The organism is Nonomuraea sp. NPDC050691 (genome assembly GCF_040654455.1).
GTDB lineage: Bacteria > Actinomycetota > Actinomycetes > Streptosporangiales > Streptosporangiaceae > Nonomuraea.
Window position 1 is genome coordinate 55,703 of sequence record NZ_JBFAIA010000008.1, and the last position, 55,142, is coordinate 110,844.

Consider the following 55,142-nt stretch of genomic DNA (forward strand, 5'->3'; position numbering starts at 1 on the left):
ATCGGGATCACGCTCGCGCTCGCCGGCTTCACCCAGGTCACGATGACCATGCCGTTCTGGATGCTCCTCGGTCTGCACGCGCTGCTGATGGTGAGCCTGGCCGCGACCTTCACCCCGGTGTTCACCCTCGGGCTCGGAGCGGTTCCCCCGCACCTCTACTCGCACGGCAGCTCGATCCTGAGCACGCTGCAGCAGGTCGCCGCGGCCTTCGGCACCGCGCTCGTGATCACCGTGATGAGCGCGCGAGCCGATGCCCTGAAGTCCGCCGGCACCGCCGAGGCGCTCGCCAACCTCGACGGCATGCGGCTCGCCTTCATCATCGGCGCGGTGCTGTCCTTGGCGGTGATCGTCACCGCCCTCCTCCTGCCGGCCCGGGCGGACAACTCCGCCGAGCTCGCGGGAGCCGGCCACTGAGACCGGCGTGCCGGTTCTCCTCCCGCGGCCGCGTGGATCGTGACCGGCGCCGGATCGGATGGTGCGCATGACCGCTCATGACGCGGCCCGCTCGCTGCCCGACATCCCGGCGCTTCGCGATCTGTGCCGGTCCATGGCGACGCTGGAGGCCGTCCTGAGTCCGGAATGGTCGAGCCGCTGCCACTCCTTCGACGCGGATTGGGGTCCCGGAGAGGAGATGGCCGCGATGCGGAACGGTTCGGGAGACGAGTACTCCATCGTCTTCTCGGCGGCCGGTGCCCACATCCGCGGCTTCGATCACGAGGCGGCGATGAGCCCGTACGGCAACGACGGGCCGTGGCCGGGGGCGCTGACGCAGGCGGTGGTCACCGCGCTGAACGCGGACCTCACCATGGCCGACCTCGCCGACGACCTCGCCGCGGCCCGGTATCCGACCGCCTCCGGCTGAGGTCCTCACCCGGGAGTTCGCCGATGCGGAACAGCACCTGTGCTTCTTCGTGCCATTCGGTGCGGTCGCCGGCCGGAGGCAATTCCACTCCCGCGCGTCCGGCCGGGGCGGTGAACTGCCGGCGAAGCCGCTCCACTAGTCGTTCGGCCTGGCTGAGGGCTTCCGGCAGGTCGTCGGGGGCGTCGACGCTGAGGCCGAGGACGGTCGCCCCGTCACGGGTGAACGTGATGATCGCCTGGTAGTGAGGGGCGTGCGCCCTCAAGTAGAGGGTGAAGGCGTCGTCTCCGCCGGATCCGTCGGATCCGCCGGAGAGGCGCGACTCGCCGAGGACCTTGTCCTCTGTGTCGTTCGCGATGCCCAGTACGTCGTCTGTGTCGTTCGCGAAGCTCAGGACGTGGTCCGTGTCGTTCGCGAAGCTCAGGACGTCGTCCGTGTCGTTCGCGATGCCCAGGACATGAGTCCGCGTGAAAGCGTGGAGCCGCTCGTCGCCGGGGTCGTCCACGTTGACGTAGCTGTCGATGAATCGCCCGAGGGCCTCGGGGGCGCGGTCGGGAAGCCAGACGTAGGCGTCGAGGCACGGCGGCATGGGGTCAGCGTAGGTCCTGTGTGCTCCGGTGGATCGACGAGATCAGGCCGATCACCTCGCCGGTGGTGCGGACGTCGCCGAAGGTGCGGTAGATCGTGTGCAGGGTCGCGTTGTGGTCCTCGTCGCGCCGGGCCGCGTTCGCGTCGGCGACCATGATGACCCGGTATCCGAGCGTGCTCGCGTCCCGCGCGGACGACTCACAACACGCGTTGGTCACCGTCCCGGTGATCAGCACCGTCTCGATGTCGCGGGACTTCAGCAGATCCGGCAGCGGGCAGCGTCCCGGGAAGAAGGCGCTGGGCGCGGTCTTCTCCACCAGCAGGTCCGTGTCGTCCACCTCGAACTCGTGCCACAGCCGCGACCGCAAGGGCCCGTCCCCGCCGCTGCGCCGGAACGTCTCGGCCACCTCCGGACCGAAGAACTCCACCGCGACCTTCGACGGCTCACCCGCTCCGGGCAGCACCCACGCGACCGTGCCGCCCGCCGCGCGCAGCGTCGAGGCGAGTCGCGCGATGTTGGGCACGATGCCGCGGGCGTACGCGCTCTCCAGCGCGAAGAACGGCACCATGTCGATCACGACCAGCGCCGCCCGGCCGGGTACGAGCGTCGTGTAGGCGTGCCGGCGGCCGCGGCGGGCCTCGTGCCTGGCGTACTCCCGCTCCTCGATCCGCCATGCGTGCGTCTTGCGGCGCATGCTGGCCCTGACCGCCGCCATCTGGCACAACCGCCACACCGGCCAGCCCATCACCCGATCACTGATCGCCTACGACCACTGACTAGGCGTGCCAGAGGGCGGCAAGCTGCCGGGTGGCCAGCCGGGTGGGTATGGCGCGCAGCAACGCGTCGCGAAGCCACGCGGCGACGCCGGTCTGGGAGGTCAGCCGCGATTGCCGGGACGCCGCCTGCATGATGCGGTTGGCTCTGGGCCTGCGCTCGGCGTCGTAGCGCAGGAGCCGCTGGGCGACGTCTGCCGGCTCTGCGCCGGTCAGGTGGCGGGTGAGTGCGGCCGCGTCTTCGAAGGCCTGGCTGGCGCCCTGGCCGAGGTCGGGTGGCATGGCGTGCGCGGCGTCGCCGAGGAACGCGATCCTGCCGGCCGCGAATGAGGGCAGGGGTTCGGCCAGGCGGGCGATCGGGTCGACGTAGATGTCGGCGGGCGGGGTGGCCTCGATCAGTGCTGTGACGAGGGGGTGCCAGTCGGCCATCAGGGACAGCATCTGCCGGCGGGCCTCGTCCGCGCCGGGCGGCATGCCGCGCAGGACGGAGTCGGTGAACCAGTACAGGCGGTGCTCGCCGACGGGGAACAGGCCGAACATCGCCCCGCTGCGGCGGTCGACCAACTGGCTGGCGAGCAGGTCTGTTACCAGGCCAGGAGGCCGGGGCAGCATGCCGCGCAGGTCCATCCGGCCGGTCCGCCGTAGCCCGCCGTGGCCGGGAATGAGCTGTTGGCGCAGCTTGCTGCCGATGCCGTCGGCCGCGATCACGGCGTCGGCTCTCGCGACGGCGTTGCCGTCGCTGATCACGGTGACCCCGGTGGGGTCGGGCTCCAGTCGCTCGACCGGGGTCGCGGGACGCACCAGGTCGGCCGGCAGCGGGGCGCGGAGCGCCCGGTGCAGGTCCGCCCGGTCGATGATGGCGGGCGTCCCGACCTTCTGCTGAGCTTGGACCGCATCGGTGACCAGCAGCGGCCGTCCGCGCCAGTCCCGCAATCCCGCGCGGGCGGCATGCATGACGTGCCCGCGAACGTCTTCAGCCAGCCCCAGCGCTTCCAGCGCGCGGAGCCCGTTGGGCATGACGACGATCCCGGTGCCTGCTTCCCGGAGCTCGGCGCCCCGTTCGAAGAGGGTCACCTCGTGGCCCAGGCGATGCAGCCCCACCGCGGCCGTCACTCCTCCGAGCCCGGCGCCGACCACCACGATCCTCATGAGAGCCTCCTCGCCGATTCACTACGATCGTACTAGTACGGCTATTGGTAGCATGGTCGCATGCCGCCCACCAATCCGGCCCGTCGCCAAGCCCTGACCGATGCCGCCATCGAGCTCCTGGCGTCCTCGGGCGTGCATGGACTGACCCACCGCGCGGTGGAGAAGGAAGCGCACCTTCCGCAGGGAACTGCCTCGAACTACTTCCGCAGCCGGGAGGCGCTGCTGGTGGCCGCCGCGGAGCGCATCGCCGAGCTGCATCACGCCGACACCGACCGGGCCATCGAGCAGCCCGCGACGCTGGCCGACCTGCTGACGGAATCGCTGCTCACGGCGGCGACCACACTGCGCAACCGCTATCTGGCAATCTTCGAACTCCAACTGGAGGCCGTTCGCCGGCCGCTGCTCGCCTCAGCGCTCGCGGGCCTGCAGGACACGTCGTTGCAGCTCACCGCCGGGCACCACGACAAACTCGGCCTCGCCATCCCACGCGAGAAGATCCCCGCGCTGATCGCGCTCTACGGGGGTGCGCTGTTCACCCTGGTCACCGCGCCGCCAGGGAGCGTCAGCAGGGACGTCGTCCAGAGCGTGGTTCAGGCCATCGTGTACGGCTGTGCCCCACACGATGAAAATCCCGAATCGGTACGGCAGGGCCGCCACACCTAGCGCAGCTTCCAGACCCCCGCTCCGTCATCTGCAGCCTTCATCAGCTTGCCGACGAGCTCCCGATGCCGCTAGCAGACTTAGGACTTATTCGTCTAGGAGATGTGATGAGCACCGTGATCATGCACAACGTCGTGTCGGTGGACGGCTTCATCGCCGACCCGCAGGATCAGGTCGGTCCGCTGTTCGACTGGTACTCCAGCGGCGACGTCGAGCTCGTCGAAGGTGGCGCGATGAAGGTCTCGCAGGCCTCGGCCGCGTACGTCAAGCCGATGTGGGCCCGCATCGGGTCGATGGTGATCGGGCGTCACCTGTTCGACCTCACCAACGGCTGGGAGGGGACGCCCCCGGTGGGCGAGCACGTGGTCGTGGTGTCGCACCGGCCCAAGCCCGACGGGTGGCACCCCGAGGCCTCGTACCACTTCGTCGACGACGTGACACAGGCGATCGCGAAGGCCAGGGAGCTCGCGGGGGAGCGCACGGTCTCGGTGGCGGCGGGGGACGTCGGCGGGCAGGCGTTCGCCCTCGGCCTGGTGGACGAGGTGGCGATGGACGTCGTCCCCGTGGTCTTCGGCTCGGGCAAGCGGTACTTCGGGTCGGTCGATGCCCGGTGTCTGCTCGACGACCCGTACACGGTGATCCAGGGCGATCGGGTGCTGCACCTGCTCTATCGGGTCCACCGCTAGACGAAGATCAGCTAGACGAGGATCAGCTAGACGAGGATCAGACAGGCGAGGATCAGCGATCGTGCCAGAGGGTGCGGACCTCCTCGTAGACCTTCTGGCCGTGGGAGATCTCCACCACGTTGCCGTCCGGGTCCTTCAGGGCGCACACGTATCCCACGGGATCGGGCAGGTCCATGGGCTCCCAGTGCAGGCAGGCCATACTCCGCGCTTCGGCGGCCATGCGGTCCACGTCCGCGCGTTCGGGCACCTCCATGCCCAGGTGGGCGAACGGCCCCAGTTGCGGCTGGGGCTTGCCCCGGTCCTTGGCGAACTCCACCAGGACGAGCACGAACGGGGTCTCCACCTGGCCGTCGTTGGACAGCCAGGCGTTCCGGCCGTTCTCGTCGGCGTGCCTGGCGACCACCACGAGCGGGGTCATCGTCGTGTAGAACGTGATCGCCTTGTCCAGGTCGCAGCTCGGGAGGGCGACATGGGTCCAGCGGGCCCGGGTGAGCTTCGAGTCGGGTGTCATGGACGACCCCCTTGCTGAGCAGCGGGCGCGACTCTCACTCACAGTGTGCCCGGCCGGGGTCAGGACGGGGCGCCGCCGATGGCGCAGGCGCGGCACGGGGGCTGGCCGCAGGTGCACTGCATGATGGCGTCCAGGACGTCGTGGTCGTGGTACAGGCACTGGTCCTGGCAGGTGTGGCGGGGGATGAAGCCGGCCTGGATCTCGTCGGGCCAGGGCTCCTCGCCCTCGCGGCAGCGGGTGAACATCTCGGGGTCCTCGGAGTGGAGCCCGTGCATGCGTTCCCGCGCCTGGTTCTCCAGCATGCGGGTCTCCGCCGCCATGCTCTTGAGCTGGGAGGCCAGGCTGGAGTAGCGGGCGTCGCCGGTCCGTACGTGAGCGGCACGCAGCGCCATCACCGCGTTGCCCAGGAAGCGGCTGGCGTCCTGGAGGTCGGTGGTGTGGTGCAACTGCATGCCGGTGACGCCTCGGACCCACACCGCGTCGTTGTTCATGGAGTGCTGGACCTTTCGAGAATGGCAGGCGCGCGAGAAGGATGCCGGGGGTCTGCGCCTGTCTGGGGAGGTGTATCACCGTCTAGGTCTTTTTGTGATGATACCTGGGGTTTTGCCGGTTTTTATGGACAGCTTGTCAGCGTGAACTCAGGTAAACCCCCCGGTGAAGCGGGGGGAGCGTTCGTGGAGGCCGTGCCACGCGGGCGACCGCGCCGGTGAAGGGGCTCAGACAGGGCCTGCATCCCTTGGTGGGAAATTTGCTGACAATTGAAGAAATGGGGCCCCGCCTACCAAGGCGGGGCCCCACAGTGAACGGCCGTCAGGTGGTCACGGCGCACTGTCCGCGGTCCTCCCTCACCGGCCCCTCCGACGTCGGACGGACGTCGAAGTCGAAGATCGCGGTGGGCAGGTAGAGCGAGCAGCATGCGTTCGGGATGTCGACGATCCCGCTGACACGCCCCTCGATCGGGGCCGAGCCGAGCAGCAGGTACGCCTGCTCACCCGTGTAGCCCCACTTCTTGAGGTACTCGACCGCGTTGAGGCAGGCCCTGCGGTAGGCCACCGTCGCGTCGAGGTAGTAGTTCGTGTCGGTGTCGTGGTCGACCGAGATCCCGATGAACGACAGGAACTCCGAGTACCTGGGCTCCACGTTTCCCGGCATGAAGATCGGGTTGGTGGTCACGCCGTACTTCTCCATGCCGCCCTTGATGAGGTCGACGTGGAAGTCGATGTAACCGCCCATCTCGATCGCGCCGCAGAACGTGATCTCGCCGTCGCCCTGGCTGAAGTGCAGGTCACCTCCCGAGAGCTTCGCGTCGTTCACGTGGACCGGGTAGAAGACCCGGGCCCCGCGCGTGAAGTTCTTGATGTCGTGGTTGCCGCCGTTCTCCCGTGCCGGGACGGTGCGGGCCCCTTCGCTCGCTATCCGCTCCATCACGTCGCCGGTCGCCGTGCCGCAGAGCGCGTTGTCGGTCAGCGGCGGGAGGCCGAGCGGCGGGACCCGGTCCGGGTCGGTGTCGATGAGCGCCTGCTCCCGGCGGTTCCACGCGGCGAGCAGGTCGGCCGACGGCGCCGTGCCGAACAGCCCGGGGTGGGTGATGCCGGTGAACCGGACACCCGGCAGGTGGCGGGACATCGCCATCATCCCGTGGAAGTCCCAGATCGCCTTGTACGCGTCCGGGAAGTAGTCGGTGAGGAACCCGCCGCCGTTCGCCTTGGCGAAGATGCCGGTGTAACCCCACCCCTGTCCTGGCGCGTCCCCGACCTGCTGCGGGACCGGGCCGAGGTCCATGATGTCGACGATCAGGAGGTCGCCCGGCTCGGCTCCCTCGACGCCGATCGGTCCGCTGAGCATGTGCGCTCTGGTCAGGTCGACGTCACGTACGTCGTTCGCCGAATCGTTGTTGCCGATCTGGGCGTCCGTCCATTCCCTGCATTCGACCCGGAACTCGTCCCCGGGGCGAACCATTTCCACCACGGGAATGTCAGGGTGCCATCTGTTGTGTCCAGGTATTTCCTGGTCGCGCATCGGTTTCGATTGGTCGACGCTGTATATGACTTTCGGCATGATGAATGCCCTTCTTCGCTGGTGGTCCTCTCAGAGACTTCGGAGACTGACGCGTCGTGACACCTCCTTGGTGAATGCGTTCCTCACGTCCAGCGGGGGCGGTGCCGCCGGTCGCTGACGCCCAGTTCCTCGTCGCTCGGCGCCGGCGCCGCCGCCGACGGCTCACGCCCTCGGGTCAGCGGCCACAGGCCGCCGAAGACCACGACGCCGAAGACGGCGAGGATGACGGCGAGCACCTGCGGGTTGCGCCAATAGCCGGTGAGGATCAGGAACGCGGGGATCGCCGCCGTCACCCAGCCCTCGATCGCCGTCACCCAGCCCGTGTACTTGGTGATCTTCTCCTTCTTCAGCCCCAGGAGCACGAAGAAGAGGAGCCACAGGTACGACCAGTAGAGCCAGATGACGCCGAACGCGGGATCGCCCAGGAGCCGGAAGTTGGCGAACGAGTACCCGAGCGCCATGACGGCCACGAACAGCGAGAAGTAGCCGACTCCCGTGGAGTCGAAATTGCCGAGCAGGTTGATCCCGACGTAGAGATAGGTGAAACCGAAGAGATAGATCCCGGACGCCCCGAGGATCTCCAGCGGCCTGGCCAGGTTCGTGACGATCAGCAGCGTGGGCACGATCACCTGCAAAGCCCCGACGAACAGGTTGAAGATGCCCGCCGCCTTCGGATCCACCTTGTTCAGCAGCATCATGCCGTTCAGGAAAAGCACCGCGCCGACGTAGAGAAGTCCGACGGCTCCCATCAGCGACGCACCTCCTCATTCATGCTCGTGACGGATGTACGCGAAGCCCCGCGGAGCCCTCAGGGGCGGGGCAGCCGCTGCAGGGCTGGGTGGGGAGGCTGCCGGTGTCGCTGGGAGGGCACGCTCGTGACCACCTCGGGGGCCTCCCGGCTCTGCTCCTCCCGGGAACGTGCGCGGGCCGTCGCCGGGGACACCTGGCTGAGGTACGGCGAGGAGAAGACGCGTGACGCCGGACCGTGGCACTCGGGGCAGTCATGCACCGCCGCAGCGGTGCCGATCGGCAGGCGAACCTCGAATCGTCCGCATTCAAGGCAGCGATACTCATAAGTCGCCATACGCATCCCGCCAGAGATGGAGCCCGTATTTGTCCGGCCTTTGGCGCCGCTCGGCGCGCCAACGGTCAATGGCGATTCAGGCCATACTTCAGCCAACCTCCAGCTCTACTCGGTGTCAAGGTCGACGACAATGCGGGAAGGGCGGTGAAACGCGCGCTCTAGCGGAAATACGCGGATCGGTGGCGTGTTCGTTCCGCGGGGCCGCGGAACGTGGCCATCTTTTTAAGGCGACACGTCGTTGATTTCCGGAGGGGCGCGATAATTTGCCGTCGCTTTGCGGGGTGAGGAAGGGGCGGGTGGTCCCGGACTGGGCCCTATACACCTGACCAAGCGCTTGCTACGCTCCGCGCATGGTGTCCACCCTGGTCTGGGGTACCGGCAACGTGGGCCGCGCCGCCATCCGAGCGGTCGACGCCCACCCCGCGCTCGATCTCACCGCCGTCCTCGTCCACGATCCCGCGAAAGCAGGACGGGACGCGGGCGACCTGGCCGGCCTCGGCCGTCCCCTGGGCATCCGCGCCACCGACGACGTCGACGCCGCCCTCCGCGCGCGTCCCCGGGCGGTGGTGTACGCGGCCTCCGGGGACATCCGTCCCGACGAGGCGCTCGGTGACATCATCAGGGTCATCCGGGTGGGGGCCGTGGTCGTCACGCCGTCCCTCTACGCCCTCTACGACCCGCGCGACGCCCCGCCCGAGATGCGGGCGCGAGTCCTGGAGGCCGTCGCGGAGGGCGGCGGGTCGCTGTTCGTCTCGGGTGTCGACCCGGGCTGGGGGAACGACGTGCTGCCCCTCCTGATCAGCGGGCTGGCCGGCGCCGTGGACGTCATCCGCTGCCAGGAGATCTTCGACTACTCCGTCTACGACCAGGAGGACTCGGTCCGCTACCTGGTCGGGATGGGGCAACCCATGGACTACGAGCCCCCCATGATCGCCCCGACGGTGCCGACCATGGTCTGGGGCGGGCAGGTGCGGCTGATCGCCCGCGGCCTCGGGGTCCGGGTCGAGGAGATCCGCGAGAGCGTCGAGCGGCGCCCCCTCGACGCCACCGTCTCCACCGCCACGATGGGCGAGTTCAAGGCCGGGACGCAGGGCGCGTTGCGCTTCGAGGTGCAGGGGATCGTGGGCGGCGAGCCGAGGATCGTGGTCGAGCACGTGACCCGGATCCACCCGTCGTGCGCGCCGGGCTGGCCGGCGACGCCCGACGGGGGAGGGGCGCACCGGGTCATCATCGAGGGGCGGCCGCGGATCCAGGTCACGGTCGAGGCGACGGACGAGGGCGGCAACCGGGCCGCCGGCGGGAACGCCACCGCCGCCGGGCGGCTGGTCAACGCCATCGAATGGCTGGTCGAGGCCGGGCCCGGGTTGTACGACGCGCTGGACGTCGCCCTCCCGCGACGGGCAAGCTCGGAAGGAGCGCCTTGTGAGGGTCGACATCCCCGAGGGCAAGGACCCGATCACGTACGTGTGGGGTGAGATGGTGCCCGGCATCGGCCCCGCGGCCTCCCACTTCTCCCTCGCCGTGTACGCCCACACCACCCTCGGCCTGCGCGAGTTCGAGGCCGCCCGGCTGCGTGTCGCGCAGATCAACGGCTGCGCGTTCTGCCTCGACTGGCGTACCGAACGGGACGGGCAGAAGGTCGAGCCGGAGTTCGCCGACGCGGTGACGAACTGGCGCACCACCGACGCCTTCGACGAGCGGACCCGGCTGGCCGCCGAGTACGCCGAGCGGTACGCCGTCGACCATCACGGCATCGACGACGAGTTCTGGGCGCGGATGACCGCGCACTACAGCCAGCTCGAGATCGTGGAGCTGAGCATGAGCATCGGATCCTGGCTGGCGTTCGGCCGGCTGAACCGGGTGCTGGGGCTGGACACCGTGTGCGTGCTCCCCAGCGGCGGCTCCTCACCGGCCAAACCCCACCGGCAGTAGGCGACTCAAGACCGTAGGCAACTCAGGGCGCGAGCAATCCGGACAACCCTCAAGAGTGAGGAACGCCGCATGAGTGACAACACCTCTGGCATCTCGCGTCGTGGATTCATCGCCGGGACCGGCGCCCTGCTCGGCGCCGCGGCCCTGTACGGCCGCGAACCGGCCGGGGCCGCCGCACAGGCGGGCCTCACCGCACAAGCCGGCCCCATCGCGAACGGCGCGAGCGTCGCGGCCCTGGTGATCGGCACCGGGTACGGCGGGTCGGTCGCCGCCCTGCGTCTGGCCCAGGCGGGCGTGGACGTGCACATGATCGAGATGGGCATGGCATGGGACACCCCCGCCTCCGACGGAAAGATCTTCTGCAGCACGCTGGAGCCCGACCGGCGCTCGTACTGGCTGCGGACCAGGACGAAGGCGCCGCTCAACTACTTCCTGGGCTTCCCCATCGACCGTGACATCCCGCGCTACACCGGGGTCCTGGACGCCGAGGAGTTCGGCGGCATCACGGTCTACCAGGGGCGCGGGGTCGGCGGCGGATCGCTGGTCAACGGCGGCATGGCGGTCACCCCGAAGCGCGCGAACTTCGCCGCGATCCTGCCCTCGGTGAACGCCGACGAGATGTACAACGTCTACTACCCGCGGGCCAACGCCGGGCTCGGGGTCTCCACGGTGGACCCGGCCTGGTTCGACTCGACCGAGTGGTACCAGTTCTCGCGGGTCGGCCGTAAGCACGCCGAGCGGTCCGGGTTCCCGTTCGTCTTCGTGCCGGACGTGTACGACTGGGACTACATGGAGCGGGAGGCGGCCGGCACCGTCACGAAGTCGGCCCTCGCGGGCGAGATCCTCTACGGCAACAACCACGGAAAGAAGTCGCTGCAGAAGACCTACCTCGCCCAGGCCAGGGCCACCGGCCGGGTCGCCGTCTCGCCGCTGCACAAGGTCACCTCGGTGTCCCCGGCGTCCGGGGGCCGCTACACGGTCGTCATCGAGCAGATCGACACGAACGGCGGCGTCACGGCCACCAAGACCGTGACCGCCGACCGGGTCTTCTTCGCGGCGGGCAGCGTCGGCACCAGCAAGCTGCTGGTCAGGCTGAAGGCCACCGGCGCGCTGCCCAACCTGAACGGCGAGGTCGGCAAGGGCTGGGGCGACAACGGCAACGTCATGTGCGGCCGGGCCAACCACATGTGGGACCCGACCGGCGCCCGCCAGTCGACCATCCCGTGCAGCGGCATCGACAACTGGGCGGCCGGAGGGGCGTTCGCCGAGGTGGCGCCGCTGCCGACCGGGATCGAGACGTTCGCCTCGTTCTACCTGTCGATCACCAGGAACCCGAACCGCGCCCAGTTCACCTGGAACGCCGCGACGGGCGCGGTGGAGCTGAACTGGCAGACCGCCTGGAAGCAGCCGGCGATCGACATGGCCAAGACCATCTTCGACAAGATCAACTCCAAGGAGGGGACGATCTACCGGACCGACCTCTTCGGCACGTACAAGATCTGGGGCGACCACCTCACCTACCACCCGCTCGGGGGCGCGGTCCTGGGCAAGGCCACGGACAACTACGGCCGGCTCGCCGGCTATCCGGGCCTGTACGTCATCGACGGCGCGCTGATCCCCGGCAACACCAGCGTGAACCCGTTCGTCACGATCACGGCCCTCGCCGAGCGGAACATCGACAAGATCATCGCCATGGATCTCTAGGCGGGCACGGACCAGGAGGCCCGCTCGTTCAGCACCGAGGGCAGGAATCCGGCTGTCTTCTTGTAGCCCGTCGCGATCTCCTCGCGCTCGGCCAGCGGCATGACGTCCTCGATGTCGTCGAACCCCTCGGGCGCCCGCTGGTGCGCCATCCGCAGGACCACCTCCGGGCCGTCCTTGCGGTTGGAGGCGACGATCTGCGCGGTCGTCGGGCGGCGCTGCTCCTCGTACCACTCCACGCCGCGGCCCGTCGCCAGCGCGTACGCGAGCACGCGGGCGTCGATGATCGACTGGGTGCCGCCGTTGGAGCCGGTCGGGTACATGGGGTGGGCGGCGTCGCCCAGCAGCGTGACGCCGTCCTTCGACCAGTACGGGAGCGGGTCGCGGTCGACCATGGGGTACTCGTAGACCGCCTCGGCGCCGCTGATCAGCCCGGGGATGTCCAGCCACTCGAAGCGCCAGTCGGCCACGTGGTGGAGGAACTTGCCGATCTCCACCCGCCGGTTCCAGTCACCCCTCGGCACGGTCTCGGCGGCCTTGCGCTGGATGGCCCAGTTGATCAGTACGCGGCCGTCGGGCTCGGGCGGGGCGATGGGGTAGACGACCACCCTCTGGACGTCGTCGCCGGCCATGAGCATGGACCTGCCGGTCATGAACGGCTTGCTGTACGTGGTGCCGCGCCACAGCACCTCGCCGCTCCACAGCGGTTCCCCCTCCTCGGGGAACATCGCGGCCCGTACGCTCGACCGGACCCCGTCGGCCCCCACGAGCAGGTCGGCGTCGTGGTCGAGGCTGGTGACGGGCGACCCGGTGATCACGGAGTCCGGGCCCAGGCGCTCCCGTACGGCGTCCAGCAGCATGAACTGGAGCCGGCCGCGGTGGATCGAGTACTGCGGCCAGGTGTAGCCGGCGGCCTTGCCGCGCGGCTCGGACCAGATGACCTGCCCGTAGCGGTTCACGAACGTGAGGTCGCCGGTGGGCACGCCGATCCGGGCCAGCCGGTCGCCGAGGCCCAGCTCGATGAGTTCGCGCACGGCGTGCGGCAGGATGTTGATCCCGACGCCGAGCGGCCGGATCTCCTTGACGGACTCGTGGACGACGACGTCGGTGATGCCCGCGGCGTGCAGGCTCAAGGCCGTGGTGAGCCCTCCGATACCGGCACCGGCGATGATCACGCGCATGGGAACGACCTCCTGATAGGCAGCATGATCTTGCCCGTCGCGGCCCGGATGTTCAAGGGTCTTGCCCCGACCGTTCTGATCAAGAACGGTGGAGTCTGCCGTCATACTGACGCTTCTCAGCGTCTATGGGATTCTCGGCGGCTATGGGAGAGGTGATCCATGGATCCGGCGACACCTGCCGCGGGCGTCCGGCCGGTGCGGGGGCCGGCGCTGGCGGCCGTCGTGACCCTGGCGGTCTATGCCCTGGTGAGGGTCGTCGGGTCCGGGCTGAGCCTGTGGCGGGTCACGATCATCGAGCGGATGCTGGTCGACTCGGGGTCCGTCCGGCCCCTTGAGGTGGAGGTCACCAACACGCTGCTCCTCGGCGCCGCGTACGTGAAGGTCGGGGTGTTCGCGCTGGCGGCGGTGGCGTTCCTCGCCTGGCTGCACCGGGTGCGGGGGAACGCCGAGGTGCTGGCGCCGGGGCCGCACCGGCGGGCCCGGCCGTGGGTGATCCTGGGCTGGTTCGTGCCGCTGGTGAACCTGTGGTTCCCCAAGCAGGTCGTGGAGGACGTCTGGAACGCCTCCAAGCCCGGCGCGCCGGTGCCCTCGCTTCCGCTCGCGCGCCGCTCGGTCCTGGTCTGGGCCTGGTGGAACGCCTTCGTGATCAGCTTCTGGGTGCTCGACGTGGTCACCGTGCTGCTGTGGAGGTCGGACCTGGAGTCGCTGCGCGAGATGGCGCGGGTGGACGTGGTCGGCTCCGTGTGCTGGGCCGGTACGGGGGCCCTGGCGGCGTACGTCGTCATGAAGATCACCCGGAACCAGGAGGCCCGGCTGGACGTTTTGCCGCAATTTATCGTAAACCTGCCCATCAAGTGATTGAGGGGGACAAAGGCCCCACCTATCCTCTCTGGGTGATTTCAGGTGACACACATCAGCGAGAGATGATCCTCCAGGTCGCGACGAAGCTCTTCGCCGGACTCGGGTACGACGGCACCTCCACCAGGCAGATCGCCGAGGCCGTCGGGCTGAACGTGGCCACCGTCAGCTACCACGTCGGGAGCAAGCGCGAGCTGTACCTCGCGGTCATGAACCGGGCCAACGAGGCCCACCGCGTCGTCCTGGAGGCGGCGGTCCAGGAACTCGTGGCGGCCCCGCCGGCGGACAAGATCGCGGCACTGCACCGGCTGATCGACCGCTACATCGACTTCTGCGCCGACAACCCCGAGCACCCGGCCCTGTGGACGCACCGCTGGCTCGAAGACGCCAGCGACGTCACCGGGCTCGAGCCCGCGTACGTCCAGCCGCTGGCCCAGCTCGTCATCGAGACCATCACCGCGATGCTGGACGTCGACCCCGAGGCCGACGTGCCCTACACGGTCAACACCATGGTCTGGTGCATCCACAGCTTCGTGCTGAGCGGGGTGCTCGACAAGAGCGGCGCGCGGCGCGGGCCCGACGACCCGCGGGCGCTGCGCCGCTTCCGCGCCCACATGCACCACATGCTCCACCGCACGCTGGGCCTGCCCGGCTCGCCCCCGCGTCCGGCCGGGTGAACCGCGCGGCGTGAACCCTCCGAGGGGCTGACGGTAATACACGGGTGAGGTGGTCAGCGCCCCCACTCCGTACGGGGGCGGTAACCGTCTCGCGATGAGACGCCAAGTACCGGCAGACGATCACGTCGGCGGGGGCTCGCACGTGGGGGGACCCGGCTGACCCACAGCCCAGGGAGTCCTTCATGACGGCGCCCGCCGTTGATTTCGTGCTGCCCGGAATCGGGCGGCCGCCCGGACAACGGTCCGGAGGGCGGCACGTCCCGTTCACCGTCGCGCTGGCGCTCGGGCTCGCCCTGCGGGGGCTGGCGATGCTCGGGTACCGGCCGGCGCTGTTCTTCTGGGCCGACTCCTTCGCCTACCTGGAGTCGGCGGCCCGCCCCGTGCCGGGGGCGTTCCGGCCGCTGGGGTACTCGCTGTTCCTCGGCGCCCTGGCCCCCGGTCCCGGCCTCGCGCTGGTGACGGCCGTCCAGCACCTGATGGGCGCGGGGCTGGCCGTCGCGGCGTACGCGCTGCTGGTGCGGCGGGGACTGCCCGGCTGGGCGGCGACCGCGCTGGTGGCGCCGCTGCTGTACGACGAGTTCCTGATCCTGCTCGAACACATGGTCATGGCCGACGCGCTGTTCACGGCGCTGGTCGCGGGCGGGGTGCTGGTGCTGCTGCGGCGGCGGGTCCCCCCGGCGGCAGCCGCGCTCGCCGGGGTCGTGCTGAGCCTGGCCGCGCTCACCCGGACGGTCGGCGTGGTGGTGCTCGCGCTCGCCGCCGCCCGGCTGCTGCTGCGCCGTACCGGATGGCGGGTGTGGGGAGCCTTCGTGGTCGCCGGCCTCGCGCCGCTGCTGGCGTACGCGACCTGGATGTCGGCCACCAGCGGCGTCTTCGGCCTGACCCGTGCCGACGGCCTGTTCCTGTGGGCGCGGACCGCGACGTTCGTCGACTGCTCGGTGATCCGGCCGGAGCCCCGGCTCGCGCAGCTCTGCCCGGACACCCCCGCGGCCTCCCGGCCGGCGCCACCGTTCTGGCTGTGGGCGCCGTGGTCGCCGATCAAGAAGGCGCACGGCGACCGGAACGCCCTGGCCGGCCGGTTCGCCCGCGCCGCCATCCTCGCCCAGCCGGGCGACTACCTGGCCGCCGCCGGCTCCGACCTGCGGTGGCTGCTGCGCTGGGAGCGCACCACGAACCGCGAGGTCGCCGCGAAGCGGACGAACCCGTACTGGTTCCCCTTCGAGGAGCGGCCCCTGCGGCCGTCGGTCCGCCCGGTCACCGAGGCGTACGAGGGCGGCCCGGCCGCCACCCGCATCCACGAGCCGTACGCGGGCTGGCTGCGCGCCTACCAGCGCTTCGGGTACCTGCCGTTCCCGCTGCTGGCCCTCGCGCTGGCCGGGACGCTGGCGCTCGCGGTCGTACGGCGCCGCGGCGACGCCCTGTTACCCGGCCTGGCCGCCGCCGCGCTGATCCTGGCGCCGCCGTTCCTCGCCGGTTTCGACGTCCGGTACGTCGTTCCCGCCATCCCCCTGGCCTGCCTGGCCGCCGGGCTGGCGCTCGCCCGTGATCGTACGAGTTGAGCTGCGGAAACGTCCCGGCATAGGAGCGGTCCCGGCGGGAAGGTCCACCCCGGGGCCGAACCTTGCTCAGGAGGTCGTCATGGTGTCTTCTCGCGGTGTCTTCCGGCGTAAACCCGTGGACCAGATCGCCCACGAGCACGAGGGGGAGCTGTCACGGACGCTCGGCCTGTGGCAGCTCACGGCCATCGGCATCGGCGGCATCATCGGCGCGGGCATCTTCGCCCTCGCCGGCGCCGTCGCCCACGAGACGGCCGGGCCCGCCGTGGTCTTCTCGTTCCTCATCGCGGGCATCGCGAGCGCGGCGGCGGCCTTCTCCTACGCCGAGTTCGCCGGGCTCATCCCGAAGGCCGGCTCGGCCTACACCTACGGCTACGCGGTGCTCGGCGAGATCGTCGGCTGGTTCATCGGCTGGGACCTGCTGCTGGAGTACACCGCCATCGTCGCCGTCGTGGCCATCGGCATCTCCGGCTACTTCGGCTTCCTCGTGCAGGAGCTCGGGTTCAACCTGCCCCCCTGGATGCTCGGCGCGCCGGGTACGGGGCCGGGCCACGTGGTCGACCTGTTCGCGGTCATCCTGTGCCTGCTGATCGCCTTCCTGCTGAACCTCGGCATCCGCGCCGCCGCCCGCTTCGAGACGATCGTGGTCGTGCTCAAGGTGGCCGTGGTGCTGCTGGTCGTCGTGGTCGGCTTCTTCTACATCAACACGGCCAACTACTCGCCGTTCTTCCCGTTCGGGGTCAGCGGGGCGATCACCGGCGCGGCCACCGTGTTCTTCGCCGTCTTCGGGTACGACGCTATGAGCACCGCCGCCGAGGAGTCCAAGGACGCGCAGCGCCACATGCCCAAGGCGATCATCTACTCGCTGGTCATCTCGATGATCCTGTACGTGCTGGCGTGCCTCGTGCTCACCGGCATGCAGAACTACAAGGCCATCGACCCCGAGAGCGGCTTCTCGTCGGCGTTCGCCTCGGTGGGCCTGTCCGGCCTGGCCGCCGTCATCGCGGTCGGCGCCATCATCGGCATCCTGACCGTCATGTTCACGTTCATGCTGGGCGTGACGCGGGTGTGGTTCTCGATGAGCCGCGACGGGCTGCTGCCGCAGTGGTTCGCCAAGCTGCACCCGGTGCGCCGGGTGCCGTCGCGGGTCACCTGGATCGTGGGCGTCGCCTCCGCCCTGATCGCCGGGTTCCTGCCGATCCGGGAGGCGGCCGAGCTGACCAACATCGGGATCCTGCTGGCGTTCGTGGTGGTCTGCGTGGCGGTGATCGTGCTGCGGTACCGGCAGCCGGACCTGCCGAGGACGTTCCGGACGCCGGGCATGCCGTTCGTGCCGGCCATCGGGGTCGTCTTCTCGATCTGGCTCATCACGTTCCTCGACCCGCTCACGTGGCTGCGCTTCGCCATCTGGTTCGTGATCGGACTGATCATCTACTTCGCCTACAGCCGCAAGCACTCCGCGCTGGAATCGGAGACCGCCGGCGAGGTGTAGGCGCGAGGGGCCATGAGTTGCCCGAACCGCCCGCGTGAGCGCCGCGTCGCCGGTTAGTGTCGCTCCGTACGCGGGACGGATTGTGCCGCTCCGGGCACGGAGGGTGATGATGAGCAAGCTTGCGCGGGCCGTGGAGCTGAAGGCCGAGCTGGTCCACTTCGCCACCTCGGGGCGCTTCGCCGCCGAGCTGGGCGTCGTGCTCGACCGGTTCTACTCCGGAGGGCCGCCGGCCGACGAGGCGGCGGCGTTCCTGCCCGTCGACTTCTTCGCCCACCAGCACGAGCTGCCCGGGGGCGACACGGTCGTGGACCGCTTCCTCGCCGAGACACCCGGGCTCGACCGTACCGACGTGGAGCTCGTGGCCGGCTGGAAGATCGTCGTCGAGGGGGTGTTCGAGGTACGGGCCGTCGACGAGGCGGCCGTGCTGCTGTTCAACCTCGTCGACGAGCTGGTCTACCGGGCCTTCTCCAACCTGGGCGAGGGGGCGTTCGCGTCGCTGGAGCCCGGCATGTTCGTCGTGGGACGGCTGATCCCGCTCGGCGCCGACTGGCTGATCAGCGCGCCGCCGGCCGTCCACACCGCCGGGGCGCGCAGCACCCTCGTGGACGTCGCCGCGCGGCTGGCGCTCGGCCACCCGGCGTGGGTCTTCCGCAACCCCGTGCTGCTCGCCCAGGCCAGGGAGACGCAGCGGGCGCAGCGCCGGTGCTTCACCGAGTACTTCGGGTCCGACCTGATCGTGCTGCCCGGGGTCGACGTCGCCGAGCTGGTCCGCGGGTACCTCGCCCACCAGGTGGCGCGGCTCGGCGGTCCGCCGCCCAGGGGCTTCGACCCGCCCGCCTCCCTGGTGGTGGCGCGCACGGTGGGCCTGATCTTCGACGAGGCGGCGGGGCTGGGCTACTACGCGGAGTTCGGGCAGCTGGAGGAGTTGTTCAACGATCCTTCGCTCGTCGTCCGGGCCGCGTACCGTGACCTGCTGTCGGCGTACCTGCGGGGCGACACCGTGTCGCCGGTGCCGCTCCAGCGCCTGGCCGAGCGCGACCCGGCCCGGGCGAGCGAGGTGTTCGCCGGGCTGCTCGGCCGCAAGGGGTTCGACTGGGAGCGCAGCGGCGAGCTGCTGCTGCGGGCGCACAAGCCGGGCCACTTCGCCGGCCCGCCGCTGCCCACGGTCACGCCGGTGACGGCCGCGATCGCCGAGTACCTGGGCCTGCCCGCGCAGCCCTGAACCCGTCCCGCGGTCTTACCGGTGGTGGGCGCCTACGGGCGGTTGTGGGCGGTGACGCGCTCGTGGAAGGGGCGCCGGCGCAGCGCCTCGGCCGTGGCCTCCAGCACGGCGGTCAGCGGAGCCGGCAGCTCCTTCTCCAGCTCGGCCACCGCCCGGCTCGTGGCCGCCCACTCCGCCTCGATCGCGGGCAGCGCCGCCCGGGTGCGCTCGGTCAGGTGCACGACGCGTTGCCGCCCGTCGGTGCCGCGTTCGAGCGTCACGAAGCCCGCGCGGCTCATCTGGTGGACGGTCTGGCTGGCCGCCGAGTGGGTGACGCCGACGGCGGCGGCGAGGTCGCGGATCGCCATGGGCCCCTCGGCGGCGAGGACTCGCACGGCGGGGGAGAAGCGCGGCCGGTAGTCGGGCATGCCGAGATCGGCGTAGATCTGCGCGATCGCGCCGTCCATGACCTCGTGCACGTGCCGGAGAAGCGTCCCGAGCGATGCCATGCCCTTAATGTAACAGCGCTTTTAAAATTCAACGGCGCCGCCGACGCGCTGATCGGCGAACTCGCCAAGCTCACCGGCGCGCTGCGCCCCATGAGGCTGCAGGCGGCCTGACCGGCCGGCGCGGGCCCTCGGCCGGTGCGGCCGTCGTCGGCCTGATCATTTTGATCGGCCCGTGTGCGTTCAGCGCTCGTCGCCGTCATCGTTGTCGTCGTCGCCCGCGAGTCCGTCCAGCAGGCGCGTCACGGCGTCGCCCAGCGGGCGGAACGCCTCGGCGAGGGCGTTGGTGAGCGGAGCGAAGATCTCGGTCACCTCGCCCACCAGGTCCGTCCGTCTCTTCTCAGGAGGGACCCAGCGCATCGCGTCGGCGCTCAGCGCCTCCCATTCGTCGACGACGCCGTCGATGGCGTCGAGCACGTGATCAGGATCGCTCGACATGACCGTTCTCCAAGGCGCGGGAGTCGGACAAGGCCACGGTACCTCTCGGACCCCGATCGTTTCCTCCGCGCCTCCGGGTGGGGCGTCAGGCGGGGACCGAGACGCCCACGCCGCCGCGGGTCTGCCCGCCGTACCGCTGCTTGGCGGCGGCGATGTCGAGCGGCCGGATCGAGCTGCGTGCGGCGAGCACCTCGTCGTCGATCAGCGCGGCCGGGACCAGCCACGACACCTCGAACTCCAGCCCGTCGGGATCTTGGGCGTACAGTGCCTTGGTGGTGGAGTGATCCGAAGCGCCGACCAGCGCGCCCATCTCGCTCAACCTGGCGGAGATGCGCTCAAGCTCGTCGAGCGTGTCGACCTCCCAGGCCAGGTGGTAGAGCCCGACCGAGGTGCGCCCGGCGGGCGACGGCCCCGCACCCGCCCCGATCTCGAACAGGCCGAGGTCGTGGTCGTTGTTCGAACCAGCAGCCTGGAGGAAGGCGGCACCCCGCATGCCCATGACGACCTCGAAGCCGAGGGCGTCCCGATAGAAGGCGACGCTCCGCTCCACGTCGCGGACATACAGGACCGCGTGGTTGAGTCGCTGGACCGGCATTGGTTTCCCCTTTCAGCAGGTCACGTCCAATGTATATGAGAGTTCAAGTAAAATGCATCCCATGACCCGATGGCTGGATGACGATGAGCAGCGCACCTGGCGCAACTTCGTGGCCGTCACCCAGCTCCTCTACGCGGCGCTGGACCGCCAGCTCCAGCGCGACGCCGGAATGCCGCACACCTACTACGTGATCCTCGTGGGGCTGTCGGAGGCGCCGGAGCGCCGCATGCGGATGAGCGAGCTGGCCACGTGGGCGCAGTCCTCGCAGAGCCGGCTGTCGCACGCGGTGGCGCGGCTGGAGGAGCGCGGGTGGGTGCGGCGCGAGCGCTGCCCGGACGACGGGCGCGGCAGCTTCGCGGTGCTCACGGACGAGGGCTTCGCCGCCCTGGCCGCCGCCGCGCCCGGCCATGTCGAGGAGGTCCGGAGGAGCCTGTTCGACGTCCTCGGCCCCGAGCAGATCCGGGCGCTCGACGACATCTGCGCCACGGTCCGGGGCAGTCTGGAGCGCTGACCTACGCCGCTCCTTCGGCTCTCGGACACGCTGAGCCGCTAGCGCGGAAACTGTCGGTGGCAGGTCGTAGCGTTGCGCGGGTGGCCGGGGGCATGGCCTCGGCCTCGCGGGGAGCGGAGGCCCCGCGCGACCGGACGGAGGAGCGGGGGATGCACGACATGGACGATGCGCTGTTCAGGGCGGTTCACGGGATCGCGGGGCGGCTGGCGGGGGCGCCGGTGCCCGTGGTGCTCGACGCGCTGGTGCGCCAGCTCCCCAAGGCGCCCGGCCTCGACGGACCCGAACTCCGAAAGATCGCCGAAGAGATCAGCGTGGGCCGCGACCCCTCCGGCCTGTGACACGCCCCCCTGCGCTCTTGTGTCACCGGCGTCCGTGCTCATGACGCCCGGCGTGGCGACGTGGTGCCGGTGGCGTCCGTACCCGTGACGCGGGATGCCGCGAGCGGCGTCGGTGTGTCCCGGTGGGGCGTGACGCCCGTGCTCCGAGCTCGCGTTGATGGTGTCCGGGTGTCCCTTCCCGATGAAGGTGGCGGAGGGGGCACCTCACGGTGTGTCGTGGGAAGCGGGGATCCTGCTCCTCACCCCGCCCGGTCCCACGGGATGGCCTCGATGCGCTCGATGTGCTCCTCGCCCCACTCTCCGAGCGGCGCCATCGCGGTGTTGAGTGAATGACCGAAGTCGGTGAGCGAGTACTCCACCTTCGGCGGGACCTGGTGATAGACCTCACGATGGAGCAGCCCGGTGATCTCCATCTCCCGCAACTGCAGGATCAGCACCCGCTCGCTGATGCCCGGCACCGCCCGCCGCAACTCCCCGAAGCGCAGGGGACCATCCTGGAGCGCGAACAGAATCAGTCCCTTCCACTTGCCTCCCATGACGGCGATGGCAGCGTCGAGACCGCAGGTGAACGGGCGCTTTTTCGTCTCCTTCACCACCCCATACTGACATTCATGTCAGTACCCGGCAAAAATGTCGGTACTTGAGAGAATGCAGGCGCTCCAGCCAGCCTGGATCAGGCGCGCCGAGGCCATGACGGTTTCCAAGACGGCGCCTCACTTCCTTGTCTCTGTGCCTGGAGCATGCATATGACTGAGAAGAACGTGACACCGGTGACCGTCATCGGGCTGGGCGCGATGGGCGCAGCACTGGCCGAGGCCTTCATCAAGGCCGGACACCCGACCACTGTCTGGAACAGGACCGCCGCCAGAGCCGCGCCCCTCATCGCCATGGGAGCCAGACATGTGGAGGCCGTCGAGGACGCGGTAACGGCAAGTCCCCTGGCCATCACCTGCCTGACCACCTTCGAGGACACCCGGCTGGCACTGCGGCCCGCCGGCGCGTCGCTGCATGGACAGGCCCTGGTCACCCTCAACAGCGGTTCCCCGGCCGGTGCCCGCGAGACGGCCGCCTGGGCCATCGGCCATGGCGCCCGATTCCTGGCCGGGGCGGTCAAGAACGTGCCCTCGGCCGTGGGAGCGCCGGACACCCTGCTGTACTACAGCGGCGACAAGACGGTCTTCGAGGAGTTCGAGACGACCCTGAAGGTGCTGGGCGGCGACACCGTCCACCTCGGCGACGAGGCCGACCTGGCCGCCCTGTACGAGATGGCGGTGGGCGCCATGCTGCTGCCCGCACTCGTCGGCTTCTTCCAGGGCGCCGCCGCGGTCCAGGCGCGCGGGCTGGAGGTGAACACGATGGTGCGCTTCGCCGGCAAGTGGCTGGACATGATCAAGTCCCTGCTGCCGATCTACGCCAAGGAGATCGACAACGGCGACTACACCGACGCCGCCTCCTCCGTGAACCTCTTCCTGGCAGGGGCGGCCCACGACGAGGACCTGTCCAAGGAGACGAACGTCGACACCGCCTGGCTGGCCCCCCTGCATGACCTGGTGAGGCGGGCGGCGGAGGCAGGCCACGGCGAGCACAGCATCTCGGCCCTCACCGAGGTGCTCAGAAAGCCGGCGCGGCAGCCATGAGCCGGACCGGTCCGAGCCGGACGAAGCGTCCGTCGGAGCCGCACCTGACGGGCCGGACCGGCTCGACTCACCGGTAGGAGTCGACGAGCCGTGCGAGGTGCCGGCCGGCGATCTCCAGCGGCGCCTCGCTCTGGGACACCTGCGCCGACAGCTCCGCGCCCTCCAGCATGTTGATCACGCTGTGGGCGAGGTCGTGCGCCACGTCGTCGGCGAAGCCGGCGCGGGTGAGCTTGTCGCGGACCAGCGTGCGCCAGTTCTCGTAGGCGTTCTCTGCTGCCTGCTGGATCTCGGGCACCCGGCCGGCGCTCTCCAACGCCGTGGTGGTGACGGGACAACCGTCCAGCCAGCCGGACTCGCGCAGCCCCTTGGCCAGGTCGCGGGCGCAGGCGACGATCGCCGCGGCCGGATCGTCCTCGCGGTCGAACGCCGCGCGCAGGAACTCCGCGAACTCCGTGTCCCCATGGCGAACCGCCTCGACCGCCAGTTCCCGCTTGCCACCAGGGAAGAAGTGGTACACCGAACCCAGCGTGGCCCGGGCCTCCTGGGAGATCTGCTTGAGGCCCGTCGCCTCGTACCCCTGCCGCTGCATCAGTCGAGAGGTCGTCCGGACGATCCGCTCCCGGGTGCCGATCTCGTGCTGTGTCCGCATGGCTCCGATCGTACTGGATAGAGCGTTCGTTCCAGTCGTCTGCTACCGTGCGGCCTGGATAGAGCGTTCGTTCTAGTGATGAGGAGAGCGTGGATGAAGTCTGTGACGGTGATCGGGCTGGGCCCCATGGGCCAGGCCATGGCCGGCGCCTATCTCGACAGCGGCTACGAGGTGACCGTGTGGAACCGCACGTCTGCCAGGGCGGACGAACTGGTGGCGCGGGGCGCGAGGAGAGCGGAATCCGTCGAGACGGCGCTCACCGCCAACGAACTGGTGGTGCTGAGCCTGACCGACTACGACGCCATGGATGCCATCCTGGCGCAGGCCCCGAGTACCGCCCTCGACGGACGTACCCTGGCCAACCTCACCTCCGACACTCCGGACAGGGCAGGGCAGGCGGCCGCCTGGCTGGCCGAGCGCGGGGCCGTGCAGATCACCGGGGGCGTGCAGGTGCCGCCTCCGGGCATCGGCACGCCGGACGCCATGACGTACTACAGCGGCCCCAAGGACGCGATCGAGGCGCACCGGCCTGCCCTTGAGGTGCTGACCGGGATCGACTACCTCGGCGAGGACCCGGGACTGGCGGCGCTGTACTACCAGATCGGGATCGACATGTTCTGGACGGCGCTGGCGGGCTACCTGCACGGCCAGGCGGTGGCGGAGGCCCGCGGGATCTCGGCGCGGGACTTCCTGCCGCACGCGGTGAAGACCATGGACCTTCGCTACTTCCTGGAGTTCTACGCGCCGCGCATCACCGCGGGCAACCACGAGGGGGACGTCGACCGGGTCTCCATGGGTGTGGCGAGCCTGGAACACGTGCTGCGCACCACGCAGGCATCCGGCGTTGACGACTCGCTTCCCGCCGCCGTCCTGAAGATCTTCCGCCAGGGCGTCACCGCCGGCCACGGCCAGGACAGCCTCACGAGCTTGATCGGCGTGCTGAAGCAGCGCTGACGTATCACCCGGTACGGGACGCCGAGCCGCCGGCCGGTCTCCGTTCGTCGTCTCCGGCGTCAGGCGGCGCCCACTTGGTGGGGCCCGGGCTTGTGATGCCCGGTGTTGTTCGTGCAGCATCGAGGGCATGGGTAGCGCTAACATCCACCTCCCCCTCCCGTGCGGAATCTCGGGCGTGACCGCATGACGCTGGTCGCCGGGGTCGACTCATCGACGCAGAGCTGCAAGGTCGTCATCCGCGACGCCGCCACCGGCCGGCTCGTACGCCAGGGCCGGGCCGCCCACCCCGAGGGCACCGAGGTCCACCCGTCGCACTGGTGGGCCGCCTTCCTGCGGGCCGTCGAGGAGGCCGGCGGGCTCGACGACGTGGCGGCGATCAGCGTGGCGGGGCAGCAGCACGGCATGGTCTGCCTCGACGAGGCGGGCCAGGTCGTGCGTGACGCGCTGCTCTGGAACGACACGCGCTCCGCGGGCGCCGCAGCGGCCCTCGTGGCCGAGCTCGGCGGCCCCGCCGCGTGGGCCGAGGCGGTGGGCAGCGTGCCCGTGGCCTCGTTCACGGTCACCAAGCTGCGCTGGCTGGCCGAGCACGAGCCCGACAACGCGCGCAGGGTGGCCGCGGTGTGCCTGCCGCACGACTGGCTCACCTGGCGGCTCGCCGGGGCCCTCGGGCTGCCCTTCGCCGCCTGGGCCGACGCGCCGCCCCCGCCGCTCGACCACCTGACCACCGACCGCGGCGACGCCTCGGGCACCGGTTACTGGTCCCCGGCCACCGGGGCGTACCGCACCGACCTGCTGAAGGCCGCCTTCGGCGCGGTCCCGCTGCTGCCGCGCGTCCTCGGCCCGGTCGCCGACGCCGCCACCGCCCCCGGTGGCGGCGCCCTCGACGCCACCCACTCCGATTCCGCCGCCGCGGGCTCGGGTCACGGGGTTGACGCGGGACGTACGCGCATCGCGCCGGGCACCGGTGACAACATGGCCGCCGCTCTCGGCGTGGGCGCCCGGCCCGGGGACGTCGTGGTCTCGATCGGCACCTCCGGCACCGTGTTCGCCGTCTCCGACGCGCCCAGCGCCGACCCGAGCGGCCAGGTGGCGGGATTCGCCGACGCGACGGGCCGGTTCCTGCCGCTCGTGTGCACGCTGAACGCGGCCCGGGTCATGGACGCGGCCGCGCGTCTCACGGGTGTCGGCCTCGACCGGCTCGGCGAGCTGGCGCTCCAGGCCCCGGCCGGTGCCGGCGGCCTCACACTGGTGCCGTACCTCGAAGGCGAGCGCACCCCCAACCAGCCCACCGCCACGGGTGCGGTCCATGGCCTCACCCTGGCCACCTCGACCCCGGCTCACCTGGCCCGGGCCGCCATCGAGGGCATGCTGTGCGGCCTGGCCGACGGTCTCGACGCGCTCGGCCGCACCCCCGAGCGGGTGCTGCTGATCGGCGGAGGGGCCCGCTCGGAGGCGGTCCGCCGCATCGCGCCCACCGTCTTCGGCCGGCCGGTCCTGGCCCCGCCGCCGGGCGAGTACGTCGCCGACGGCGCGGCCTACCAGGCGGGCTGGCTCCTGGACACGGAGGTCGACTGGTCGTCGCAGGAGGCGGCGGTCTACGAGGCCGACGCGATGCCGGACATCCGCCACCGCTACGCCGCCGCCCGCCCCCACTTCCTCGACCGCCTTCTCTGACCCCATCGACCTGGTCCCCGCCGCGGGGCGCGGGGACCGAGGCGTCCGGCGGCTGCCGTGGGCTGGGCCGCCGGGCGCTCGTGGTGGCTGCGGTGACTCGTGGTGACTCAGGTGAGGGTCTCAGGTCGTGCCGAGGGCCTTGCGGAGGACCTGGACGGCCTGCTCGACCGCGCCCGTGGTGGCGGCGGTCTGCCGGAGCGGGTTGAGCATCATGAAGTCGTGCAGGATGCCGTTGTAGCGCAGACTCGTCGTCCGCACCCCCGCCGCCAGGAGCTTGCGCGCGTACGCCTCCCCCTCGTCCCGCAGCACGTCGTTCTCGTCCACGATCACGAACGCCTCGGGCAACCCGGCGAGGTCGTCGAGGCTCGCCCGCAGCGGCGACACGGTGATCTCCCCGCGCCTGTCGCGGTCCGGCAGGTACGCGTCCCAGAACCACGCCATGGCCTTCGCGGTCAGGAAGGGCCCGTTGGCGAACTCCCGGTAGCTGTCGGTGTCCTGGGCGGCGTCCGTGACCGGGTAGTAGAGCGACTGGTGGACGAACGTCACGTCGCCGCGCTGCTTGGCCAGGATGGCCAGCGCGGCCGTCATGTTGCCGCCGACGGAGTCGCCGGCGACCGCGAGGCGTGCGGCGTCGAGCCCCTCGGAGGCCCCGTCCCGGGTGATCCAGCGGGCCGTGGCGTACGCCTGCTCGATCGCCACCGGGTAGCGCGCCTCCGGCGAGCGCTCGTACTCGACGAAGACCACGGCGGCCTCCGCCCCGACGGCCAGTTCGCGGACGAGCCGGTCGTGCGTGCCGGCGTTGCCGAGGATCCAGCCGCCGCCGTGGACGTACAGGACGACGGGCAGCGTGCCGGTGGCGCCCGGCGGTTTGACGATGCGGACCCGCACGTCCCCGACCTCGGCCGGAACGGTGATCCACTTCTCGTCGACGTCGGGCTTGTCGATCGGGGCGGCCTGGATGTCGTCCAGGACCTTCCTCGCGCCTTCGGGGCCCAGCTCGTACAGGAACGGGGGCTTCGAGGTCGCGTCCGCGATCTCCTGCGCCGCCGGCTCCAGGATGTGCTCCGTCATGAGACGTCCCCCTTGTCGTCATGGGTGCGAGCCCCTCCGGGCTGGCGTACCCGGAATCCGGGGGCGAGCGCACGGTCGTCGTGACTCTCTCGAGGAGGCGCGCCACGCCCTCCAGCTCCCTCCGGGCTCCTCGGCCCCCTAGGGGACCCTGAGAAGGGATCAGGGGCGCTCTGGGGGTGTGGCCTGATGCCCCGACCCGGCGCGGGCGGGAGGGTTGGGGCATGACGGCAGTGAAGGACAGGATCACCCCCGCGACGCCCACCACCGCGGGGCCCTCCGCGACCGCGCCCCGCGCCGCCGCCTCGGGGGTGGAGGGTGCCGGGCGGCGAGCCGAGGGGGGCGGGCCGCGGGTGAAGGGCTCCGCGCCGCGGGCCGAGGGCGCCGGATCGCGGGCAGGGGTCTACGCGCTCGTCGCGTGTCTGTCCATCGTGTCCGCCGTCGTCGCGGTCGTGGCCGGTCAGTTCGGCCCCGACCCGTACCTCGACCCGCTGAACGTGACCATCAGCGAGTACGCCGTGTCCGACCGCGGGGGCGTCACGGAGGTCGCGATGGCCGTCATGGGGCTGGGGTCGCTGGCGCTGCTGGGCGGGATGCGGGCGGCAGGGGCGCCGGTCCGGGGGATGCCCGAGCGGCTGCTGCTGGTGTGGTCGGTGGCGCTGATCGTCGCCGCGGTGGTGCCGACCACGCCCATCGGCCACGACCTCACCCTGACCGCGCAGATCCACCGGTACGTGTCGGTGGCGGCGTTCGTGAGCCTGCCTGCGGCGGCGGCGCTCATGGTGCCGCGGCTGGCGGCCGACGCGGCGTGGAAGCCGGTGGCGCGGGTGGTGGAGTGGCTGGCGCTGGCCGCAGGGTTCGGGGTGCTGGCGATCACGTACGTGGCCCTGCCGGGTGGGCGGGTGATGATCGGGCTGGTGGAGCGGCTGCTGCTGGGCGCCGAGGTGGCGTTGCTGCTGGTCCTGGCCGGGTGGCTGGCCCGGCTGGCCTGGACCCGCGGGATCGGAAAAGCCGTCAATTTCCCGACTTATCACAGATTTATCGCTAGTTGATCTTAAACGCCCCTGTTTCGGTGCTATTCTCTCCCGCGATCTTCTATCCGGGAGCAGGTACCATGGCATCGGGCAGATCCATCAGAGTCAAGATCTCGACACTGCTCGTCATCCCCCTGGTCTCTCTCGTCGCGCTCTGGGCCTTCGCCGCCGCCACCACCATCGGTGAGGCCGTCAACCTCCTCAAGGCCCAGACCATCTGGACCGGCGTGATCAACTACGCCGACGGCCTGGTCGGAAACCTCCAGCGGGAGCGGCTGGCCTCCGCCGAGCGGCTCGCGGGCACCGCCACCGACCCCGCCGGCCTGACCGAGGCCCGCGTCAGGGTCGACCGGGTGCGCGCCAAGCTCACCCAGAACGGCACGGCGGGGAGCACCCAGTCGGCCATGACGCCGGAGATGCGCGGCCGGCTGAAGAACGCCTTCGAGGCGGTCGATCGGCTGCCTGAGGTGCGGCGGCAGGTCGACGCCGGCAAGATGACCCCCTCGGCCCTGATCCAGCAGTACTCCGAGATCTCCGACGTCGTCCACCTCATGTACTCCACGTTCACGGTGAGCACCGACGTGGAGCTGGCCCGGCAGAGCCACGGCCTGATCGCCGCCGACGAGGTGCGCGAGCTGCTCAGCCGCGAGCACGCCCTCATCGTGGCCGCCAACGGCAAGCCGACCATGACCGACCTGCACCTGCTGGCCCGCATCGACGGCGCCCGGCAGAACCTCTTCCCGTCGGCCATGGCCAACATGGACCCCGAGCTGCGCGCCCAGGTGCAGAAGGTGGCGACCTCCTCCCGCTTCGCGACGATGGAGCGGGCCCTGGAGTCGTACGTCATGGGCGAGCCCGTCAACATGCAGATGTGGCGCGAGCTGGCCGACCCGGTGCTGAAGGACTACACCGAGGCCATCTGGCGCACCGGTGACGCGCTGTTCGCCCGGATCGAGCCCGCCGGCATCACGATCATCATCCGCGCCGGCATCGCGGGCGCCCTCGGGCTGCTCGCGGTCATCTTCTCCGTCGTCGTGTCCATCCGGGCCGGCCGGCGCGTCGCCTACGACCTCGGCGCCCTGCGCCGCAGCGCGCTGGACCTGGCCGAGATCAAGCTGCCCGACGTGGTCACCCGGCTGCGCAGGGGCGACAGCGTCGACGTCGACGCCGAGGCGCCGCCCATCACCGTGGCGGACAAGACCACGAGCGAGGTCAGGGATCTCGCGGCGGCCTTCGACAGCGTCCAGCGCACCGCCGTGGACGCGGCCGTCGAGCAGGCCAGGCTCCGCCAGGGCGTCTCCGAGGCGCTGCGCAACCTGGCCAGGCGCAGCCAGACGCTGCTCCAGCGCCAGCTCAGGCTGCTCGACGACATGCAACGCCAGACCGAGGAGCCGGAGGCGCTGGAGCGGCTGTTCAAGCTCGACCACCTCACCACCCGCATGCGCCGCCACGCGGAGGGCCTGGTGCTGCTGTCGGGCGGGTCCGCCGGGCGCCGCTGGCGCGGCACCATCCCGGTCGAGGACGTGCTGAACGGCGCCGCGGCCCAGGTCGAGGAGTACACCCGGGTCCGCGTCTACCCGATGCCCGAGTGCGGCTTCTCCGGCTCGGCGGTGGCGGACCTCATGCACCTGTTCGCCGAGCTGATCGAGAACGCCGCCACGTTCTCCTCGCCCGGCAACGAGGTGTCGGTGCGCGGCGAGATGGTGGGCCGCGGCTTCGCGGTCGAGGTGGAGGACCGGGGCCTCGGCATGTCGCCGGAGCAGCGCGAGGCGGTCAACCTGCGCCTGGCGGCCCCGCCCGACTTCGACCCGGCGCAGACCGAGCAGCTCGGCTTCGCGGTGGTCGGCCTGCTCGCCGGCCGGCACGGCATCTCGGTGACGCTCAAGCCGTCGCCGTACGGCGGGACCACGGCGATCGTGCTCATCCCGTCGATGCTGGTGGAGATGCTGCCGCCGCCGCTGGACATGCCGGAGTTCGAGCCGGTGTCGGTCTCGGTGGTCCGGCAGGAGCCCGACGGCTCCGAGCGGCCCGCCGCGGCCCTGGAGGCCCTGGAGGGCGCCACGGGGCCGGGAGCGCTGCCGCGCCGCGTCCGCACGTCCCGCCGCGCCCAGACGCAGCAGCCGGAGCCCCAGCCGGACTCCGGGCTGCCCCGCCGCGTACGGCAGACCAACCTGCCGCCCCAGCTCCAGCAGCAGGGGGCCGGCGCGTCCGCACCGAGCGGCCGGCCGGGGGCCGGCCTGCCCTCCCGGACCCATACGCAGCACCAGCCCGCCCACTCCGCCGACGAGCGCTCGCCCGAGGAGGCCAGGGCCCTGCTGTCCTCCCTCCAGTCGGGCTGGCGGCGCGGGCGCCAGGAAAGCGACCAGGATGGGGGAACTCAGTCGTGAGCCGCGAGCCCGAGTGGGTGGACGAGGAGGCCGGGCCGGTCGTGCGGCCGTACGCGGTCGCCCGTGGACGCACCAGGTCATCCGCGCCCGAGATCGACCTGCTGGCGAGCGTGGTGGCCAGCGGCCTGCCCGCGCCGGCCAAGGCGGAGCTGAGCGCCCAGCACCGGCGGCTGATCGCCACCGTGGCCGCGCAGGCGAGGCCCGTGGTGGAGCTCGCCGCGGAGCTGCAGCTCCCGGTGGGGGTGGTACGGGTGCTCCTGGGCGACCTGCTGCACTACGGGCTGGTCTCGGTGCGTCCGCCGCTCGCCAAGAGCACGGGCGCGACGGAGAACCTGCTGAGAGAGGTCATCAACGGCCTGCGGGCGCTGTAGCGCCCGCCAGAGCCGCGGGAGGCGCCGCGTCGGGGGGCGGGGCGCCGGGGGTCAGCCCGTCGCCGTCAGGGTCCGCAGGGAGTGCTCCACCAGCGTGACCATGACCTCCTTGGCCGAGGTGCGGCTGCGCACGTCGCACAGCAGCACCGGCACGTCCGGGTCCAGGTCGAGCGCGATCCGCACGTCGTCCACGCCGTGCCGCTCCGCGCCGTCGAAGCAGTTGACGGCCACCACGAACGGAGTGCCGCGCTGCTCGAAGTAGTCCACGGACGGGAAGCAGTCGGTCAGCCGCCGGGTGTCGGCGATGACCACGGCCCCGAGCGCGCCGTAGGACAGCTCGTCCCACATGAACCAGAACCGCTCCTGCCCCGGTGTCCCGAACAGGTAGACGACCAGCCCGTCGCGGATGGTGATGCGGCCGAAGTCCATGGCGACGGTGGTGGTGGTCTTGGCCTCCACGCCGTCGATGTCGTCCACGCCGATCCCGCGCTCTGACAGCACCTCTTCGGTGCGCAGCGGCTTGATCTCGCTGATGGCGCCCACCAGGGTGGTCTTGCCGACGCCGAAGCCCCCCGCGATGAGGATCTTCAGCGCCACGGGGTCGTCAGAGAGCCCGGAGTCCATTGATCACTTCCTTGAGAATGCCATCGTTCGGACGCTGCCTCGCCGCTGAGGGGGACGTCACAGAGATGAGGCCGTTGTCACGCAGATCGCCGAGCAGTACCCGGACGACCCCGATGGGCAGGTCCAGTTCGACGGCCACGTCGGCCACCGAGATCGGGGAGCGCGCCGCCCGGAGGATGAGCCGCTGCTCGGGCCCCAGCTCGCCCGCCACCTCGTCGGAGGGCTCCCCGACGACGGTCACGGTCGCGACGAGGTCGAAGGCGTCCCCTGACGACCTCGTCCTCCCGCGGATGAGCGCGTAGGGCCGGACGACCGGCCCCGCCGCCTCGTCCAGCCACTGGGGGATCTCCGTCATGGCGCGGTGTTCCGCGGGTTGGTCGAGATGTGCTGGCCCACCCGCTTGACCAGCATCGCCATCTCGTAGGCGATGTGACCGACGTCGACGTTCGCCTCGGCCAGCACGGCCAGGCACGTGCCCTGGCCGGCCGCGGTCACGAACAGGAACGCGGACTCCATCTCCACGATGGTCTGACGGACGTCGCCGCCGCCGAAGTGGCGTCCGGTGCCGCGGGCGAGGCTCTGGAACCCGGCCGCCACGGCCGACAGGTGCTCGGCGTCCTCACGGGACAGACCCTTGGAGTAGCCCACCGCCAGGCCGTCGGTCGACAGGATCACGGCCTGACGGACCGCCGCGACCCTGGTCGTCAGGTCGTCGAGCAGCCAGTTCAGCTCACCGGTGTTGGTCGTGGGCGCGCTCATGCCTCCCCCTCCTCGTTTGCTTCTTCTCGGGCGCGTTGGGTTCCCCGTTGGAACGCGGAGAACAGATCGCGTACCTCGTCGGGAGAGCGTTCCGTCTTCTGCTCCGGCTCCGGCTCGGACGGTGTGTCCGCCCTCAGCTGGGGCGCCAGGTTTGCCTGCCGTACCCGCGTGGGCAGGCCGGCATGGGTCCCGCCGCTCACCACGGCGAGGGCCTTCTTCTTCCTCGTACGGCTGGGCAGCCCGGAGGCGGTGCCCCGGCCGGATCCGCCGCCCGTGCCCCCGCCGCCCTCGCGGCCGGTGTCACGGTCGTCGTCGCCGGCCGTCAGCGCCACCTGCTCGCTGACCAGCGCGCGCGGCACCAGGGCGATCGCCGTGGTGCCGCCGAACGGCGAGCGGCGCATCAGCACCTGGATGCCGTGCCGCTCGGCCAGCTTGCCGACCACGAACAGGCCGAGCCTGTCGCTGTCGGCGAGGTCGAACTCCGGGGGCCGGGCCAGCCGCGCGTTGATCGCGGCGTACTCGGCCTGGGAGAGCCCGAATCCCCGGTCCTCCACCTCGATCGCGTACCCGTTGCTCACCAGGTCGCCGCGGACCTGGACCGGGGAGTCGGGCGGGGAGTACAGGGTGGCGTTCTCGACCAGCTCGGCCACGAGGTGGGTGAGGTCGGCCGCGACGCCGCCGTCGATGGCGCTGGCCGGCATGGCCTCGACCGTGACCCTGGTGTACTCCTCGACCTCGGCGACGGCCGCCCGCACGATGTCGAGGACGGACACGGGCTTGCGCCAGGCCCGGCCGGGGGCGGACCCCGACAGGACGATCAGGCTCTCGGCGTGGCGGCGCATGCGGGTGGTGAGGTGGTCGACGCGGAAGAGCTCTTCCAGGCGGTCCGGGTCGTGGGTGCGGCGCTGCATGCTGTCGAGCAGGGCGAGCTGGCGGTGCAGCAGGCCCTGCTTGCGCCGGGCGAGGTTGAGGAAGACCTGGCTCACGCCGCGGCGCAGCTCCGCCTGCCCCACGGCGGCCCGTACGGCGGTGCACTGTACGGAGGCGAACGCGCGGCCCACGTCGGTGATCTCGGCGGAGCCGCTGACCTTGAGCGGCTTGACCTCCTTCGCGGGGTCCACGTCGTCGCCGCGGCGCAGGCTCTCGACGAGGGCGGGCAGCCGCTCCTCCGACAGTTCCAGCGCGGCGGCGCGCAGCCCGGCCAGCTCGGCGCCCAGGCGGCGGCCGAGGCGCACGGAGATGACGATCGAGGCGAGGACGGCGATCAGGCCGACGACGCCGGCGACGGCGATGCGGGCGAGGATGGCGGTGGCCGCCCCGGTGGCCCGGTCGGAGAGTTCGGCGGAGGAGGAGGTGCCGAGCCGGTCGAGCTGGGCCATCACCTGGCCGACGGTCGCGTTCCAGGCGGGGCCGTCGAGAGGAGGTTCGCCGGTGGTGACGATCCTCGTCTCCATCCGGGTGAAGTCGCGGAAGGTGTCGCCGCCGAACACCTTCTCGTACGGCCGGCGGAGCTGGACGTCGAGGCCGGCCAGGCCGCGGGCGTGCAGGAACTTGCGGGTGGCGGTGTACTCGGTGAACGCGGCGGCCTCGGGCTCGGTGAGCTGCCCGTCGACCAGGGCGCCGCTGATCAGGGCGTGCTCCCGGGCGATGACCTCGCGGGCGTTGCCCATGGCCTGCATGGCCGTGGCCTGCTGGAAGAGCGGGAGGTCGGGCACGGAGACCATGTGGTCGTAGAAGCGGAAGAGGGCGTCGAGGACGGCGTTGTAGGCGTTGATGCCCACGAGGCGGGAGCTGAGGCCGGCGTCGATGTCGGCGCGGATGGAACCGAGCCGGGCGAGCGCCCCGTCGAGGGTGTCGAGGGGGCGGCGCAGTTCGGCGGTGACGGCGTCGCCGGCCTCGGTGGCGGCGCGGCGGAAGTCGGCTACGGCCTTGTCGGTGCGGGCTCGCTGGGCACCGAGATCCTTGGTGAGCTTACGCGTCGTGACCGCCACGGCGGAGCGGGCGCGCTCGGCCTGAAGCTGGAGGCCCAGCTCGGTCGAGGTGACCCCCACCGTCTGGTACAGGGTGTTGGTCCGCAGGAGGGCCTGGCCGTCACCCACGGTGAGGTTCAGTGCGAACCCCCACAACGCGCTCAGAGATAGGAGGGGTAGTAGCAGCAATAAGAAGATCTTGAACCGAATTGACCGGTTACGCGAGCCCATGTCCCAACCTCGGAGTCGAGGGGCATTTCCACCTTTTGTGTAAATACACCTCCGGAAGATCGCACAGGAGACTAGCACCGTTTAAGCTCCCGGCGCAGTGGGAGGAACAGGATGATTAGCGTGATTACTGGGGCAAGCGCCGGGATCGGGGCCGCCGCGGCGGCCGAGCTTTCCCGCCGCGGGCACCGGGTCGTCCTCGTGGGCCGCGACCGGCGGCGGCTCGACGAGGTGGCGGGCGGCCTGGCCGGTCCGAAGGCCGACGTGCTGACGTGCGACTTCACGTCGCTGGACGACGTGCGGGCGCTCGCGGCCCGGCTCACCGAGCGTTACGAGCGCATCGCGGTGCTCGCCAACAACGCCGGAGTGATGAGCACGAAGCGGAGCGTGACCCCCGACGGCCACGAGCTCATGATTCAGGTCAACCATCTGGCTCCGTTCGTGCTGACCCGATCCCTGGCGGACCGGGTGGACAGGGTGGTGACCACCTCCTCGCGGGCGGGCAGGAGCGGCCGGCTCGACCCGTCCGACCTGTCGCGGGAGCGGCGGAGGTGGAACGGCTGGCTCCAGTACGGCGACACCAAGCAGGCCAACGCGCTGTTCACGGTCGGGCTCGCGGCACGCGGGGTGGCGGCCACGTGTTTCCACCCGGGGGTGATCCGCACCGGGTTCGCCGCCGGGTCCCTGCTCATGCGGGTCTTCCTGGCGCTGCCCGGGTACGCCAAGCCGCCGGAGCACGGGGCGCGCACCCTGGTCCACCTCGCCACCCACCGCGACGGGGCAGAGCACCAGGGGCGCTACTTCGACGGGCGGGCGCCCCGGGAGGTGCCGTCCACCATGTCCGACCCGGCCCTGGCCGAGCGCCTCTGGGAGGCGACCCTGAAAGCCGTTCGGTAGGTCAGCGGGTCAGGTCGTCCACCGCCCGGTAGGCCGCCGTGACCGCGGAGTCGAACCCGCCGCCCGGCGCGGCGTCGGCGTTCGCGATGGCGATCCGGCCGAACGGCCGCCGGGCGGCCTCCGCGGGGAACGGTCCGTCGGGGTAGAAGTCGTGCCACGGCCTGCGGTACTCGGTCGCGTACCCGTGGCCCCACCGGTTGACCGTGACGGCCTCGATGCCGGTGGCCGGGTCGAACCCGTGCGGCTCCAGCAGCCGGGTGAGCTGGTCCCGCAGCGTGTACTCCAGGTTCTCGTACGGCGTCTTGAGAAGCGCCTGGCGGCCCGCCGCCGCCCCGCGGACGGGGCCGAGCTCCGAGCGGCTCGGCGCGGCCACCAGATGCGCCAGGATCGGCTCCGAGGGGTCCCTGGGGCACGGGTAGCCGGGCGCGCTCACGGGCCTGCCCAGCTCCGTCTGGCACCAGTACGCGCCCGTCCAGCGCACGGCCCGCAGCCCCGCCCGGTGCCAGGCCCGCCAGTCGCGCAGCCGCACGGTGGCGTGCAGCACGGGCGTCTTGACGGCGGCCCGCAGCGCGCGCCGCTGGTCACCTGGCAGCTCCGGCGCGAGGTACGGGATGACGGTGTGCCAGCAGGCGAGCACCACGGACCCCGCGCTCACGGTCCTCAGCCGGTAGCCGTCGAAGTAGCCGACCGTCGCGGCGGAGCCGTCGCCGTCGTTGCGCACCGAGACCACGGGGCTGGACAGCCGGAGGCGGACGCGGCTGCCGGGCCGGTCCAGGCGGCCGTAGTCGTAGGCGGCCGTCGTCACGCCGTCCGCGGACGTGGAGCCGGCGAAGCCGGGGATCATCCGGCCCACCAGCATCCGCACCAGCGCCTGGTTGCCCTCGGGGAAGCGGACCGGCGCGCCCGCGTCCCACTCCTTGCGGACCGTGGGCGAGTTGAACCGCGACGGCTTGTCCCGGTCCAGCCCCAGGCCGTCGAAGCCGGGGTAGTCCCAGCGGCGGGCGGTGCCCCAGGCGTCGATCGCGCCGAAGGAGTCGGAGCCGTACCCCCAGCGGGCGCTCGGCATCGTGCGGCAGAACCGCTCCACGTCCGGGTGGACCCCGCACACGTCCAGCAGGAACGCCGAGTACGTCAGCTCCGCCAGCCGCTGCTCCTTCTCCTCTCCGGACATCCCGGGGAACCAGTCGGGCGGGTCGGTGCAGAGCATGACCAGGTCCCGGCGGGCCTGCTCGGCGATCGGCAGGCGGCTCACCCACTCCGCGGCCTCCACGCCGGGCTCGAAGCGCACCAGCCGGTCGCGCCCGAACGCCTCCCGGTCGCACATCACGCCCTTGCGCAGCCCGAGACCCGGATACAGCTCCCGGTCCGTGTGCCCGGCGAGCGCGTCCGGCTCGACGCCGAGGAGGGCGAGCAGTTCCTTGCCCTCGGGTGTCCACGCCTCGGGCGGGCCGAGCGACGGCGAGCCGCCCGGCCCGATCAGCGGCCCCGGCCGCGCGCCGCCCCGGAACTCGTTGCGCCGCGCGTGCCCGCCGATCTCGTCGTGGTTGTCGAGGACGAGCACGCGAGCCCCCGGATCGCGCCGCAGCCACTCGTGGGCGGCGGCGACCCCGCTGACACCGGCGCCCACGACGACCAGGTCGTAGCTCTCGCCCGTGGGGTGGGGCGCGCCGGCGTGCTCCCAGAAGCGGCCGTCGCGCAGCGCGTGCGGCACGCTGAGCGCGTCGGGGTCGTCGCCGCGCAGGCCGGTGAGCGCCGGCGGGTACGGGGGCTCCTCGGGCCGCCCGGTGTCGCGGCCGCCGTGGAAGAGCGGGATCCCGGTGACGGCGCCCACCGCCGCCGCGCCCGCGGCGACGGCGACGCCGTCGAAGAAGTCACGGCGCGAAATCGGCCGGTCCATCCCGAGGTCGCGCGCCCGGCGCGGGTCGATGTCGCTCATGTGGTGGATCATGATGACGGCGGGCAAATGCGGCGCTACGCCGCGCAGCGCTCCGAGAAACTTTTTGCGCGACCTGTTACGGCGAATTGCCGCTTTGCGAGGTGTGCGCCCGTTCGGGCCCGGTGGCGCGCGGAGACTCCAGTTCGCTGCTGGTCGAGCCCGCCGGGTGTCTCCGCTCGCCCGGGAATGGGGGTGAATGCATATGGCCGCCATGAAACCGCGCGATTCCATGAATAGCGCTGTTGCGCGGCCCCGCGGGTGCCGTTTCCTCTAGCGTTCGGAAATATGCTGGGTAAGTCAAATCGTCAATCCACTATCAACCTGTTTTCCGGACTCAAGGCTTTTTCCGGGATATGTGCGGGCGTGACGCTCATGGCCGGATGCGCCGCCGGGGGGAGCGCCGGGACCACCGGGTCCAACCCGGCGCGGGTCGCCGCCGCCACCGCCGAGGCGGGCCGGCTGCGTGCCCTCCTGCTGCCGGCGCCCCAGGGGATGAAGGTCGTCCACGGGCCCGAGACGGGCTTCTTCGGCCGCCTGGAGGCCACCCGCAAGGGCCTCGCCGCGGTCCGCGCGGCCAGCGCGGAACGGCCCGAGTGCGCCAAGGCCGCGCAGCTCGACGCCACCGAGCCGGCCGTGGCCGGGGCGCCCGCCGCCGTCGTCGCGTTCGCCTCCGACAAGGGGTCGATCACCGAGGCGATCGTGTCGATGCCCACACAGGGGTTCCCCGCGCCGCTGCCCGAGGGGTGCACCTCCTACACGGCGGCCGTCAACGGCACGAAGGTGACCTATCGCACGCGCGAACTGTCCATGCCGCGGCGCGGCGACCAGTCGCGCGCCTACCTCACCACCGCCACGGGCGGGGGACAGGACGTCCAGGTCGGCACCGTGCTGGTGCGCCGGGGCAAGGCCGTGCTGAGCCTGCTCGTGGTGGGCGAGAAGGTCAAACGCGACGGCCTGTACGAGCTCGGCCGGCTCGCCGACGAACGTCTGGCGAAACTGCACGGCTGAGCCGCCCGCCGGTCCCGGTCACCGCACGACCGGGACCGGCGGACGCGGATCCGCCCATCTCGGGACGTGTCAGATCAGGACGCGTCAGATCGGGGCGTTTCAGATCAGGACATGGTCGTCGGGGCGGCCGACGAAGGAGAACTGGGCGTTGCGGGTCAGCTTGATGTGGTCGGCCTGCCAGGTGTGCATGCTCGCGTCGGCGCTGCGCCAGTAGACGAAGTTGAAGCGGTCGGCCGAGTAGATCTTGACGCCGTCCGCCTTCAGCCGGCGCACCAGGTGGGTGTCCTCACCGCGGGTGATGTCGGCGAAGCCGTACGAGCGGAACATGCCGGCCGTGCCGAGGAACGTGCCGCCCTGCACGAGGAACGAGTATCGGTGCTCCAGACCCGGCAGGCGCAGCATGGTGGTGTTGCTGCCCTCGAAGTAGGAGTAGTGGGCGCCCTTGCCGACCAGCTCGGCGTCGGTGTAGTCGAAGGCGCGCACCAGGTCCGACAGGTAGTGCTCGCCGTACAGGTTGTCGTCGTCCATCTTGGCGATCAGCTCGCCCTCGGCGGCGGCGATGCCCAGGTTCATGCAGGCGCCGAGCGACAGCTCGGGCGCCGCCGGCAGCACCACGACGTCGGTGATGCCCGCCATGCGCGCCTTGTCGGCCACCACGACGGGGTCGATGTCGAGGCCGTGCAGCACCATGACGAGCTGGAGCGGCCGGTGGATCTGCCGGGCCACCGACGAGATGGCGTGCTCGATCTGCGCGGCGCGGTTGGTCGGCAGCACCACCGAGATGGAGCGCGAGCGCGACGGCGCCGGCCGGCCGAGGAACGACAGGATCTGGTCCACGCGGTGCGAGAACAGGTGCTTGTCGAACACCTCGCGCATGGCCAGGTGCCCCATCCGGGCCCGCAGCTCGGGGCTGTTGATCAGGTGCAGCACCTGGTTGTACGACTCGACCGGCTCGCGGGCGATCGGGACCAGCTCGCCGAAGGTCTCCTCGATGGCCCGCGACCAGCCGGAGACCACCGGCGTCGAGCAGGCCGACAGCTCGAAGACGCGGCGCGCGCACATGGTCGGCGAGTCGAGCACGGAGTTGACGTTGAGGAAGACCTTGTACATCCGGTACGCGGCCAGCATCCGGTCGTAGGGCAGCTCGCCGACGATGTGCGGGCGGTACTTCTCCGGCCAGGCGTACTTCTCGTCCACGTCGCCGTTGCGGGCGAAGATGTGCAGGCCCAGCTCGCGGATCGGGTCGAGCACGACCTCCATCTGCTCGCGCCGCTCGGGGTGCTTGTCGCGGAAGTACATGCCGGCGAAGACCACGTCGTGCAGCCGGCCCTCCTTCTGCTGGACGGGGTTGTGCACGCGCGGCTGGGCGGCGAACTGGAGCACGTCCACCCGGTCGTGGCCGAGCACCTCGCGGTACTTCGGCACCATGTCGCCGTCGCAGGTGAAGACGTAGTCGAACAGCTTGGCCGTGTCGATGAAGAAGTCGAAGTTGGGCGGGTCCTCCTTGTTCCAGAAGACCGTCGGGATGCCCTCCGCCCTGCACCAGGCCACGAGGTCGCGCAGCGGCTCCTTGGGCGCGTTGGTGCCGGTCATCTGGTAGCGCCAGCGGCCCTGGTTGCCGTGCCAGGCCGACTCGCAGAACAGCACGTCGGGCCGCTTCTCGGCGAAGATCTCCGGCCAGTCCTTGAGCCCGAACTCGATCTGGTCCCACTCGTAGCGGAACGCCATCCGGGAGAAGTCGTCCAGGATGACCGCGACCTTCAGGCCGGGCCGGTTGACCGGCCCGGCCGGCCACTTGACCGCGGGCACCTCGACGAGCGGCGGCCGGTTGTTGGCCGTCTCGATCGCCTCGGTGACCGGGGTGGGCGGCTTGGGGGCGCGGTCTTTGGACCTGACGGCCTCCAGCACCTTGCCGGGCCGCTTGGTGCCGATCGCCTCGCCCAGCTTGAACGTCCGCTTGGCCTGGGTGGCCTCCAGCTTCCAGGTGGCGTAGGCGGCCTTGGCCTCGGCGATCTCCAGGCGCCGGCGCAGCTCCCTCAGCTCGGTCTCGTAGCGCTCGACGACCTTGCGCTCCTCCGGGAGCCAGTTGACGGGGCCGAGCCGCTGGAAGGAGGGCTCTTCGGGAGTTTCGGCCATGGGGATGCTCGCCTATCGCTTAGCGGAGAGATGTCATGGTACGCGGAGCGTGGGGGAGCACGCCGACGAAACGGCGAAAGCCGTGACGAACCCGGCTATGCCGTACGAAGTGGGGCTATTCGGACCGCGTGCCCTGGGCGGCCGGCGAGAGGTTGTCCCCCTTGAGCCAGGCCGAGATCAGCCGGGCGATGCGCGGCCCGGCGGCGCCGTCCCACAGGGGCGGCAGCTCGCCCGACGGCGTCGAGGCCCCGTCGGCCAGCGCCTTCTCGGCCGCGGCGGGCAACAGGGCCGGCGTGACCAGCCGGTTGGTGCCGTGGGTGATCGTGACCGGCCGCTCGGTGTTGGGCCGCACGGTCAGGCACGGCACGCCCAGCATGGTCGTCTCCTCCTGCACGCCGCCCGAGTCGGTGACCACCAGCGCCGCGCCACGGACCAGGGACAGGAAGTCCACGTAGCCGAGCGGGTCCACGACCTTGACCGACGGGCCGTCGACCAGCCCCGCCTCCGCCAGCCGGGTGCGGCCCCTCGGGTGGATCGGCACGATCAGCGGGATCTGCCGCGAGACCTCCAGCACCGCCGAGACCAGCTCGGCCGCCGCCTCGGGGCTGTCCACGTTGGCGGGGCGGTGCAGCGTCGCCACCGCGTAGCGCTCCGGAGCGTCCAGCCGCGCCACCACGGGCGCCGGGTCCAGCGACGGCAGCGCCGCGAACAGGCTGTCGATCATGGGGTTGCCCACGAGGTGCACCTTCGAGGCCGGCACGCCCTCGGCCGCCAGATGCGACAGCGCGTCGGGGGAGGTGGCGAACAGCAGGTCCGACAGGGAGTCGGTGACGATCCGGTTGACCTCCTCCGGCATGCCCCGGTCGAACGACCGCAGCCCCGCCTCCACGTGCGCGGTGCGCACGCCCAGCTTGGCGCACACGAGGATCGCGGCCAGCGTGGAGTTGACGTCGCCGTAGACCACGACCAGGTCCGGCGCGTGCTCCAGCACGACCTCCTCCAGGCCCACGAGCAGGGCCGCCGTCTGCTTGGCGTGGGTGCCCGAGCCGACCCCCAGGTTGGCCACCGGCTCCGGCAGGCCGAGGTCGGCGAAGAACACGTCCGACATCAGCGCGTCGTAGTGCTGACCGGTGTGGATGATGCCCTGCCGCACCCCGAGTTCGCCGAGCGCTCGCACCACCGGGGCCGCTTTCACGAAGTTGGGCCGGGCGCCCAGCACGTGCAGGACCAGGGGGTTCTCCCTCATTGACCTCGCCTTTCAGAGCGGAAGGGAAAAAACGCTGCCTATGGTACGGTCACCGCGTGGTATCCGACGCCAGTCGACCAGACTCCTCCAAGGTTTCCGCCAAGTCCGCTCGTGCCGGTGTCGGTGGGCTGCTGAAGGGCTTCGTCCAGCACCCGGTCCTCGTCTCCAGGGTGGTCTACACCAAGGTCAAGTCCGACCCCGTGCGGGTCGCGCAGGCCGCCGCCGAAGCCCTCCCGCCGCGCCTTCGCCCGATCGTCGGGCGGGTGGCCTGGCCCGCGGCCCGCCGGGCCCGCCAGGCCGTCCGCAAGTTCGGCATGCGCGTCATCAGGGCCCCGTGGAACGAGGCCAAGGAGCACTGGAACGCGGGCAACGTCACCCTGGCCGCGCAGGTGCTCGAAGCCCACACCAAGTACCCCTTCGTCAAGCGCCGGGCCGCCTACTACAAGGGCGAGCTGGCCGCCATCAGCCCCGACCCCATCCCGCCCGGCGCCAAGGTGACCGTCGGCGGGCGCGTTCAGGGGCGGGTGCTCCACTGCGTCACCAACGCCCTGCCGTACACGCAGGCCGGCTACACCGTCCGCACCCACCGCATCGTCACCGCCCAGCAGGCCGCGGGACTCGACCCGCACGTGGTGACGAGCTGGGGCTGGCCGATGTTCCAGGGGTTCGCCGACGTCACGCCGTACGAGGAGATCGACGGCATCCCCTACCACCGGCTGCTGCCCGACGGTCGCGGCGAGATGCCGTTCGAGATGCGCGGCCGGATGGTGCGCGGCGCCGACGCGGTCACCGAGCTGGTCAAGGAGCTGCGCCCGCAGCTCCTGCACGCCGCCACCGACCACCGCAACGGCTCGGTCGCCCACGCCGTGCGCGAGCGCACCGGCACCCCGTACGTCTACGAGGTGCGCGGCTTCCTGGAGGAGACCTGGGCCTCCCGCGACCCCATCCGCGTGGGCAGCGAGCGGCACGTGCTCCAGCGCGAGCGCGAGGCGTTCCTGATGCGCGAGGCCGACGCGGTCGTCACGCTGGCCGAGACGATGGCCACGGAGATCGTCGAGCGCGGCGTGCCCAGGGAAAAGATCTTCCTGGCTCCCAACGCGGTGGACGACTCGCTGCTGACGGCCCGCTACGACGGCGCGTCCTTCCGGCGCGACATGGGCATCGGCGACGACGAGATCGTGGTCGGCTCGGTGTCCAGCATCGTGGCCTACGAGGGCTTCGCCACCCTGCTGCGGGCCGCGGCGCTGCTGCGCGACCAGGGCGCGCCGGTGCGCGTGCTCATCGTCGGCGACGGCGCCGAGCGGCCCAACCTGCTGGAGCTGGTCGAGGAGCTGTCGCTCACCAGCGCCATCCTGCCGGGCCGGGTCGGGCCCGAGGAGGCGCTGCAGGCCCAGGAGGCCATCGACATCTTCGCCTGCCCCCGCGAGGACCTGCGCGTCTGCCGGCTCGTCACGCCGCTCAAGCCGGTCGAGGCGATGGCCCTCGGCAAGCCGGTCGTGCTCAGCGACCTGCCGGCGCTGTCGGAGCTGGTCGGCTCCGACGGCGCGGGGCTGCTCGTGCCGCCCGGCGACCCCGCCGAGCTGGCCAAGGCCATCGCCGGACTCAGGGACGATCCGGCCAGGCGCGCCGAGATGGGCGAGGCCGGCCGCGCCGAGGTCGCGGCCAAGCGCACCTGGGGTCGCGTGGCCGAGACCTACCGGGACCTTTACCGGTCCATCACCTGAGGATGGGCTCCGGATTGCCTGTCTGTTACGACAGGTTCAGTCGCATTAGGCGTGAGCTAGGTGGACTTGAGATAACCTTTGCGACCATGAAGTGTTGTTTCCGGCTTTCCAAGGCACCGCTGTGACAGAAATAGACTTGTCTGTCATCGGCCTGGGGTACGTCGGCATGCCGCTCGCCAAGGAGGCGGTGGCCGCCGGGCTCAAGGTCGTCGGCGTCGACGTCGACCCCGCCAAGGTCGACGCGCTCAACGCCGGACGGTCCTACATCGACGACCTGTCCGACGCCGACCTCGAGCACATGCTGGCCAACGGCTTCAGCGCGACGCTCGACCAGTCCGTCCTGGCCAGGAGCAACACGATCGTCATCTGTGTGCCGACTCCGCTGGACGAGGACCACCGCCCCGACCTGTCCGCGGTCGAGGGCGCCACCAAGGCCGTCGCGCGCAACCTCAGCAAGGGCACGCTCGTCGTCCTGGAGTCCACCACCTGGCCGGGCACCACCGACGAGGTGGCCCGCCCGCTGCTGGAGAGCTCCGGCCTGGTCGCCGGCGAGGACTTCCACCTCGCCTTCTCGCCCGAGCGCATCGACCCGGGCAACCCGAAGTTCGGCCTGCGCAACACCCCTAAGGTCGTCGGCGGCTACACGCCCACCTGCCGCGACCGGGCGACCTCCTTCTACAGCCGCTTCATCGAGCAGGTCGTGCCCGTCAGCGGCACCCGCGAGGCCGAGATGGCCAAGCTGCTGGAGAACACCTACCGGCACGTCAACATCGCCCTCGTCAACGAGATGGCGATCTTCTGCGACGAGCTGGGCATCGACCTGTGGGAGTCGATCGAGGCCGCGGCCACCAAGCCGTTCGGCTTCCAGAAGTTCCTGCCCGGGCCCGGCGTGGGCGGTCACTGCATCCCCGTCGACCCGTCGTACCTGTCGTACACCGTGCGCAAGCTCGGTTACCCGTTCCGGTTCGTCGAGCTGGCGCAGGAGATCAACGAGCGGATGCCGTCGTACGTGGTCGCGCGAGTGCAGCGACTGCTGAACCGGCATAAGAAGCCCGTGAACGGCGCCAAAGTGGTTATGCTCGGCGTCACCTACAAACCGGACATCGCCGACGAACGCGAGACGCCTGCCCTCCCCGTGGCCCGTGCGCTGCTGGAGCTGGGCGCCGACCTCTCGTTCGTGGACCCGTATGTCAGGGAGTGGTCGGTCGACGGCACACCCGTGCCGCGCGAAGAGAATCTGGCCGAGGCCGTGGTCGGCGCCGACGTGACGCTGCTGATGCAGCAGCACTCCGCGTTCGACCTGGACATGGTCGAGGCGAAGGCCAGGCTCGTGCTCGACACCCGCGGCGTCCTCGCCGAGGGTGAACGCGTCGAGCGGCTGTAGCGACGGAGGGTTGCGCGCTGTGCACGTGCTCGTCATGACGGTGGTGCATAACCCCGAGGACGCGCGGATCCTGCACCGGCAGATCCGCGCCCTCGTGGATGCCGGTCATGAAGTCACGTATGCGGCGTCCTTCACGGCGCACGGCATCGTGCCCCGGCCCTGGGTCACCGGCGTCGACCTGCCGCGGGCGGCGCAGCGCAAGCGCGTCGCGGCCGTCTGGGCGGCCCGCAGGCTGTTCAAGCGGATGCGCGACAAGGTCGACCTCGTGCTCATCCACGACCCCGAGCTGCTGTTCGCCGTCTGGGGCGTGCGCAACAGCCCGCCCGTCGTCTGGGACGTCCACGAGGACACCCCGGCGACGCTGTCGCTCAAGCCGTGGCTGCCGTCGATGCTGCGCCCGCCGGCCCGCTTCCTCGCCCGCATGCTGGAGGGCATGGCCGAGCGCCGGATGCACCTGCTGCTGGCCGAGACGGCCTACGCCGGCCGGTTCAAGCACGCCCACCTCATCGTGCCCAACGAGACGTGGGTGCCCGACTCGGTCACGCCCCCGGGCGACGACCGGGTCGTCTACCTCGGCTGGCTGTCCAGGGCGCGCGGCGTCATGGAGGCCATCGAGGTGGCCCGGCTGCTCCAGCCGTACCGGGTGGCCGTCGAGCTGATCGGCTACGCCGACCCGCAGAGCCGTCCGGTGCTCAACCAGGCCGTCACCGAGGGCCTGCTGGAGTGGCGTGACTTCATGCCGAACGACGAGGCGCTCAAGCGGCTCGACGGCGCCCTCGCGGGCCTGTCACTGCTGCACGACGAGCCCAACTACCGCCACTCCATGCCCACCAAGATCGTGGAGTACATGGCGCACGGAATCCCCGTCATCACCACGCCGTCGCCGCGGGCGGTCGAGCTGGTCGAGCGGTACGACTCCGGCGTCGTGGTGCCCTGGGAGGACCCCAAGGCCGTGGCGCAGGCCGTCCTCACGCTCCGGGACGACGTCAGGGAGCGGCGGGCGCAGGGCGCGCGCGGCTACGCGGCCGCCCGGGCCAACCACCACTGGCCCAACTCGGCCAAGCGGTTCGTCGCCCAGCTCGAAGCCTGGGCCGCGGGCCTGCGCTGACGGCTGACATCCGGCATATCCCCAGGACGATAGGTTCCTCAACGTGCGCTGGCTCTTCGTGCTCGTGGGCGTGGCGATCCTGGCGGCCGTCGCGGCCGTGGTCATCGTCCTCCCGTCGGACCGGCCGTCCAAGCCCGTCGCCAGGCAGACCTCGCCGACTCCCACCTCCACCTTCCCGACGCCCCAGGTCAGCGAGTTCACCGACCCCTGCGGCACGTTCGACACCGGCGAGTCCGCCCCGTACGCCGTCACCGGCTACTGGGTGACGCCCGCCTCCAACCCGTGCACCTGGCGCAAGCAGCTCCAGGAGATCCACAACGTCGGCGGCGACACGGTCATCCGGATCGGCTACGGCCTGCAGTACCGTCCCGTGGACGACGACGGTGTGATCCTCACCAAGAAGGGCGAGCGCGACTCCCTCTACAAGGACTGCCAGGAGGACGGGCTCACCTGCCACGACGCGGCCGAGCGCGACCTGAAGAAGGCGAATCCGGGCAACCGGGTGGCCCGCACCTACGTCTACCGGACCGACGAGGCGTTCGGCGACGGCCTGTTCCGCTGCGCCGCGATGGAGCACCGGGTCGTGTCGGGCCGGCGCGTCTACTACCGCCTCCTGGCCCCCACGGACCTCTCCGACGACCCCACCTGCGACTTCACCAAGCCCCGGCCGTACGACCTGATCGTGGTCGCGGGCGCCGTCAAGAACGCGCAGGGAGAGTTCAAGGACAGCCTGAGCGAGTTGCTCGACCTCGGCGACCAGTTCGGCATCCAGATCTTCCCGGCGTTGCCGCTGGCGCCGCGCCAGCCCGACAACCAGACCAGGGCCAACCCCAAGCACCTCGACACGCTCACCACGCTGACCCGCCGCATCCTGCAGGACTACGGCGTCCGCTTCGCCGGCCGCGCCTCGCTCGGCGGCGTCTACCAGCCGTTCGAGGTGCAGATGGGCGCCACGCTCGCGAACAACCCGACCCTGCAGGTGTACGCGGGCCAGCACGACATCGTCGAGCAGGAGCTGCCCGGCAAGCCCATCCTCATCAGCCCCTACCTGGACGCGCGCAAGCGGGTCGGCTTCGGTCAGACGCCCAAGCAGGTGGCCGCGGCGTTCAAGGCGCTGGCCCTCACAGGTGTCGGCATCATCGCGCCGCAGGACAGCCGCGGCACCGGCAAGGTCGGCCTGTTCTGGCCCGACGAGCGCGACGACGAGGTGGACGAGCGGCTGCGGCCCGTCGTCGGGGAGAGCACGTACGGCACCGCGTACCACGGCTCCACCCGCGACTACTACCGCGAGATGGCGCTCGTCCGCGAGGAGCTGCTCAAGGGCGGGCGCGACGTGCAGCTCTGGGCCAACGTCGAGGCGTTCGAGCCCTCCGGCGACCCGCCGTGCGCGGCGCAGGGCACGCGCGGCAAGACCGACAAGAAGCGCCTCGACCAGGCCATCACCATGGCCGGCCGGTACGTCCAGAAGATCGTCTCCTACATGTGGAGCGACTTCATGACCTGCGGCTCGCCGTCCCTGGAGAGCGAGGTCATGAAGGACTGGGCCCGGCCGATCGCCGTCGACGCCATCCGGCGCGGGCGTGACGTCCAGGACGGCGTCGAGGTGCGCGGCTACAACCTCAAGGGCGGCACGGTCACCGTGGAGTGGGAGAGCGGCGCCCGCGACCTCGACGTGGCCGCCGTCGGCTGGCTCGACGAGGACCCGCTTGAGGAGCTGCCCGAGGGCATGCAGACGGCATGGGTGCCGTTCGACTGGGCGCAGGTGCCGCCGGACGCCTGGGTGAAGGTGGGGGTCAGGCTGCCCTCCGGCCAGGAGACCACAGAACGCCTGCACGTCCGCATCACGTCGTGACGTCTGGACGTCCGCGTCGGCTCGTGACGTCTGGACGTCCGCGTCGGCTCGTGACGTCTGGACGTCCGCGTCGGCTCGTGACGTCTGGACGTCCGCGTCGGCTCGTGACGCCGCGGGGACGTGGGGGGTGCGTGTAACGTGCAGGCCATGGTCCCGAGCGTCCCGGTCAGCGTCGACCTGGTCGTGCTCACCGTGCGCTGCCAGGCGCTGTCGGCGCTGCTGTGGCGGCGCGACAACCCGCCGTTCCTGCGCCGCTGGTCGCTGCCGGGCGGGTTCGTCCAGCTCGACGAGGACCTGCCGGCCGCGGCCCAGCGCATCCTGGCCGAGCGAGCCGGCCTGCCCGGCGCGCCCGTCCACCTGGAGCAGCTCCAGACCTACGGTTACCCCGACCGCGACCCGCGCCAGCGCGTCGTCAGCGTCGCCTACCTCGGTCTCGCCCCGGACCTGCCCGCCTCGGAGAAGGCGCACATGAGCTGGCAGCCGGTCGCCGAGCTCACCGTGATGGCCTTCGACCACCGGCGCATCATGCTCGACGGCATCGAGCGGGCCCGGGCCAAGCTGGAGTACACCCCGCTCGGGGCGGCCTTCTGCCCGCCCGAGTTCACCGTGGCCGACCTGCGGCGGGTGTACGAGATCGTCTGGGGCCGCCCGCTGGACCCGCGCAACTTCCACCGCAAGGTCACCAAGGCCGAGGGCTTCCTCGTGGAGACGGGCGCCACGACGACGCGCGACGGTGGCCGCCCCGCCAAGCTCTACCGGCGCGGCCCCGCCGAGCTCCTCCACCCGCCCATGCTGCGCTCCCTCAAGGAGTGACGCCGCCACGACGGCGGCTGGGCGCCCCTGCCGGAGTACGCCCCGGCACACCAGGTCCTGGCGATGCTCCTAAAGTTGGGGCATGCCTCGTTTCCGCGCGATTCTCGACACCATGCCGCCCTACCGGCCGGGCAAGGCCGTGGCCGCCGCCGACGGGCGGTCGTACAAGCTCTCCTCCAACGAGTCGCCCTACGACCCGCTGCCGTCCGTGGTCGAGGCCATCGCCGCCGGCGCCCGCCAGGTCAACCGCTACCCCGACCCGGCCGCCGTCGCCCTGACGGAGGCCATCGCCGAGCGCTACGGCGTCCCCGCCGGGCAGGTGGCGCTCGGCGCGGGCTCGGTCACCGTGGCGCAGCAGCTCTTCGAGACCGTGGGCGAGCCCGGGGCCGAGGTCGTCTACGCCTGGCGCTCCTTCGAGGCGTACCCGCTGCTGGCCGACCTGTCCGGGGCCACCTCCGTGCGCGTGCCGCTGGCCGGCGAGGACCACGACCTCGACGCCATGGCCGAGGCGATCACCGGCCGCACCCGCATGGTGTTCGTCTGCAACCCCAACAACCCGACCGGCACCGCGATCCGCCGCGCCCAGTTGGAGACGTTCCTCGACCGGGTGCCCGGCGACGTGGTGGTGGTGCTCGACGAGGCCTACCGCGAGTACGTGCGCGACGAGGACGTCCCCGACGGCCTGACCCCCTACCGCGACCGGCCCAACGTGTGCGTGCTGCGCACCTTCTCCAAGGCGTACGGCCTCGCCGGGCTGCGGGTGGGCTACCTGATCGGGCACGAGCCGGTCGCCGAGGCGGTGCGCAAGGCGATGGTGCCGTTCGCGGTCAACCACCTGGCGCAGGTCGCGGCGGTCGCCTCCCTGAAGGCCGAGGACGAGCTGCTGGAACGGGTCGAGCGGGTGGTCAAGGAGCGCACCCGGGTCCGCGAGGCGCTGCTCGCCCAGGGCTGGACGGTGCCGCCCACGGAGGCCAACTTCGTCTGGCTCCGCCTCGGCGAGCACACGCTCGACTTCGCCGCCGCCTGCGCGGTGGAGGGCGTCGCGGTGCGCCCGTTCGCGGGTGAGGGGGCGCGGATCTCGATCGGTGACCCGGAGGCCAACGACGCCTTCCTGACGGCCGCGGCGGCCTTCCGCGGCCGGCTCTGAGGCTCCGGGGCCGCGCTAACCGTCGGCGCGGGCCCCGGCCTCTTCGCGCGCCACGCTCCGGGCCTCGTCCGGGGCCTCCCCGGAGGTCTCGTCAGGGCCCGACCGGCGCCCCTTGCGCTCGGTCGAGATGACCAGCGCCACGCCGACCAGGATCACCAGGCCGCCCGCGATGATCTGCAGCGTCACCTGCTCGCTCAGCACGAGGGCGCCCAGGACCACGGCCACCACCGGGTTCACGTACGCGTACGTCGACACCAGCGAGATGGGCGCGTTGCCGAGCAGCCACGAGAACGCCGTGAAGCCGACCAGCGACCCGACCAGCACCAGGTAGACCAGGGCGATCCAGGACCGCCCGGTGATCGCGGAGACGTCCAGCCGCTCGCCCAGCCCGCCGCCGATCAGGAGCAACCCGGCGCCGCCCGCCAGCATCTCCACCGTGCTGGTGGCGAAGGCGTTGGCCGGCATCGCGATGCGGCTCGACAGGAACGAGCCCACCGACCACGACAGCGACGCCAGGAGGACCACCACGATCCCGGTCGCGCTGCCGTCCTGGGCGCCGGTCAGCGACAGCGCCGCGACTCCGGCGAGCCCCACCAGGACGCCGGCGAGCGTCAGCGTCTTCGGCCGGTCCCGCACCACGAACCTGAACACGACCAGCCACAGCGGCACCGACGCCACGAGCAGCGCGGCCAGGCCGGTGCTGATGTACTGCTCGGCGACGGCCAGCATGCCGTTGCCCAGGGTGAGCAGCAGCAGGCCGACCCCGGCGGCCCCGAGGAACTCCCGCCGGGTCATCCGGAACGCCTGGAGCCCTGACTTGGCCAGCACGATGCCCCCGAGCAGCACGGCCGCGACGAGGAACCGCATCGCGCCGCTCAGCATGGGAGGGATCGACTCGACGGCCACGCCGATTCCGAGGTAGGTCGAGCCCCACACCACATAGACGGTGCCGAGCGCGCCCCAGACGAGGAGGGGAGAGCGGCGGTCAGGGGTGTTCTGGTTCATAGCTCCTGACAATAGCGGTCGACTCCGACAAAAAACCTGCGGATATCGGACAGACAATTGGCGGTATCTCATCGGTAGGGGTCTTGACCGCCACTGTCGCCGGACACGCGGCCGCTGCGAGGATCCTGCTGAAGCCGGACCCCTGGTCGCGGGGCCGGTCACGCACATCCGCCCGACGACGGGAGCATCCATGTCCGCACCCACTTCCGCGCCCGCCGCCATGCCGGCGTCCCCGGCCGTGTCGGCTCCGGGGGCCACCGTGGTGTCGGCGGTCACCGCGGTTCCGCCCGCCGCCGACGCCGCGGCGCTCGCCCACTTCGCCGGCCGCCTCTCCTTCGAGACCGACGTCTCGGACGTGGCCTCCGACCTGGCCGCCGGGGTGCCCGGCATCGTCGTCGTCGACTCCCGCAGCCGCGAGAGCTGGGACCAGGGGCACGTCCAGGGTGCCGTCCACCTGCCCACCGCCGAGATCGCCGCACGGGCCGCGGAGGTCGTCCCCGGCGGCGTCACGGTCGTGACCTACTGCTGGGGTCCCGGATGCAACGGCGCGACGCGGGCGGCCCTGGAGTTCGCCAGGCTCGGCTACCCGGTCAAGGAGATGATCGGCGGCTTCGAGTACTGGGCGAGGGAAGGCTTCCCCGTAAAGACCGCCTCAGGGGTCAGCCGTGGCCCCGTGGACGCCCTCACGGCCCCGGTCACGGGCATCGCCTGCGCGTGCTGACCGGCAGGACCATGAAATGTTGGCGCCCCCGTCCGAATCCCGTCGATCGGGGGCGTCCGAGAACATACCCCGATCCGCAACGGTCAACCAAGAACCACGCCGTCATGCCCCCAAAAATCCGTCGGCACCCCAATGGCAGGCAAAGTCCGGTTGCTCCGGGTCTCGTGGGGGCGTGACGCCGCGGTCCCGTTCGACGGGAGCCATGGTCTCGTTCGACGGAAGCCATGGCCCGGAGTGCGCCGTAACGGCGGCCCGCCACCATCCGGTCAGAGGCCGTCTCCCTGGAGGCCCTCAGCCCCGTGCGGCGGGTGGGGGGAGGGCGGCCGTGCCGTAACGGAACGAAAAGAAAAGGCCCACCGCCCCAAAGCGGGACGGCGGGCACAAATCGGTCAGCGAGGACCGAGTTTCTCCACTATCAGCCGGTACAGCTGGCGCGGGCGCCCCGGCTGCGGCGTGCGGTTCGGCGGAAGCGGCCACGCGAGTCCCTCGTCAACCAGCGTGCGCAGCAACCGTCGAGCCGTGCGCGGCGTGACGCCGAGCATCTTGCCCGCGCCCTCCGCGTCCACCACCGTGTCCCCGCCCTCCAGCTTGGCCGCCAGCCGGGCCAGCACCTCCACGCCCTTGGGCTTGAGCGTGCCGGCGCCCGTCGGCGGCATCCGGGGCGCGGGGATGAGCGCTCGGCCCTCGCGGTCCACGGCGAACCCCTGGGCCTGCTTGCCCGCCTGCGTCCGGGCCAGCGCCGCGCGCGCGTGCGCCTCCGCGTCGTGCGCCGTGCGGCCCATGCCCACGCCCACCTCGACGGCCAGCCCCAGTTCCTCGCGGATCCTGGAGGCGAAGGGCAGCACCCTGAAGCCGTCGGTCGCCGCCGTGATCGAGCCCCGGGTCGCCGTGACCAGGTAGCTGTGATCGTCGATCGGCCACACCGTGGCGTTGATGCGGTTCGCCTCCTGCACCAGCAGCCGGTGCAGCGACAGCCGCAGCTCGTCGCGCCAGTAACGCGGCGCGGCGCGGCGCACCGGCTCGCGCAGCGTCGGCACCTCCACCAGCACCACCGTGAGCTGCGACTCCTCCAGCCTGTGGTGCGCGCCGAGCAACGCGGCCGTGTGCAGCGCGCTGCGCACCGCCGCCGACGTGGGCCTGATCCTGATGACCGGAACCCCCGCCGTCTGCAGGCGGTCGGCCACCGCCGGTAAGCACGTCAGCGCTCCCGTGGTGGCCCCCTGTCTGTTCAGGCGCTCGTGGTAGGCCGCGATCGTGCCGGTGGCCCCCGGCTCGTCGCGGCTGTGCACGTCGGACGCGGGAATGCCGAGGTCGGTGTACGCCTCCTCCACGTCCGCACGTGACACCACGTCGATGCTCACCCGCTGTGGTTCGATGCGCGGATCCAGTGCAGCCTTGGCCAGCGCGGCCACCAGTGCCGCGCCGCCCAGTTGCACGTACGTCGCCGGCATCGTCAGCACACCCGAACGCCTGGCCAGGTCATAGGGGACCGGGCTGGCGAACAGGCACGCGTCCACGCCGGGACCGAGCCGTGTCACCTTGTCGGGCGCCTCCTGTTCATCGCGGTACGCGGCGGCCACGAGGCGACAGGGCAGTGGCGCGGCGGCGTGCCCCATCAACATGACGCGCTCGACCAGATCGTGGGGCCCGACCACGCCAATGGTGAGGTCCGGTGTCATGGCGCCCGGGCGCGACACTCGGGTTGTTTCTTCGGCCCTCTCGACCAATGTTCGTCCCATCCTGCCGTAACTTGCAGTGCTCTCTTTTGGAACGATCGCTCGCGAGGGCCGTAATGTCACGCCCGACTTTTCCGGAAAGTGCTTCAGGTTGGCCGCGACGCAACCAGTCTTGGCAGCTCAGGGACTATTTCCCGGCCATTTTCAACCTTCAGAAATCTCTCGTGTAATGTCCGCTCCGAGCGCCCGCATTCGGTCGGCGAGATGCGCGTGGCCGCGGTCGATGAGGTATCCCGACTCGATGAGGGTCTCGCCCTCGGCCGCGAGTCCCGCGAGCACCAGTGCGATGCCCGAGCGGAGGTCGTGCGCGGTCACCCGCGCGCCCGTCAGCGGGGTGGCCCCGCGCACGATCGCGCGGCTGCCGTCGACCTCCACGTCGGCGCCCATCTTGTTCAGCTCGCCGGCCAGCGCGAAGCGGCCGTCGAAGATGCGCTCGTGGATGTAGCTGGTGCCGTCGGCCAGCGCCGCGACCGTCATCATGGGTGACTGGAGGTCGGTGGCGAAGCCGGGGTAGGTGTCGGTGATGATGTTGATCGGGCGCAGCGGCCGGCGGTCGCAGCGCACGTTGAGCACCGCGCCCTGCCGGGCGAAGTCGACGCCCATCTGCTCCAGCTTGTAGCGGACCACGCCCAGGTCGAGGCCGGTGCCGACGAGGCTCAGCTCACCGCCGGTGATGGCCGCCGCCATCGCGAACACGCCCGCGTCGAGCCGGTCGGGCATCACGGTGTGCTCGACGGCGTGCAGCTCCTCGACGCCCTCGACGGTGATGAACCCGGTGCCGCCGCCGCTGATGCGGGCGCCCATCTTGGTCAGCATGTCGATGACGTCGAGGACCTCGGGCTCCAGGGCGGCGTTCTCGATCACGGTGGTGCCCTTGGCCAGGGCGGCGGCCATGATGAGGTTCTCGGTGCCGGTGTGGGACGGCGTGTCGAGGTAGAGCGTGGCGCCGGTCAGGCCGGACGCCTTGACGTGGATGACGGTCTCGCCCTCGTCCACGACCGCGCCGAGACGCTTGTAGCCGAGGTAGTGGAAGTCGAGGTTGCGGCTGCCCAGGTTGCAGCCGCCGACGCCCTCGACGATCGCCTCGCCCAGCCGGTGCAACAGCGCGGGGGTGAAGAGCACGGAGCCGCGGAAGCGCCGGGCGATCTCGGCCGGGAGCACCGCGCTGTCGAGCCGCGAGGCGTCGATGACCAGCGTGCGCTCGGCCTCGTGCAGCTCCACGTGGGCGCCCACGACCTCGGCCAGCTCGACGGCCCGGCGCACGTCCTCGATGATCGGCACGTTGCGCAGGACCGTGCGGCCCTTGGGCACGAGCAGAGCGGCGCCGATCATGGGCAGCACGGCGTTCTTCGCGCCCTGGATGAAGGCGGTTCCACGCAGGGCGTTGCCACCGCGCACGCGGTAACGGACCATTTCCGGCGGCTCCTCGGAAGTCATCGGTTGGGGGCGGGGGACCGGGCCAACAGTAGCCGCTCGCACCCCGTGCCCCGGCCGAATCACCCGTTAAAGGAACGGCCGGTGATGCGTTCGTACGCTTCCAGGTAGCGCTGTCTCGTCTGCTCGACCACCTTGTCCGGAAGAGGGGGCGGCGGGTTACCGGAGGATTTGTCCCATCCCGATTCGGGCGACATTAGCCAATCGCGGACAAATTGCTTATCGAATGACGGTTGTGCGCGGCCGGGCGTCCATCCGTCCGCGGGCCAGAACCGCGACGAGTCG

55 protein-coding genes (2 of these 55 running past the window's edge) are annotated in these 55,142 nt (G+C 71.1%); 29 read left to right on the forward strand and 26 right to left on the reverse strand.

Annotated features, from left to right (window positions below; genetic code table 11):
* Both AB0H81_RS05515 and AB0H81_RS05520 read left to right on the forward strand, forming a co-directional pair.
* Positions 1–414, forward strand: partial view of an MDR family MFS transporter gene (locus AB0H81_RS05515; RefSeq protein WP_358369641.1) — the end only. 1,044 nt of this gene lie to the left of the window's left edge; only the last 414 of its 1,458 coding nucleotides appear in the window; the start codon falls outside the window, past its left edge; its stop codon occupies positions 412–414.
* Between the two features lie 67 nt (positions 415–481).
* On the forward strand, positions 482–862 hold the full coding sequence (locus tag AB0H81_RS05520) for a hypothetical protein (protein WP_358369643.1): 381 nt from the start codon (positions 482–484) through the stop codon (positions 860–862).
* On the opposite strand, the gene AB0H81_RS05525 is transcribed toward AB0H81_RS05520, so the two are convergent.
* The 3 genes from AB0H81_RS05525 to AB0H81_RS05535 are packed head-to-tail and all read right to left on the reverse strand — an operon-like array spanning position 801 to position 3,370.
* Positions 801–1,448 (reverse strand): hypothetical protein, encoded by a 648-nt coding sequence (locus tag AB0H81_RS05525; protein WP_358369646.1) that lies wholly within the window; start codon positions 1,446–1,448, stop codon positions 801–803. The genes AB0H81_RS05520 and AB0H81_RS05525 overlap by 62 nt on opposite strands.
* Positions 1,449–1,452: 4 nt before the next feature.
* Positions 1,453–2,193, reverse strand: a complete 741-nt coding sequence (locus tag AB0H81_RS05530) for an isochorismatase family cysteine hydrolase (protein WP_358369649.1) — start codon at positions 2,191–2,193, stop codon at positions 1,453–1,455.
* 31 nt (positions 2,194–2,224) lie between these two features.
* Positions 2,225–3,370: an FAD-dependent monooxygenase gene (locus AB0H81_RS05535; protein WP_358369652.1), complete on the reverse strand. Its 1,146-nt coding sequence runs from the start codon at positions 3,368–3,370 to the stop codon at positions 2,225–2,227.
* A gap of 60 nt (positions 3,371–3,430) precedes the next feature.
* On the opposite strand from AB0H81_RS05535, the gene AB0H81_RS05540 reads away from it, so the two are divergent.
* Together AB0H81_RS05540 and AB0H81_RS05545 are read left to right on the forward strand one after the other, a co-directional pair.
* Positions 3,431–4,033 carry a TetR family transcriptional regulator gene (locus tag AB0H81_RS05540; RefSeq protein WP_358369655.1) on the forward strand — a complete coding sequence of 201 codons (603 nt, stop codon included), beginning with the start codon at positions 3,431–3,433 and terminating at the stop codon, positions 4,031–4,033.
* A 104-nt stretch (positions 4,034–4,137) separates the two neighbouring features.
* Complete coding sequence (locus tag AB0H81_RS05545) at positions 4,138–4,716, forward strand: dihydrofolate reductase (protein WP_358369658.1); 579 nt, start codon at positions 4,138–4,140, stop codon at positions 4,714–4,716.
* Positions 4,717–4,768: 52 nt separating this feature from the next.
* On the opposite strand, the gene AB0H81_RS05550 is transcribed toward AB0H81_RS05545, so the two are convergent.
* The 5 genes from AB0H81_RS05550 to AB0H81_RS05570 all read right to left on the reverse strand — a co-directional run bounded on the left by AB0H81_RS05550 (position 4,769) and on the right by AB0H81_RS05570 (position 8,375).
* Positions 4,769–5,227 (reverse strand): VOC family protein, encoded by a 459-nt coding sequence (locus AB0H81_RS05550; protein ID WP_358369659.1) that lies wholly within the window; start codon positions 5,225–5,227, stop codon positions 4,769–4,771.
* 59 nt (positions 5,228–5,286) lie between these two features.
* Positions 5,287–5,718, reverse strand: coding sequence for a hypothetical protein (locus tag AB0H81_RS05555; RefSeq protein WP_358369661.1), 432 nt, complete (start codon positions 5,716–5,718; stop codon positions 5,287–5,289).
* Positions 5,719–6,037: 319 nt separating this feature from the next.
* On the reverse strand, positions 6,038–7,285 hold the full coding sequence (gene fmdA / locus AB0H81_RS05560; protein ID WP_358369663.1) for a formamidase: 1,248 nt from the start codon (positions 7,283–7,285) through the stop codon (positions 6,038–6,040).
* An 83-nt stretch (positions 7,286–7,368) separates the two neighbouring features.
* On the reverse strand, positions 7,369–8,034 hold the full coding sequence (locus AB0H81_RS05565) for an AmiS/UreI family transporter (RefSeq protein WP_358369665.1): 666 nt from the start codon (positions 8,032–8,034) through the stop codon (positions 7,369–7,371).
* Positions 8,035–8,093: 59 nt separating this feature from the next.
* A complete protein-coding gene (locus AB0H81_RS05570; RefSeq protein ID WP_358369668.1) occupies positions 8,094–8,375 on the reverse strand; it encodes a zinc ribbon domain-containing protein in 282 nt (93 codons plus the stop codon).
* Positions 8,376–8,719: 344 nt separating this feature from the next.
* Between AB0H81_RS05570 and AB0H81_RS05575 the strand changes: the two genes are divergently transcribed.
* The 3 genes from AB0H81_RS05575 to AB0H81_RS05585 all read left to right on the forward strand — a co-directional run bounded on the left by AB0H81_RS05575 (position 8,720) and on the right by AB0H81_RS05585 (position 12,005).
* Positions 8,720–9,844, forward strand: coding sequence for a dihydrodipicolinate reductase (locus tag AB0H81_RS05575; protein ID WP_358369671.1), 1,125 nt, complete (start codon positions 8,720–8,722; stop codon positions 9,842–9,844).
* Positions 9,792–10,301, forward strand: coding sequence for a carboxymuconolactone decarboxylase family protein (locus AB0H81_RS05580; protein WP_358369674.1), 510 nt, complete (start codon positions 9,792–9,794; stop codon positions 10,299–10,301). The genes AB0H81_RS05575 and AB0H81_RS05580 overlap by 53 nt, the downstream gene beginning before the upstream one ends.
* A gap of 69 nt (positions 10,302–10,370) precedes the next feature.
* Positions 10,371–12,005: a GMC oxidoreductase gene (locus AB0H81_RS05585; protein WP_358369677.1), complete on the forward strand. Its 1,635-nt coding sequence runs from the start codon at positions 10,371–10,373 to the stop codon at positions 12,003–12,005.
* On the opposite strand, the gene AB0H81_RS05590 is transcribed toward AB0H81_RS05585, so the two are convergent.
* Entirely contained in the window at positions 12,002–13,183 is a 1,182-nt protein-coding gene (locus tag AB0H81_RS05590) for a flavin-dependent oxidoreductase (protein WP_358369680.1), read from the reverse strand. The two genes, AB0H81_RS05585 and AB0H81_RS05590, sit on opposite strands and share 4 nt — an antisense overlap.
* A 159-nt stretch (positions 13,184–13,342) precedes the next feature.
* Between AB0H81_RS05590 and AB0H81_RS05595 the strand changes: the two genes are divergently transcribed.
* The 5 genes from AB0H81_RS05595 (at position 13,343) to AB0H81_RS05615 (ending at position 18,988) form a co-directional block, all read left to right on the forward strand.
* Positions 13,343–14,041 carry a DUF4328 domain-containing protein gene (locus AB0H81_RS05595; protein WP_358369683.1) on the forward strand — a complete coding sequence of 233 codons (699 nt, stop codon included), beginning with the start codon at positions 13,343–13,345 and terminating at the stop codon, positions 14,039–14,041.
* Between the two features lie 65 nt (positions 14,042–14,106).
* On the forward strand, positions 14,107–14,718 hold the full coding sequence (locus AB0H81_RS05600) for a TetR/AcrR family transcriptional regulator (RefSeq protein ID WP_358369686.1): 612 nt from the start codon (positions 14,107–14,109) through the stop codon (positions 14,716–14,718).
* A gap of 182 nt (positions 14,719–14,900) precedes the next feature.
* Positions 14,901–16,277, forward strand: a complete 1,377-nt coding sequence (locus AB0H81_RS05605) for a hypothetical protein (RefSeq protein ID WP_358369689.1) — start codon at positions 14,901–14,903, stop codon at positions 16,275–16,277.
* 79 nt (positions 16,278–16,356) lie between these two features.
* Positions 16,357–17,766 carry an amino acid permease gene (locus tag AB0H81_RS05610; protein WP_358369692.1) on the forward strand — a complete coding sequence of 470 codons (1,410 nt, stop codon included), beginning with the start codon at positions 16,357–16,359 and terminating at the stop codon, positions 17,764–17,766.
* A gap of 106 nt (positions 17,767–17,872) precedes the next feature.
* The gene (locus tag AB0H81_RS05615) at positions 17,873–18,988 is read left to right on the forward strand and encodes a hypothetical protein (protein WP_358369695.1); all 1,116 of its coding nucleotides are present in this window, start codon (positions 17,873–17,875) and stop codon (positions 18,986–18,988) included.
* A 32-nt stretch (positions 18,989–19,020) separates the two neighbouring features.
* Here AB0H81_RS05615 and AB0H81_RS05620 read toward each other — a convergent pair whose 3' ends face one another.
* The 3 genes from AB0H81_RS05620 to AB0H81_RS05630 all read right to left on the reverse strand — a co-directional run bounded on the left by AB0H81_RS05620 (position 19,021) and on the right by AB0H81_RS05630 (position 20,506).
* Entirely contained in the window at positions 19,021–19,476 is a 456-nt protein-coding gene (locus tag AB0H81_RS05620; RefSeq protein ID WP_358369696.1) for a MarR family transcriptional regulator, read from the reverse strand.
* Between the two features lie 180 nt (positions 19,477–19,656).
* Positions 19,657–19,911: a hypothetical protein gene (locus tag AB0H81_RS05625; RefSeq protein WP_358369699.1), complete on the reverse strand. Its 255-nt coding sequence runs from the start codon at positions 19,909–19,911 to the stop codon at positions 19,657–19,659.
* An 85-nt stretch (positions 19,912–19,996) separates the two neighbouring features.
* Positions 19,997–20,506 (reverse strand): VOC family protein, encoded by a 510-nt coding sequence (locus tag AB0H81_RS05630; RefSeq protein ID WP_358369702.1) that lies wholly within the window; start codon positions 20,504–20,506, stop codon positions 19,997–19,999.
* A gap of 61 nt (positions 20,507–20,567) precedes the next feature.
* On the opposite strand from AB0H81_RS05630, the gene AB0H81_RS05635 reads away from it, so the two are divergent.
* Positions 20,568–21,017 (forward strand): MarR family transcriptional regulator, encoded by a 450-nt coding sequence (locus tag AB0H81_RS05635; RefSeq protein WP_358369705.1) that lies wholly within the window; start codon positions 20,568–20,570, stop codon positions 21,015–21,017.
* Between the two features lie 149 nt (positions 21,018–21,166).
* Complete coding sequence (locus tag AB0H81_RS05640) at positions 21,167–21,355, forward strand: hypothetical protein (RefSeq protein WP_175590937.1); 189 nt, start codon at positions 21,167–21,169, stop codon at positions 21,353–21,355.
* Positions 21,356–21,594: 239 nt separating this feature from the next.
* Here AB0H81_RS05640 and AB0H81_RS05645 read toward each other — a convergent pair whose 3' ends face one another.
* Positions 21,595–21,948 carry a helix-turn-helix domain-containing protein gene (locus AB0H81_RS05645; RefSeq protein WP_358369709.1) on the reverse strand — a complete coding sequence of 118 codons (354 nt, stop codon included), beginning with the start codon at positions 21,946–21,948 and terminating at the stop codon, positions 21,595–21,597.
* A 153-nt stretch (positions 21,949–22,101) separates the two neighbouring features.
* On the opposite strand from AB0H81_RS05645, the gene AB0H81_RS05650 reads away from it, so the two are divergent.
* Complete coding sequence (locus tag AB0H81_RS05650; RefSeq protein ID WP_358369712.1) at positions 22,102–22,992, forward strand: NAD(P)-binding domain-containing protein; 891 nt, start codon at positions 22,102–22,104, stop codon at positions 22,990–22,992.
* A gap of 67 nt (positions 22,993–23,059) precedes the next feature.
* Here the strand turns inward: AB0H81_RS05650 and AB0H81_RS05655 are convergent, their stop codons facing one another.
* Entirely contained in the window at positions 23,060–23,641 is a 582-nt protein-coding gene (locus tag AB0H81_RS05655; protein WP_358369715.1) for a TetR/AcrR family transcriptional regulator, read from the reverse strand.
* A 93-nt stretch (positions 23,642–23,734) separates the two neighbouring features.
* Here AB0H81_RS05655 and AB0H81_RS05660 point away from each other — a divergent pair, with 93 nt between their 5' ends.
* A complete protein-coding gene (locus tag AB0H81_RS05660) occupies positions 23,735–24,595 on the forward strand; it encodes an NAD(P)-binding domain-containing protein (RefSeq protein WP_358369717.1) in 861 nt (286 codons plus the stop codon).
* Positions 24,596–24,778: 183 nt separating this feature from the next.
* Positions 24,779–26,269: a xylulokinase gene (gene xylB / locus AB0H81_RS05665; RefSeq protein WP_358369719.1), complete on the forward strand. Its 1,491-nt coding sequence runs from the start codon at positions 24,779–24,781 to the stop codon at positions 26,267–26,269.
* Positions 26,270–26,389: 120 nt separating this feature from the next.
* Here the strand turns inward: xylB and AB0H81_RS05670 are convergent, their stop codons facing one another.
* Positions 26,390–27,340, reverse strand: coding sequence for an alpha/beta hydrolase (locus tag AB0H81_RS05670; protein ID WP_358369721.1), 951 nt, complete (start codon positions 27,338–27,340; stop codon positions 26,390–26,392).
* Positions 27,341–27,561: 221 nt separating this feature from the next.
* Between AB0H81_RS05670 and AB0H81_RS05675 the strand changes: the two genes are divergently transcribed.
* The 3 genes from AB0H81_RS05675 to AB0H81_RS05685 all read left to right on the forward strand — a co-directional run bounded on the left by AB0H81_RS05675 (position 27,562) and on the right by AB0H81_RS05685 (position 31,129).
* Positions 27,562–28,389: a DUF998 domain-containing protein gene (locus AB0H81_RS05675; protein ID WP_358369724.1), complete on the forward strand. Its 828-nt coding sequence runs from the start codon at positions 27,562–27,564 to the stop codon at positions 28,387–28,389.
* 62 nt (positions 28,390–28,451) lie between these two features.
* A complete protein-coding gene (locus AB0H81_RS05680; RefSeq protein WP_358369726.1) occupies positions 28,452–30,758 on the forward strand; it encodes a nitrate- and nitrite sensing domain-containing protein in 2,307 nt (768 codons plus the stop codon).
* A complete protein-coding gene (locus AB0H81_RS05685) occupies positions 30,755–31,129 on the forward strand; it encodes a DUF742 domain-containing protein (protein WP_358369729.1) in 375 nt (124 codons plus the stop codon). Before AB0H81_RS05680 ends, AB0H81_RS05685 begins: the two co-directional genes overlap by 4 nt.
* 51 nt (positions 31,130–31,180) lie before the next feature.
* On the opposite strand, the gene AB0H81_RS05690 is transcribed toward AB0H81_RS05685, so the two are convergent.
* The 4 genes from AB0H81_RS05690 to AB0H81_RS05705 are packed head-to-tail and all read right to left on the reverse strand — an operon-like array spanning position 31,181 to position 34,638.
* Positions 31,181–31,753, reverse strand: coding sequence for an ATP/GTP-binding protein (locus AB0H81_RS05690; protein WP_358369731.1), 573 nt, complete (start codon positions 31,751–31,753; stop codon positions 31,181–31,183).
* Positions 31,734–32,108, reverse strand: coding sequence for a DUF742 domain-containing protein (locus tag AB0H81_RS05695; protein ID WP_358369732.1), 375 nt, complete (start codon positions 32,106–32,108; stop codon positions 31,734–31,736). Before AB0H81_RS05695 ends, AB0H81_RS05690 begins: the two co-directional genes overlap by 20 nt.
* Positions 32,105–32,512: a roadblock/LC7 domain-containing protein gene (locus AB0H81_RS05700; protein ID WP_358369734.1), complete on the reverse strand. Its 408-nt coding sequence runs from the start codon at positions 32,510–32,512 to the stop codon at positions 32,105–32,107. The genes AB0H81_RS05695 and AB0H81_RS05700 overlap by 4 nt, the downstream gene beginning before the upstream one ends.
* Complete coding sequence (locus AB0H81_RS05705) at positions 32,509–34,638, reverse strand: nitrate- and nitrite sensing domain-containing protein (RefSeq protein ID WP_358369735.1); 2,130 nt, start codon at positions 34,636–34,638, stop codon at positions 32,509–32,511. Before AB0H81_RS05705 ends, AB0H81_RS05700 begins: the two co-directional genes overlap by 4 nt.
* Before the next feature lie 186 nt (positions 34,639–34,824).
* Here AB0H81_RS05705 and AB0H81_RS05710 point away from each other — a divergent pair, with 186 nt between their 5' ends.
* The gene (locus AB0H81_RS05710; RefSeq protein WP_358369738.1) at positions 34,825–35,607 is read left to right on the forward strand and encodes an SDR family NAD(P)-dependent oxidoreductase; all 783 of its coding nucleotides are present in this window, start codon (positions 34,825–34,827) and stop codon (positions 35,605–35,607) included.
* Between the two features lies 1 nt (position 35,608).
* Here the strand turns inward: AB0H81_RS05710 and AB0H81_RS05715 are convergent, their stop codons facing one another.
* Positions 35,609–37,543: an FAD-dependent oxidoreductase gene (locus tag AB0H81_RS05715; protein ID WP_358369741.1), complete on the reverse strand. Its 1,935-nt coding sequence runs from the start codon at positions 37,541–37,543 to the stop codon at positions 35,609–35,611.
* 363 nt (positions 37,544–37,906) lie between these two features.
* On the opposite strand from AB0H81_RS05715, the gene AB0H81_RS05720 reads away from it, so the two are divergent.
* On the forward strand, positions 37,907–38,551 hold the full coding sequence (locus AB0H81_RS05720; RefSeq protein ID WP_358369744.1) for a hypothetical protein: 645 nt from the start codon (positions 37,907–37,909) through the stop codon (positions 38,549–38,551).
* Positions 38,552–38,650: 99 nt separating this feature from the next.
* Here AB0H81_RS05720 and AB0H81_RS05725 read toward each other — a convergent pair whose 3' ends face one another.
* Both AB0H81_RS05725 and wecB read right to left on the reverse strand, forming a co-directional pair.
* A complete protein-coding gene (locus AB0H81_RS05725; protein ID WP_358369746.1) occupies positions 38,651–40,687 on the reverse strand; it encodes a glycosyltransferase in 2,037 nt (678 codons plus the stop codon).
* Positions 40,688–40,802: 115 nt separating this feature from the next.
* A complete protein-coding gene (gene wecB / locus AB0H81_RS05730; protein ID WP_358369749.1) occupies positions 40,803–41,933 on the reverse strand; it encodes a UDP-N-acetylglucosamine 2-epimerase (non-hydrolyzing) in 1,131 nt (376 codons plus the stop codon).
* 56 nt (positions 41,934–41,989) lie between these two features.
* On the opposite strand from wecB, the gene AB0H81_RS05735 reads away from it, so the two are divergent.
* The 6 genes from AB0H81_RS05735 to hisC all read left to right on the forward strand — a co-directional run bounded on the left by AB0H81_RS05735 (position 41,990) and on the right by hisC (position 49,961).
* Positions 41,990–43,657 carry a glycosyltransferase family 4 protein gene (locus AB0H81_RS05735; protein WP_358369751.1) on the forward strand — a complete coding sequence of 556 codons (1,668 nt, stop codon included), beginning with the start codon at positions 41,990–41,992 and terminating at the stop codon, positions 43,655–43,657.
* A gap of 130 nt (positions 43,658–43,787) precedes the next feature.
* Positions 43,788–45,041: a nucleotide sugar dehydrogenase gene (locus AB0H81_RS05740; RefSeq protein WP_358369807.1), complete on the forward strand. Its 1,254-nt coding sequence runs from the start codon at positions 43,788–43,790 to the stop codon at positions 45,039–45,041.
* Positions 45,042–45,060: 19 nt separating this feature from the next.
* Positions 45,061–46,149: a glycosyltransferase gene (locus AB0H81_RS05745; protein WP_358369809.1), complete on the forward strand. Its 1,089-nt coding sequence runs from the start codon at positions 45,061–45,063 to the stop codon at positions 46,147–46,149.
* A gap of 43 nt (positions 46,150–46,192) precedes the next feature.
* Positions 46,193–48,001: a DUF4434 domain-containing protein gene (locus AB0H81_RS05750; protein WP_358369754.1), complete on the forward strand. Its 1,809-nt coding sequence runs from the start codon at positions 46,193–46,195 to the stop codon at positions 47,999–48,001.
* A gap of 147 nt (positions 48,002–48,148) precedes the next feature.
* Positions 48,149–48,814: an NUDIX domain-containing protein gene (locus AB0H81_RS05755; RefSeq protein WP_358369756.1), complete on the forward strand. Its 666-nt coding sequence runs from the start codon at positions 48,149–48,151 to the stop codon at positions 48,812–48,814.
* Between the two features lie 82 nt (positions 48,815–48,896).
* A complete protein-coding gene (hisC, locus tag AB0H81_RS05760) occupies positions 48,897–49,961 on the forward strand; it encodes a histidinol-phosphate transaminase (protein ID WP_358369758.1) in 1,065 nt (354 codons plus the stop codon).
* 15 nt (positions 49,962–49,976) lie between these two features.
* Here hisC and AB0H81_RS05765 read toward each other — a convergent pair whose 3' ends face one another.
* Positions 49,977–50,966: an EamA family transporter gene (locus AB0H81_RS05765; RefSeq protein WP_358369761.1), complete on the reverse strand. Its 990-nt coding sequence runs from the start codon at positions 50,964–50,966 to the stop codon at positions 49,977–49,979.
* Between the two features lie 190 nt (positions 50,967–51,156).
* Here AB0H81_RS05765 and AB0H81_RS05770 point away from each other — a divergent pair, with 190 nt between their 5' ends.
* A complete protein-coding gene (locus AB0H81_RS05770; RefSeq protein ID WP_358369764.1) occupies positions 51,157–51,687 on the forward strand; it encodes a rhodanese-like domain-containing protein in 531 nt (176 codons plus the stop codon).
* 389 nt (positions 51,688–52,076) lie between these two features.
* Here AB0H81_RS05770 and AB0H81_RS05775 read toward each other — a convergent pair whose 3' ends face one another.
* From AB0H81_RS05775 to AB0H81_RS05785, 3 genes are all read right to left on the reverse strand, one after another.
* Positions 52,077–53,366 (reverse strand): GTP cyclohydrolase IIa, encoded by a 1,290-nt coding sequence (locus tag AB0H81_RS05775; protein ID WP_358369766.1) that lies wholly within the window; start codon positions 53,364–53,366, stop codon positions 52,077–52,079.
* A 201-nt stretch (positions 53,367–53,567) separates the two neighbouring features.
* Positions 53,568–54,836: a UDP-N-acetylglucosamine 1-carboxyvinyltransferase gene (gene murA, locus AB0H81_RS05780; RefSeq protein ID WP_358369769.1), complete on the reverse strand. Its 1,269-nt coding sequence runs from the start codon at positions 54,834–54,836 to the stop codon at positions 53,568–53,570.
* An 83-nt stretch (positions 54,837–54,919) separates the two neighbouring features.
* Positions 54,920–55,142, reverse strand: the final stretch of a protein-coding gene (locus AB0H81_RS05785; RefSeq protein ID WP_358369771.1) for a phosphoribosylaminoimidazolesuccinocarboxamide synthase. 614 nt of this gene lie beyond the right edge of the window; the window shows 223 of its 837 coding nt (coding positions 615–837); its start codon lies beyond the right edge, outside the window — the gene reads right to left on this strand; it ends in the stop codon at positions 54,920–54,922.

Coding starts and splice junctions, on each gene's coding strand:
- AB0H81_RS05520 (WP_358369643.1), top strand. CDS start 482: ATGACCGCTCATGACGCGGCCCGCTCGCTGCCCGACATCCCGGCGCTT.
- AB0H81_RS05525 (WP_358369646.1), bottom strand. CDS start 1,448: ATGCCGCCGTGCCTCGACGCCTACGTCTGGCTTCCCGACCGCGCCCCC.
- AB0H81_RS05530 (WP_358369649.1), bottom strand. CDS start 2,193: ATGGGCTGGCCGGTGTGGCGGTTGTGCCAGATGGCGGCGGTCAGGGCC.
- AB0H81_RS05535 (WP_358369652.1), bottom strand. CDS start 3,370: ATGAGGATCGTGGTGGTCGGCGCCGGGCTCGGAGGAGTGACGGCCGCG.
- AB0H81_RS05540 (WP_358369655.1), top strand. CDS start 3,431: ATGCCGCCCACCAATCCGGCCCGTCGCCAAGCCCTGACCGATGCCGCC.
- AB0H81_RS05545 (WP_358369658.1), top strand. CDS start 4,138: ATGAGCACCGTGATCATGCACAACGTCGTGTCGGTGGACGGCTTCATC.
- AB0H81_RS05550 (WP_358369659.1), bottom strand. CDS start 5,227: ATGACACCCGACTCGAAGCTCACCCGGGCCCGCTGGACCCATGTCGCC.
- AB0H81_RS05555 (WP_358369661.1), bottom strand. CDS start 5,718: ATGAACAACGACGCGGTGTGGGTCCGAGGCGTCACCGGCATGCAGTTG.
- fmdA (WP_358369663.1), bottom strand. CDS start 7,285: ATGCCGAAAGTCATATACAGCGTCGACCAATCGAAACCGATGCGCGAC.
- AB0H81_RS05565 (WP_358369665.1), bottom strand. CDS start 8,034: ATGGGAGCCGTCGGACTTCTCTACGTCGGCGCGGTGCTTTTCCTGAAC.
- AB0H81_RS05570 (WP_358369668.1), bottom strand. CDS start 8,375: ATGCGTATGGCGACTTATGAGTATCGCTGCCTTGAATGCGGACGATTC.
- AB0H81_RS05575 (WP_358369671.1), top strand. CDS start 8,720: ATGGTGTCCACCCTGGTCTGGGGTACCGGCAACGTGGGCCGCGCCGCC.
- AB0H81_RS05585 (WP_358369677.1), top strand. CDS start 10,371: ATGAGTGACAACACCTCTGGCATCTCGCGTCGTGGATTCATCGCCGGG.
- AB0H81_RS05590 (WP_358369680.1), bottom strand. CDS start 13,183: ATGCGCGTGATCATCGCCGGTGCCGGTATCGGAGGGCTCACCACGGCC.
- AB0H81_RS05595 (WP_358369683.1), top strand. CDS start 13,343: ATGGATCCGGCGACACCTGCCGCGGGCGTCCGGCCGGTGCGGGGGCCG.
- AB0H81_RS05600 (WP_358369686.1), top strand. CDS start 14,107: ATGATCCTCCAGGTCGCGACGAAGCTCTTCGCCGGACTCGGGTACGAC.
- AB0H81_RS05605 (WP_358369689.1), top strand. CDS start 14,901: ATGACGGCGCCCGCCGTTGATTTCGTGCTGCCCGGAATCGGGCGGCCG.
- AB0H81_RS05610 (WP_358369692.1), top strand. CDS start 16,357: ATGGTGTCTTCTCGCGGTGTCTTCCGGCGTAAACCCGTGGACCAGATC.
- AB0H81_RS05615 (WP_358369695.1), top strand. CDS start 17,873: ATGATGAGCAAGCTTGCGCGGGCCGTGGAGCTGAAGGCCGAGCTGGTC.
- AB0H81_RS05620 (WP_358369696.1), bottom strand. CDS start 19,476: ATGGCATCGCTCGGGACGCTTCTCCGGCACGTGCACGAGGTCATGGAC.
- AB0H81_RS05625 (WP_358369699.1), bottom strand. CDS start 19,911: ATGTCGAGCGATCCTGATCACGTGCTCGACGCCATCGACGGCGTCGTC.
- AB0H81_RS05630 (WP_358369702.1), bottom strand. CDS start 20,506: ATGCCGGTCCAGCGACTCAACCACGCGGTCCTGTATGTCCGCGACGTG.
- AB0H81_RS05635 (WP_358369705.1), top strand. CDS start 20,568: ATGACCCGATGGCTGGATGACGATGAGCAGCGCACCTGGCGCAACTTC.
- AB0H81_RS05640 (WP_175590937.1), top strand. CDS start 21,167: ATGCACGACATGGACGATGCGCTGTTCAGGGCGGTTCACGGGATCGCG.
- AB0H81_RS05650 (WP_358369712.1), top strand. CDS start 22,102: ATGACTGAGAAGAACGTGACACCGGTGACCGTCATCGGGCTGGGCGCG.
- AB0H81_RS05655 (WP_358369715.1), bottom strand. CDS start 23,641: ATGCGGACACAGCACGAGATCGGCACCCGGGAGCGGATCGTCCGGACG.
- AB0H81_RS05660 (WP_358369717.1), top strand. CDS start 23,735: ATGAAGTCTGTGACGGTGATCGGGCTGGGCCCCATGGGCCAGGCCATG.
- xylB (WP_358369719.1), top strand. CDS start 24,779: ATGACGCTGGTCGCCGGGGTCGACTCATCGACGCAGAGCTGCAAGGTC.
- AB0H81_RS05670 (WP_358369721.1), bottom strand. CDS start 27,340: ATGACGGAGCACATCCTGGAGCCGGCGGCGCAGGAGATCGCGGACGCG.
- AB0H81_RS05675 (WP_358369724.1), top strand. CDS start 27,562: ATGACGGCAGTGAAGGACAGGATCACCCCCGCGACGCCCACCACCGCG.
- AB0H81_RS05680 (WP_358369726.1), top strand. CDS start 28,452: ATGGCATCGGGCAGATCCATCAGAGTCAAGATCTCGACACTGCTCGTC.
- AB0H81_RS05690 (WP_358369731.1), bottom strand. CDS start 31,753: ATGGACTCCGGGCTCTCTGACGACCCCGTGGCGCTGAAGATCCTCATC.
- AB0H81_RS05695 (WP_358369732.1), bottom strand. CDS start 32,108: ATGACGGAGATCCCCCAGTGGCTGGACGAGGCGGCGGGGCCGGTCGTC.
- AB0H81_RS05700 (WP_358369734.1), bottom strand. CDS start 32,512: ATGAGCGCGCCCACGACCAACACCGGTGAGCTGAACTGGCTGCTCGAC.
- AB0H81_RS05710 (WP_358369738.1), top strand. CDS start 34,825: ATGATTAGCGTGATTACTGGGGCAAGCGCCGGGATCGGGGCCGCCGCG.
- AB0H81_RS05715 (WP_358369741.1), bottom strand. CDS start 37,543: ATGAGCGACATCGACCCGCGCCGGGCGCGCGACCTCGGGATGGACCGG.
- AB0H81_RS05725 (WP_358369746.1), bottom strand. CDS start 40,687: ATGGCCGAAACTCCCGAAGAGCCCTCCTTCCAGCGGCTCGGCCCCGTC.
- wecB (WP_358369749.1), bottom strand. CDS start 41,933: ATGAGGGAGAACCCCCTGGTCCTGCACGTGCTGGGCGCCCGGCCCAAC.
- AB0H81_RS05755 (WP_358369756.1), top strand. CDS start 48,149: ATGGTCCCGAGCGTCCCGGTCAGCGTCGACCTGGTCGTGCTCACCGTG.
- hisC (WP_358369758.1), top strand. CDS start 48,897: ATGCCTCGTTTCCGCGCGATTCTCGACACCATGCCGCCCTACCGGCCG.
- AB0H81_RS05765 (WP_358369761.1), bottom strand. CDS start 50,966: ATGAACCAGAACACCCCTGACCGCCGCTCTCCCCTCCTCGTCTGGGGC.
- AB0H81_RS05770 (WP_358369764.1), top strand. CDS start 51,157: ATGTCCGCACCCACTTCCGCGCCCGCCGCCATGCCGGCGTCCCCGGCC.
- AB0H81_RS05775 (WP_358369766.1), bottom strand. CDS start 53,366: ATGACACCGGACCTCACCATTGGCGTGGTCGGGCCCCACGATCTGGTC.
- murA (WP_358369769.1), bottom strand. CDS start 54,836: ATGGTCCGTTACCGCGTGCGCGGTGGCAACGCCCTGCGTGGAACCGCC.